Source organism: Hydrotalea lipotrueae, assembly GCF_019249625.1.
Lineage (GTDB): Bacteria > Bacteroidota > Bacteroidia > Chitinophagales > Chitinophagaceae > Hydrotalea > Hydrotalea flava.
Genome location: NZ_JAESDL010000001.1, coordinates 115,344 through 173,014, shown reverse-complemented (window position 1 = coordinate 173,014; position 57,671 = coordinate 115,344). Strand labels below are relative to the sequence as shown.

Genomic DNA, 57,671 nt, shown 5'->3' with positions numbered 1-57,671 from the left:
CCCACTATTAATGGGCCATGTCATGGGATGTAAAGCAATATTCAATTCTTTTTCAATTTCTTCCAACAAATCAAAACGGTTTTTGCCATCTCTGTCCATTTTATTGATGAACACTATAACGGGTGTGTCACGCATTCTGCAAACCTCCATCAACCGGCGGGTTTGCTCTTCTACCCCATTTACACTATCAATAACCAATACCACACTATCCACTGCAGTTAAAGTTCGGTAAGTATCTTCTGCAAAATCTTTATGGCCGGGTGTATCTAATAAATTAATTAAATAACCTTCATATTCAAAGGTCATTACACTGGTAGCTACAGAAATTCCACGCTGGCGCTCAATTTCCATAAAATCGCTGGTGGCATGTTTTTTTATTTTATTACTTTTTACAGCCCCTGCTGTTTGAATAGCACCCCCAAATAATAGTAATTTTTCAGTAAGTGTTGTTTTTCCGGCATCGGGGTGAGATATAATGGCAAAGGTTTTTCTTCGTTCTATTTCCTGTTGATAATTCATTGATTAATGCGCAATTACTTTTAATTTTTTATAAATAGGAGCCGCAAAGGTACAAAATTGAGGTGTTATGAGCTAAATTGCCATTTTCAATAAATCAACGTCTACATAAGTGTGTAACTAACTACAAACAAGTACCCAATTTTTTGTTGATATGCAATTCTTATTGAAATATGATAGAACAATTGAATCAATTAAGAATAAAATAAAGCCTTCGTTGCATAGATCATTTTGCATAAAACCAAAAACAAATACGAACTAATCAATTTAAAAAATCATATTATTTTACACTGCTCCTCCAACCTTTGTTTCACCCCTTCCATCCATTCATTTCTTAAGATACTCAATACCATTGAATCTCTCCTTCTCCCGTTTGCACTCAATGCATTGTTACGCAAAACCCCTTCCGTGGTAAAACCTATTTTTTTCATGGCAGCAATACTTCTTTTATTTAACGTATCTGACCTGGCTTCTACCCTTTCAAACATTATCGTTTCAAAAGCAAATGAAAGCAGTAAATATTTACAGTGCAAATTCAAACCAGTTCCCTGAAATTTTTTTCCATACCAGGTATACCCCAATTGCATAGTTGCATGTGCGCTTTGAATATCATAAAATCGGGTGCATCCTGCGTATTCCTGCCACTTTTTATCGTACACAATAAACGGATAGGAAATACCTGTTTTTCTATCCATCAAAGCCTTATCGATGTATTGTTTAAGCAAATCATCACCGGCAGCAGACTGAATAGAATATTGCCATAACTCGGGCTCATGTTGTGAAAAAAAACGCAGATATACCTCATCATTTTGTTGTAAACTACGCAATTTTACGCGTTCATCTTCCAACACAATTTCATCTAAAAAAGGAAATACAAGTTGCATGCAAATAGAGTATTTATGCATGAACATACAAATTTTTCCATTAAAATTTAGGATATTGCACACTCATCTTAAATTCGATTATTATGTGTGGAATTGTTGGTTATATCGGTAAAAGAGAAGCTTATCCGGTTATTATTAAAGGCTTAAAACGTTTGGAATACAGAGGCTACGACAGTGCAGGTGTTGCATTGGTAGATAATGGCGCTTTAAATGTGTACAAGAAGAAAGGAAAAGTAGCTGAACTGGAAGAAGAAGCACTTGGCAAAAATATACATGCACATATTGGTATTGGGCATACACGTTGGGCTACTCATGGAGAGCCCAGCGATAGAAACGCACATCCGCATGTCAGCAACAATGGTAATCTGGCCATGATTCATAATGGTATTATTGAAAATTACGTTGCTATAAAAAATGATTTACTGAAAAAAAGCTATCACTTTACCAGTGATACAGACACGGAAGTATTACTGAATTTTATAGAAGACATTCAAAAGAACAATAGTTGCAGCTTAGAAGAAGCTGTTCGTATCGCTTTAAAAAGAATTGTAGGCGCCTATTGTATTTTATTGGTAGATAAAAACGATCCTGAAACTATCATAGCTGCCAGAAAGGGCAGCCCGTTGGTAATTGGCATAGGTAAAGGGGAGCATTTTTTAGCCAGTGATGCCTCTCCAATTATTGAATATACCAAAGAAGTGGTGTATGTAAACGATTATGAAATTGCCATTGTTAAACCCGATGAGCTTACTTTAAAAAATTTAGGCAACGAGAAACAAACCCCTTTCATAACGCAATTGGATATGGATTTAGCTGCCATAGAAAAAGGCGGTTATGAACATTTTATGCTGAAAGAAATTCACGAACAGCCTGAAACCATTCACGATTGCTTACGTGGCCGATTGTTACCCGATGTTGGAAAAATTATGATGAGTGGTATCGAAAACCATATTGAAGCACTTACACAGGCACAACGTATCATTATTGTGGCTTGTGGTACCAGTTGGCATGCCGGTTTAATTGCAGAATATATGATTGAAGAATTATGTCGCATCCCGGTAGAAGTTGAATATGCCAGTGAATTCAGATACAGAAACCCTATCATACACCAGGGAGATGTTATTGTTGCCATTTCACAAAGTGGCGAAACAGCCGACACATTGGTGGCATTAGAAAATGCAAAAGAAAAAGGTGCTTTTATTTTTGGAGTTGTGAATGTAGTAGGCAGTAGTATTGCCCGGTTAAGCCATGCAGGTGCCTATACCCATGCAGGACCTGAAATTGGCGTAGCCAGTACCAAAGCATTTACCGGTCAGTTAGCCGTATTGGCAATGATGGCTTTCAAAATAGGTTTGGCCAAAGGCACGTTATCTTATGAACGTTATAAAGCACTCATGCATGAATTAGAAACCATTCCGGAAAAAGTAAAAGAAATTTTAAAAGATACATCTAATATTCAAAGTATTGCAGAAAAATATAAAAATGCGCACGACTTTTTATTTCTTGGCCGGGGATACAATTTCCCCGTTGCATTGGAAGGCGCTTTAAAACTGAAAGAAATTTCTTATATACATGCCGAAGGATATCCGGCGGCAGAAATGAAACATGGTCCTATTGCACTTGTTGACAATACCCTACCCGTTGTATTTGTTGCAACCAAAGACCGCTATTATGAAAAAGTAATTAGCAATGTGCAGGAAATTAAAGCACGTAAAGGCATTATCGTAGCTGTTGTAAGCGAGGGTGATACAGTATTACCCGGAATGGCGGATAATATTATGTATGTACCGGATGCCGATGAAATTGTAGCACCTTTATTAAGTGTTATACCACTTCAATTGCTCAGTTATTATGTAGGGGTTACAAAAGGATACGATGTAGATAAACCACGCAACTTAGCCAAAAGTGTTACCGTTGAATAATGAATGATCTTAAAATTAAAACAAATGCCTGAAAATAATATTCAAAAAATTCCCATGCCACAATTGGGATACAATTTTATTCCTTTGCAGTTTTTGCCAAAAGGTAAAGATGAATATTATTTAAGAGATACCCAGAACAGAAGCGGTATACAATACAGGCGCTTAACGGCATATGAAATTGAAGCTTTGGTTAAAAACAGAAATACCAGTGACGACTGGAATAATATTCTGGTATCCGATGCATTCAATCCTGAATTGGTAAAAAATTGTAAATTTTTTGGGCTGGTTAGAATTGGTAAACTGGAACCGGTTTGCCTTAACTTTAGTGATTTAACCATTCCTGTAGGTTTATACAACTCCATCATCATTAGTTGCGATATTGGTGATAATGTAGTAATTGACAATGTAAATTATCTTTCGCATTTCATTATTGGCAATGAATGTATTTTGGCCAATATTAATGAAATGGTAACTACCAACCATGCTAAGTTTGGAAATGGTATTGTAAAAGAAGGGGAAGACGAGGCCATTAGAATTTGGATGGAAATTTGCAACGAAAATGGCGGCAGAAGCGTAATTCCATTCAATGGCATGTTACCCGGCGATGCTTATTTATGGAGCAAATACAGAGACGATTTTATTTTGCTGCAACAATTTAAAAATTTTACTGAAAAGCAGTTTAACCAAAAAAGAGGATACTACGGAAAAATTGGCAGCAGAACTGTTATTAAAAACTGTGCAATTTTAAAAGATGTTTGGATTGGTGAAGATGCCTATATTAAAGGCGCAAATAAATTAAAAAATTTAACCATTAATTCTGGTAAAGAAGGGCAAACGCAAATTGGTGAGGGTTGTGAACTGGTAAACGGCATTATTGGTTATGGATGCAGAATATTTTATGGTGTTAAGGCGGTAAGATTTATTATGGCTTCGCATTCCCAATTAAAGTATGGTGCAAGATTAATTAACTCATATTTGGGCAATAATGCTACTATTTCCTGCTGTGAGGTTCTGAATTCACTTATTTTTCCCGCACATGAACAACACCATAATAATTCATTTTTATGTGCAGCACTTTTAATGGGACAAAGCAATATTGCAGCGGGTGCTACCATTGGTTCAAACCATAACTCCAGAGGTGCAGATGGCGAAATGGTGATGGGCCGGGGCTTTTGGCCGGGTTTATGCGTTAGCCTGAAGCACAATTCAAAATTTGCCAGTTATACCATTTTAGCCAAAGGCGATTATCCGGCTGAATTAAACATCACTTTACCATTTTCATTGGTAAGTATGGATAATGAAAAGAACCAACTTGTTATTATGCCGGGCTATTGGTTTATGTACAACATGTATGCATTGGCACGTAATAGCTGGAAATATATTGACAGAGATAAAAGGCAGGAAAAAATTCAATACTTAGAATACGATTTTTTGGCCCCCGATACCGTCAATGAAATGTTTCAGGCATTAGAAACATTAGCATACATTACCGGAAAAGCTTATTTAAATAAAGAAGCGAATAACAGCCAAAATGATGCAACAGCCTGTATTGCAAAAGGCAAGTGTTTATTAGAACAAAGAGATTTGGATACCATTGAACAATTAGAAATTGTATTACCCGGCGTAGAGAATACCAAACGCAAAACCGTTGTAATAAAAGTTTATCAGGCGTACGATTTATACAAAAAGATGATAGCCTACTATGGAGCCAATCATCTTTTAGGATGGATAACATCCAACCAAATCGATAGCATTGCAAGCTTAAAAAAATCATTCACAATCACGAAAAGAAATGAGTGGATCAATGTAGGCGGGCAATTGATGGAAAATGCAACTGTTGAACAATTATTAACCCACATTAAAAAAGGCATTATCAAAAACTGGGAAGATGTACATGATTTTTATCAATTGCAAGGCCAAAAATATCCTTTTGAAAAAACCATGCATGCATTGGCCTCCCTTACGGAACTGTATAATATTGACTGGAAGAAAGTGGATGATTCATTTTTATTGCAATTATTCAATGAAACGCTCAAAACAAAAACCTGGATTACTGAACAAATATATCTTTCCCGAAAAAAAGATTATATCAATCCTTATCGAAAAATGGTGTATGGTTCCGATGCTGAAATGGAAGCCGTAATGGGTAAGCTATCGGATAATACTTTCATTAATCAACAAAATAAAGAACTGAAAACCTTTAAAAAGAAGTTGCAACAATTAACAGAGCAACTGCATTTATCAGAAAATGCTAAAAAATAAAGGGGTAAGAAAATTTAAACCACTACCCCGGCAGATAAACTTCATTCTAATTTGTTGGTTATATTCGTAGTTCGCAAAACTATACTATGGATTCCATCTTTTTTTCAAAGAAGGGTTTAATTGCTTTATTATCGTTTACCCTTTTAATTACATTTATTTTTTACTATTTTTTTGCCATTAAAATTGACAAGGAATATAGCAAATTAATTTATAGTGAAGCCCGCTTTAATGGCATTAGTCAAAATATATTGCAATCATCCAATGCAAATTGGTCATTATTCCTGCAAACTTCATTGAGCAATACACCTAAACATACAAATGAAAACTGGCAGCAGGTTATTGCACAAAACAATGCCCGCTTCGATAGTATTTCTAATCAAAACCTGTTACACCAAAACGACGGATTCATTTTAGACAGTTTAAAAATAGCCAGAAAAAAGTACAATACACTTATTGCTTATTATTACAATCACCTGCCACAAAACAAAGATTCTGTTCAATTGATTATTGAAAGTGTTTTAAATCCGGCATTTCAACAATACCAACAATTTTTAAACAATTTTTTGAAAGCACACAACGATGACATGTTGGAAATGAGTAATCAATTTACTTTCAAAAATTTGTTCAAAAGCAAATTGTATTTATTAATTGGCTTAATACCTGTTTTTTTGCTTATTTTTCTTGCAATGATAGTATTCATTTATGTATTAGTAATTAGTTATGAAATTATTAAAATTTAAAAAGCACCTGATGTTATCAATCAATTAGCAACAACTAATGGTAATGTATCCGGTTTTAAACAGTATAACATGAAAATTCAATTCTGGTCGGTAGGTAAACCACATGAAACATTTGTGCAAGCCGGCATTGAAGATTTTACCCAACGCATTCAAAACTATTTTTCTATTGAATGGGTGATCATAAAACCGGTAAAAAATGCGGCCACACTGTCAGTATCTGAATTAAAAAAAGAAGAAGCCACCAAGCTTCTTAATATTTTACAAAAAGATGATTATCTGATTTTGTTGGATGAAAGAGGGCAACAATTTACCTCCGTTGCATTGGCCGAATTTTTTCAACAAAGAGCCAATGCAGGTCATAAAAAAATTATTTTTTTAATAGGCGGTGCATTTGGTGTGGATGATGTAATTTTAAACCGTGCTGATTTTGTGTGGAGCCTGTCAAAATTAGTTTTTCCGCACATGTTGGTACGGCTAATTTTAGCAGAACAGGTATACCGGGCATGTACTATTTTAAAAAACGAAAAATATCATCACCTTTAAATAGCTGCTCAATCATCTGTATGATTTCAATCACCATCATCATCATTGCGGTTACCTGTATTGTTTCATTCATTGCGTTTTCTAATGACACGCTGATGGATGATTTGATATTCTACCCTCCTGCTATCACTCATCAACACCAATGGTATCGATTTATTACCTGCGGTTTTATTCATGCAGACATTATGCACCTGGCTTTTAACATGTATGCATTTTATATGTTTGGTGAAGCAATAGAAAGTTTTTTTGTGACCATTTTTGGAGATAGAGGCAAACCCTTGTTTTTGATATTGTATATCAGTTCATTGGTGGTATGTTTATTACCTACCTATTTTAAAAATACAGATAACAATTCATACAGAAGTTTGGGTGCATCGGGTGCTGTATCGGCAGTAGTGTTTGCTTTTGTATTTTTAGCGCCTACACAACCATTGGGTTTAATCTTTATTCCTATTGAATTTCCTGCTTTTATATTTGGTGTAATTTATCTTGGTATTTCGGCTTATTTATCCAAAAAAGGCAGTAGCAGAATTAATCATTCTGCCCATTTTTGGGGAGCCATTTATGGGATTGTATTTTTGATTATTACCACCAGATTTCTTAGCCCATTTAATCCTGTAAATCATTTTATTAATGAAGTTACCGGCTATTTCAGATAGGTAATTTTAATGCAGTTGTTTGATGTGGTGGTACACAAACGAAAACGGTTATCGGCACGGTATCCAATTACCCAAATAATTTTTTTATTCATTTCTAATACCCAAACAGCCTCCTTTTCAGGCACAGACAACTTTAAATCTATCAAAAACCGACTGATTTTCTTTCTGTGTTGCATGCCAAAAGGATAAAAATAATCGCCTGTTTTCCATTTCCTTAAAATCAGCGGAAACTGAATGGCAGCCTCATCTACAACAATACTTTCCGGCGAAAGTTGGAGGTTTTTGGGTTGCTTTAATTGCTCAAAATGCAATTTCCCATTCGCAAAATCTACATGATTGATAAAAGCAGGTATAACAATTAAATCTGCAGCCAATTCTGTTAATGATTGAATGAGCAACCAGTTTCTATTCCTGATAAAACGATGGGTTGGGGTTTGCAGGATACTTCCATTTTGTGCATCTAATAATTGCGCTACGGCTATCATTTGTTGCGGGGTGCATCCAAAAGGCTTACACAATTCCCACAAAACGGTTTGAAAAGGAATTGCTTTTTTAAATAAGGCAATGGGAATTTGATATCCATCTTTATTGGGTATCAATAATTTTTTTCGATGCAAATCGATAGCCTGCCGATATAAACCGGCAGCTTCTGAGAAACGCCGAATGTTCTCAATAAGCACTGTTTCAATATTGGGAAATTGTTGTAGTAGTATAGGAAGGAGTTGCAGCCTGATAAAATTTCGGGTATAATGATCACTTGCATTGGATGAATCTTCCACCCAACGAATATGATTTTGCTGCGCATAGGCCAAAATATCTTTTTTAAAAGCAAATAAAAGTGGCCGGATAATTTTAGTGTTTTCAGATGGAATACCCTGTAAGCCTTCAATGCCCGTACCTCTGAAAAAATGATGTAGTAATGTTTCAATGTTATCATTAGCATGGTGTGCAGTTACAATAACAGCATTGGGTTTTTCAGAAAAAAATGAATGGCTTAATAATTCATAAAACCATTGGTAACGTAGCTGCCTTGCTGCAAGTTGTATAGAAATTTTTTCAGTTGCTGCAAATTTTACGGTATCTGCCCTGTTCAAAAAAAATTTTGTTTGGTAGTGATGAGTGGCTTCCTGCACTATGCGTTCATCTCTATAACTTTCTTCTCCTCTTAACTGAAAATTTACATGTGCCACTGCTAAAGTAAAACCCATTTTATGCAGTAAATCAAGCAATACCATACTATCAACTCCACCACTCACTGCCAACAATATGGTGCAGTTTTGCGGGTGTAGATAGGAAAATTTTTTTTTCCATTCTTGCTGAAATGCATGCAGTAAATCCATAAATATCAATTAATGCCTCCATACATTGAAAAGCATGCTATGCTTTTTTCATTTCTTTTGCCCAGGTATCTTTAAGACCCACCGTGCGGTTAAATATGAGCTTTTGCGGGTTGGACTCTTTATCGAGACAAAAATATCCTTTACGCATAAACTGATAACGCTCTGCAATGTTTGCATTTTGTAAAGCGGGCTCTGCAAATACCGTATGCATCACTTCTAAAGATTTGGGATTGAAATAATCTTTAAAATCGCCTTCAGTAGCATCCACATTTTCCACGGTAAATAACCGATCATACAACCTTACTTCTATGGGTACAGCATGCGCTACACTTACCCAATGCAAGGTACCTTTTACATGAATACCGCTGGTATCGTTGCCGCTTTTACTTACCGGCAAATAAGTACATTTTAATTCAGTTACATTTCCGGCGGCATCTTTTATTATTTCGTTGCACTGAATTATATAGGCGCTCTTTAACCGTACCATTTGTCCGGGTGCTAACCTGAAATATTTTTTGGGTGGCTGTTCCATAAAATCTTCCCGTTCAATATACAATTCGCGACTAAAGGGCATGGTGCGAAGTCCGGCATTGGGATCTTCAGGATTATTTTCAGTTTCAACCCATTCGGTTTCATCAGCAAAATTGGTAATGGTAATTTTCAAAGGATCAAAAACAACCATTCTGCGAAGCGCTACTTTGTTTAAACGCTCCCGTACATAAAATTCCAACAAACCAATGTCTACCAGGTTCTCCCTTTTGGCAACACCAATACCATCGCAAAAATCGCGAATGCTTTCAGGTAAATATCCTCTGCGGCGCATGGCACTGATGGTTGGCATACGGGGATCATCCCAACCGGCTACTAATTTTTCATTTACCAATTGCAATAATTTTCTTTTACTCATTACCGTGTAAGAAAGATTACGGCGAGCAAATTCGTATTGATGTGATGGGTAAATACCTAATTGCGCAATAAACCAATCATATAACTCCCTATGCGGAACAAACTCTAATGTACAAATGGAATGTGTTATATTTTCAATGCTATCACTTTGTCCGTGTGCAAAATCATACATAGGATAAATACACCATTTATCTCCTGTACGATGGTGGTGTGCATGTTTAATGCGATACATTAAAGGGTCACGCATGAGCATATTGGGATGTGCCATATCTATTTTAGCACGCAAAACCTTTTCGCCATCCTGATATTTTCCATTGCGCATTGCTTCAAAAAGTTGCAGATTTTCTTCTACACTTCTGTTGCGATAAGGGCTATTTACGCCCGGTTGTGTAGGGGTTCCTTTTTGTGCAGCAATTTGCTCACTGGTGCTGTCGTCTACATAAGCCAATCCTCTTTGAATTAACTGAACAGCAAATCCATACAATGTTTCAAAGTAATCGCTGGCATACAATTCATGTTTCCACTCAAAGCCTAGCCACCGAATATCTGCTTTAATGCTTTCTACATATTCCGTATCTTCTGTTATCGGATTGGTATCATCAAATCGTAAGTTGGTGTATCCGCCATATTTTTTTGTAAGTCCAAAATTCAGGCAAATACTGGTTGCATGCCCCATATGCAAATAGCCATTGGGCTCAGGAGGAAATCGGGTAATAATTTGTTTGTATTTACCCGATGCCAAATCTGCTTCAATAATCTCTTCCAGAAAATTTAAACTTTTTTCTTCGCTCATACCTCTGTTGGTTGTAGTGGACAAATGTACGTTATACACGTATATAAAACTTGCTGCAAGCCTTTGTTCAATGATTTATACTCATTGATGCATTATAGAAAATTCGCTTTAAAGCACTTTTAACCTATTATATTAAAATTGTTAAAACCATATCTAAAAGCAGCAGAAAGCCTATTTTGCAATTCTAATAAGAAACTGCGTATTACAAATTGATGAATCAGCACAAATATATTTTTTTGCTTTTTGTTTTGTTTTTCCTGCAGCAAACTACTATTGATGCACAAAGCGGTGTTTGTTCCTTAAAAGGGCAAACCCCTGCCAGCGCTTTCCCGGTTTGTGGAGTTAAAACATTCACACAAGGCTCTGTTGGTATTTGCGGCAATACACCCATACCCGTACCCCCTTGTAATAATGCATTTATAGCCACCAATAAAAACCCTTATTGGTATAAATTTACCTGTTACCAATCAGGCACCCTGGGTTTTATGATTACACCCAATACATTAAGTGATGATTATGACTGGCAAATATTTGATATTACAGGTGTTGACCCCAATACTGTATTTACCAATGCTTCGCTTTTTGTAGCCTGCAACTGGTCGGGAGTTGGTGGTTTAACAGGTACTTCCGATACTGCTTCAGCAGCCAATCAATGTGCTTCCCCACCCACCTATGCACAGGGCGGTGTTTCGCCCTTTAGTAAACCACCCAATATTATTGCAGGGCATATCTATTTGTTATTGGTAAGCCATTATACTGACAGCCAAAGCGGATATAGTTTATCATTTTCTGGTGGTACAGCTAGTATTACAGATCCAAACATTCCTACTTATATAAAAGCTTCAGGTATTTGTGGTGGCAAAGAAGTGTATATTAAATTAAGTAAAACGGTTCAATGTACTTCTATTGCTGCCGATGGCAGTGATTTTACACTTTCTCCGGCTGCCACTGTACAATCTGCCTTAGGTGTTGGTTGTAATAATGGCTTTGATACAGATTCCATTATTGTTCAGTTAAATTCACCGCTTTTTCCTAATAATTACAGTATTCAACAATTGATGGGTTCTGATGGAAATACGCTGTTAGATAACTGCTTCAATGCGGTACCGTTGGGTACTCAATCTTCTTTTACCATTACTTCGCAACAATTGGTAAAAGCCGATTTTTCTTATGCCATTCATTATGGTTGCCAGTCAGATACCGTTCAATATACTTTACAGGCGCAAAATGCTACAGATTGGTTATGGACTTTTGATAATGTAACGACCAGTACCAATGCAAATCCGGCAATTATTTATCCGAGTCTGGGGCAAAAGCAAATTAAATTGGTGGCATCTAACAGCGTTTGTGCAGACAGTATTTTTAAAACCATTGTATTGGATAATTATCCGCCAAAAGCATTTTTTATAGCACCCGATTATATTTGCCCGAATGATGCTGTAAACTTTACAGATTCAAGTGTTGGGTTGATTACAAAATGGTATTGGGATTTTGGCAACGGACAAACCAGCGGCTTACAAACGCCTGCTGTACAAAATTATCCCAACAATAACCGAACTACCAATTATCCGGTTCAATTAATAGTTACCGATACTGCAGGTTGTACCAACACCTACACCAAACTGCTCAAAGCAGTTCCCAATTGCTATATTGCTGTACCATCAGCATTTACACCAAATGGAGATGGATTAAACGATTATTTATATCCGTTAAACGCATACAAAGCCATTAACCTGCATTTTTCAGTGTATAATCGATATGGGCAAATTATTTTTCAAACAACAGATTGGACCCAGAAGTGGGATGGTACCGTAAATGGTTTGGCACAGCCGAGTGGTACCTATATTTGGACGTTGAATTATACCGATAGCCAAACCGGAGAAAAGTTTGCTTTAAAGGGCACCACTGTTTTAATCCGGTAAATGATAAGTTTTTATGAATTGAATGGCAGCCATCATATCGTCATGCAGCACCCGGTCTTTTTCATTAAAAGTTACCACTTTTCTAAAATCAGTTATCACTTTTTCAATAATTGGCGCACTGGTTTCGGGACGTCGAAATGTTAATGCCTGAACCGCAGTTAACAATTCTATGGCCAACACTTTTTCTACATTTTCAATAACACGATAACATTTTGTAGCGGCATTGGCCCCCATACTCACATGGTCTTCCTGATTGTTTGAAGATGAAATACTATCTACACTGGCAGGTGTACACAATTGTTTATTCTCGCTTACTATTCCGGCTGCTGTGTATTGCGGAATCATAAAGCCGCTATTCAAACCAGGGTCTTTTACCAAAAACAAAGGCAACCCACGTTGGCCACTAATGAGCTGATACGTTCTTCGCTCGCTAATATTGGCTAATTCACTCATGGCAATTGCCAAGAAATCTAATCCTAACGCCAATGGCTGTCCGTGAAAATTTCCGCCGCTTAAAATAGTATCCTCATCAGGAAAAATATTTGGATTATCCGTTACCGAATTAATTTCACGTGTAAAAGTTTCCTGTACAAAATGCAATGTATCGGCAGTCGCACCGTGCACCTGGGGTATGCACCTAAACGAATAAGGATCCTGTACCTGATGTTTTTTTTGAAGTGCTATTGGACTATCCTGTAAATATTTTCGCAATGTTTCAGCGCATGCAACCTGTCCACTATGCGCTCTGATTTGATGAATCAGTGACTGCAAAGGTTCATTTGTACAATGAAACGCATCGAACGAAATGGATGCAATAAAATTAGCCCATTGCAACAAATGATATGATTGATGAATACAATATACCCCATAAGCACTCATAAACTGAGTACCATTAATTAAAGCCAAACCCTCTTTACTTTGCAAAGCAAGCGGCTGCCACTGCAATAATTCAAAAGCTTTAGTTGTTGGCATTTTATTGCCTTTATACTTTACTTCACCCAATCCAATTAAAGGCAAACTTAAATGGCTAAGGGGAGCTAAATCTCCGGATGCTCCCAAAGAACCCTGGGTATACACAACAGGCAAAACAGCTGCATTATACATATCAGCCAGGCGTTTAACGGTAGCCCATTGTACACCGCTATGGCCATACACCAACGATTTTATTTTCAACAACAAGATTAATTTCACAATGGCTTCCGGCACTTCTTCACCCATTCCGCAGGCATGAGACATTAACAAATTATATTGTAATTGTTCTATTTTTGCTTTATCTATTTGCACATTTTGCAAATAACCAAAACCGGTATTAATACCATAATATGCAGCCTGCGCATTTTGCATTTTCTCATCTAAATAATTACGACATCTGATTACTTTTTCCTGAGCATCTTTGTCAATATGCAGTTCAAACTGCTCATGAATGGTAGTAGCAATTGCTGAAAGTAAAATCCACTCGGTGTTTACAGTAAAAACAGGCAACTTCATATAGCAGCATTTATTGCGTAAATGTAAGGCAAACTAATATTGAAAATGTATTTGAGTGTAATCAACACAATAAATGTTCTGTCAATTAAAAAAGAAAAAACAGCTTCAACAAAAACATTAATCGTTCATGGTTTTATTGTAATGTATATTTGTTACCTCTCGTTCATCTTTTATTTCTGAACAAAAGCTGTTACATGATGCTACCTAATTCCATGCGGGCATTGCAGTATAGAAATTTCAGACTATACTTTGGCGGTCAGGCAATATCACTGATTGGCACTTGGATGCAAAGGATAGTTGTAAGCTGGTTAATTTATACTTTAACACATTCTGCCTTTATGCTGGGTATTGTAGCCTTTGCAGGACAAATACCAACTTTACTGCTATCACCCTACGCCGGCAGTTATGTTGACAGGCATAGCCGTTATAAAACTTTACTATTTACGCAAATCGCCTCTATGATTCAAGCAGGCATTTTAGCAGCATTGGTAATAACAGGTACCCATACAGTCAATAGCATTATAGTATTAAGTGTATTGTTGGGCATCATCAATGCTTTCGATACACCAGCCCGACAATCTTTTATGATTGTATTGGTTGAAAAAAAAGACGACTTGCCCAATGCTATTGCTTTAAATTCAAGCATGGTTACATTGGCACGTTTAGCCGGGCCGGCAGTTGCAGGCATATTACTCAGTAGTTTTGGAGAAGGTGTTTGTTTTTTCATTAATTTTTTAAGTTTTATTGCAGTAATTGTATCGCTACTATTCATGAAAATAAAAGTACCACCTGCCAAAACAATTAAGGAGCCCATCTGGGAAAATTTGAAAGAAGGTTATCAGTATTTACAACATAGCAAAGGCATCCGATCGGCTATTTTATTAATAGCCTTAATCAGTTTTTTTGTAATGCCCTACAATACATTATTTCCGGTATATGCACAACAGGTATTTAAAGGCAACGTAACCACATTTAGCTGGCTAAATAGTATTGCCGGTTTAGGAGCATTAATGGGCGCTGTTTATGTAGCCACTCTAAAACCCGGTAAAGATTTTTTAAAAATTATTACATGGTCTAATGTATTAACATCTGTTTGCATTATATTTTTTTCATACATGCAAAATTTATGGATTGGATTAGCCATTATTATGTTGGGCGAAAGTGGACTGCTGGCATTAATTGCATCTACCAATACCTATATACAAACCCATGTTGAAGAGCGGATGCGAGGCAGAGTAATCAGCTATTATGTAATGGCATTCCTGGGTATTCAGCCCATTGGCAGTTTAGTAATTGGATATTTAGCGCATAAAACCAGTGCACCATTTACTTTGTTGCTGGAAGGTATTGCAGGAATTATTTCGGTTACTGCTTTTATTCCTGCATTTAAAAAAGCCGGCATGGGTAAGGTGATGAACCCTACCATTGAAAAATATATTCCAAAAAATCCCTTTAAATAAAAAAACTTAATTATAAAAGTACAATGCTGAATTCATTTCAATTTCGGTCAAAAAAACCTCATCGGTTTGGATGAGGCCTTTAAATTTGATGTAGTGATTCGGATTGGATTCGAACCAATGACCTACTGCTTAGAAGGCAGTTGCTCTATCCAGCTGAGCTACCGAACCAAATGTTTAGGGCGCAAAACTAAATTTTAATTAGTTTGCATCCAAACACATTTCAAAAAATGGACGTAAAAATTGAAAACAGTTGGAAAGAACAGTTACAAAAAGAGTTCACTAAACCCTATTTTTTGCAAATTGTAGCCCATTTAAAAACAGAAAAAGCTACCGGAGTTACCATTTACCCACCCGGTAGTTTAATTTTTAATGCGTTTAATACTACCCCATTTCAGGAAGTAAAGGTTGTCATCATCGGGCAGGACCCCTATCATGGGCCACAACAGGCTATGGGCTTAAGTTTTAGTGTTCCCAATGGTATTACCCCACCACCCTCCTTACAAAATATATTTAAAGAATTACAAGACGATTTAGGTATGCCCATCCCCTTAACCGGCAACCTCACTCCTTGGGCAAAACAGGGCGTTTTATTGTTAAATGCCGTATTAACAGTGCGTGCCAATGAAGCGGCCAGCCACGCTAAAATTGGCTGGATGAATTTTACCGATGCTGCCATAAAAAAAATTTCTGAACAAAAAAAAGGAATCGTTTTTTTGCTTTGGGGAAAATTTGCGCAGGAAAAACAACAATATATTGATGCGAATAAACATTTTATTTTAAAAGCGGCTCATCCTTCTCCACTTAGTGCCCATAACGGTTTTTTTGGATGCAGGCATTTTAGTAAAACCAACGAAATATTAATGAAACAGGGCAAAACGCCCATTGACTGGAAACTTTAAATGATAAACTAACATTAAAATGCAATATTTAAAGAACTTTTCTGCCCGTATCTGGGCTTTTTGGGGAATTGTATCCTTCATTGTTACATTTTTAATTTTTTACATACCCTCTATGCTATGCTATGCCATTCCCGGCAAAAGAGGACAAAAAATTTTTATTGATCTTTCCCGCTATTGGATGAATATCTGGTTGCCGTTAATTGGCTGCCCATTAAAAGTATATGGTTGTGAAAATTTTGAAAAAAACAAAGCCTATATCGTTACCTGCAACCACAATGCATTGTTAGATGTGCCACTTTCGGCACCCTATACCCCATCGCCCAATAAAACCATTGCAAAAAATTCATTTGCAAAAATTCCCATATTTGGATGGTACTATAAAAAAGGTTCAGTGCTGGTTGAAAGAAAAAGTGAGCGTAGCCGTATACACAGTTTTGAAGAAATGAAGAAAGTTTTAAAAGATGGGATGAACATGTGCATCTTCCCCGAAGGAACCCGAAACAGAACCAACGAACCGCTTAAAAAGTTTTATGACGGTGCTTTTAAACTGGCTGAAATAACCAAAGCGCCGATTATTCCTGCTATTATTTTCAATACCAAAAAAGCCATGCCTATCCATAAAAAATTTTATTTATGGCCGCATAAATTAGCCCTTCATTTTTTACCTTCGGTTGAGGCAGATGAATTATCTGCTCAGGAATTAAAGGAAAAAGTATTTTCAATAATGAAGGATTATTATACAGCCAATGAAGCACATCCCTTCAAAAAATAAATTGATTATTAGTTGTAATTTGAAAAAGTTCGGGAACGGTTAATGCGCAAATCGCGTAAAATACCCGATTTAGGATTGAGTGTAATACTGAACGAACGCCATAATCCGATGGGCGTTACATTAATAGACATTTGCCAACAGTGCATTTCACGGGTTAAAAACATACTTAATTGTTGCAGTTTACCGGCATTAAAATCAAAATAACCCGTACCGCCTACTTTCCATTTGGTAGTTAAACTAAAATCGCCTTGAAAGTTTACGTTCGAGGAAATTAGTGTGTTAAATTGATACCTGCTTAAAGAATCAACCTGCAATTGCTTCGAAAAATTGAGTGAATACGACAAGGAGAGTGTCCACGGGATATTAAAATCGGTATACTCGGCCGGATTACTACGCACATATTGCAATTGCATTTGCTGCTCTTCCGGAGTCATAAAGGGATCAACAGGTATCTGACTTTTCGAATCTTTACCATCCTTCGATTTGCTTTTAAACTGCGTTGAAATGGCAATATTGCCACCCGTTAACCTGCCTAACGTGGGATGATTCCCACTCCACGTAAACACATTTTTCCTAAAACCAAATTGATCCACCTGATAGGGGTCTAAAATTGCACTGGCCGTAATGTTTATTTTATCGAATAAAGTACTTCGGGCATAAATATTAAATGGTGCCAATGCAAAACTATCGGCTAATAAATTGTAAGATGAGTTAAATCCAAACCCATCTAATATTTTTACTTTTTTAATGCCGTTATTGCTGGTATCAGTTTTGCTTTTCACTTTCATCTCCAATAAATTATCTACTCCAAAACTAATTCCACCAAACGCACCTTCAGGAAATGCACCGGGCAGCACTCCATCAAACTGCGAAAAACGAAGTACATGGCCAAACGTATCTACCTTCATGGAGTAATAAAATTTGCCATTCATGTTTGGTGAATAGTTTAAGGCAATAGTTGGCCTTATTTCATGCCGAATGGCCTGAATACCGCTGGAATGTTTAAACTGATACGTTCCAAAAATACGGGTGCTGGCGCTGATGCCATACGTCATTTGCCGGGCAGCAAAAAAACCTTTTCGCATACTGGTATCTAACCGGTTGTTGATACTATCCCAATTACGAAATATTTTTTGTCCATACCATCTTTCCTGATAAGATACAGATGGACTTAATGTAACGGGCCCCAATTGTGGTAAAGTTAAACTGATAGGAATATTGTGTGTAAAGCCATACTGTGCCGTATCTAACAAACGCTTAAAACTAAAAGTTGAATCATAAAAAGAAAGCTGGTTGGTAAAGTTGCCGGTATAACCAATACCAATACTCTCCCACCATTTTGGGGCGCCAACTTTCTCCTTTTTTTGAAAAGGATAAAATGTATTCACATTGTAACTGACAGTAGGCAAATTCAAATTAACTAAGCCTGTATTACTATTTTGATTGTGATTCAAGTTTACGGATAAATTAGACTTACCTCCAAAATCTTTACTATAACTAATTGATGAATTTAACTGATTATTAAAATTAACAAATGGATTGTTCAATACATATTGATTAAACTTGGTACTACCAAAGTTTACATTAGCACTAAAAGTGGTTCCAGGACGTGCTTTATTATCACGTGTATGAGTCCAGTTTAGCATAAATGATTTAGAAATATTATACTCCTGTGGTGTTAAATAATTTTGATTTAGGGCCTTAATACTTTGGAAGCTAAAATTTAACGCTCCCTGGTAATGGTAACGAACATAATATTTGGGGTTAATTGTAAATGAATAACCCCCATAGGAGTATATGTTAGCACGAGTAGTAACATCAAAATTGTCATTCAACACTTTGTAATAGCCTAAATTTTCTAACCCCAATCCAAAATCCTGACTAACAATAAACTGAGGCGGTAATATACCCGAGTGCCTTCCGGTTGATAATGGATAAATTCCAAAAGGTATACCAATTGGAATGGGAACCCCCTCGAATTCGGGGGATGCAGGGCCGCTAACTGCTATTTTGTTACTAATCATTTTTAATTTGCGTGTTCTAAAAGCAAAGTGGGGCGTATCTAAATTACAGGTGGTAAACCGGCCTCTGTAACCATAAAAAATATCTTTCCCTTCTTTTTTTAATACATCGGCATGCACAAACAATTCGCCTTCATTAAAAAAGCTGTTGGTGGTGCGGCCCTTCATGGTTTTTAGGTCAAATAAAATAGAATCACTGATCGATTTTGAATCGCCCTGTGTTAATTTGGGCTTGGTATCTAAATTCGTGGAAGTATCATTCAATCCATAAGCCCTTACCAATTGTGATTGCTGGTTATAATTAATGATGGCCGCCTGCAATTCTATATCTTTATATTTTGCATCTGCCTTGCCATATAAAATGAATTGTTTGGATGGAATGAGCAATACACCCGAATCAGCAGCGGCATAATGTACCGGTGCATCTAAAGAATCTTTGGAAAGTTGCAGGGTGTCAGTTTTTGCAATACCACTGGAATCTTTGGAATTACGTGAACTGTTGTTTTTGCCACGTACAACCACCGTATCCCCCAATTGTTGAGTTGTATCAATTGTTGGAATGGTATCAGAAAATGCTGTTAATGAATTGAAAAAAAATTTTGGGGGCGTGTTAAAAGCATTCAAATTCATTGAAATCAGGAGTATTATGCCAAAAGCTATACACCCCGCAAGGGTTTTTACGTTAATTTTACCGCGTAATCTCATAATAACTGGAGCAAAAATAGGTGCTTCACATTAAATAGTTCTATTACTATAATTCCTTTAACGTTTGAACGAATGATAAAAAAAATTGCAGTACCTGGATTGATAAGTTTTTGGTGTATTTTAATTTTCGCATCTTTTGCCTACCCCATTCAAAAAAATGCCCAACAACCGGGTCCAAAACCGGTTTTAAAAAGAATTGTAATTGATCCCGGGCATGGTGGCAGTGATTTTGGTGCCTCAGGTAAATATTCTCACGAAAAAGATATTGCATTAGCTGTTGCATTGAAATTAGAAAAAGAAATTCATAAACAAATGCCGGATATAGATGTATATATGACAAGAACTACTGATGTTTATGATAACGTAAAAGTAAAAGCTATTAAAGCCAATCAGGCAAAAGGCGATTTATTTATTTCTATACACTGCAACTATGGGGATCCTATCAGGCATAGTGAATTTATTGGTTATAAAACACAAACCTACCACAGAAAGGGGAAAAAATATACCAGAAAAGTAAAAGCTTACAAAACTTATACAACGCCAAACCCTGCTAAAGGCACTGAAACTTACATCTGGGGTGTAGATAAAAACGATGATAAAGAGAAAGCATTGAGAGAAAATGAATCTTTATACATGGATAGTACACTGGCCAATGAAATGAAAGATTTTGATCCAAATGATCCTGCAAAAATTGTATTGTATTCCTTAAAAACACAACAATATGCAGAACGCAGCCAGAGTTTGGCTTTAACGGTAGAAGATGAGTTTACAAAAATGGGCAGAGTAAGTCGCGAAGCCAAACAGCGAGGAAAAGGTATTTGGGTTTTACAAGCGGTAGCCATGCCGGCTATTTTGGTAGAAACAGGCTTTCTTTCCAATCCGGAAGAAGAAGATTATTTAAACAGTCAAACCGGACAACAGGAAATTGCAGAAGCCATTGCCAGAGCCGTAAAACGCTACAAATTTTCTTTAGAAAATAAAATGCAGGTAAATGGCACTGCACAAAACCCAAAATAATACTACTTTCCATAATATTAAGCTTCCATAATAACCCTTAGATTTGCGTTTATGAAGATTTCGAACGAAACAAAAGTAGGTGCACTAACTGCTATTGCCATTACTTTGCTGATATTGGGCTTTAATTTTTTAAAGGGGCATAGTGTATTTAAAACGGGCAATTTTTTATATGCCAAATATCCCAATGCAAAAGGCATCATGGTATCTAACCCTGTTTATATCAATGGCTATCAAATTGGTAGTGTTTTTGATATTGAAAATGCTGACCGCGATTTAAAAAGTATCATCATTGCCATTAAGCTAAAAAGTAGTTATAATATTCCTAACAACTCGGTTGCCTCTATTAAAGAAGGTTTTTTAGGTGCCCCCAGTATTGATATTCAGTTGGGTAACAGCAATACTTATTTACAATCCGGTGATACATTACTAACCAGCTCTAACCCTGGATTACTGGGCCAGATAGGCGATAAAATCAATCCCATTAGTGCACAATTAACTACTACTTTACATTCATTAGATAGCGTGTTCAATAATATCAACACCATTTTCGATCCACACACCAAACACAATCTACAAGAAGTAATTGCCAATATCAATAAAACTACCGCAAGTTTAGCTATATCGTCAGTTGCTATTCAAAAAATGCTGGACAAGCAAAGTGGAGCTATTGTGCAAACTATGAATAACGTAAATAGCTTTACTAAAAATTTAAGCGATAACAATGAAAAAATTACACAATCGCTTTCACATGTAGAAGCTGCCACCCAACAATTAGCCGATGCTGATATGAAAGGCACTATTAATGAACTTAAAACCACTATTGCCAATTTAAATAATGCATTGAATAAAATTAATTCGGGTGATGGTTCATTGGGTTTGTTGCTGAATGATAAACAATTGTACAATAATTTGAATAATACGGTTCGTAGTGCCAATATTTTAATGGACGATCTGAGAGCACATCCTAAACGATATGTAAACATTTCTGTTTTTGGCCGAAAAGACAAGTCGGGACCGCTAATAGCACCATTGAATGATACTTCAGTTCAACAACAGCATAAATAAACACATGCCTTTTCTAAAATTAAGTATAATTACATGCCTGTTATTGTTTTTCATGGGCATAGTACAGGCACAAACCAATACTGCAGATACCACCGGTAAAAAAACAATTACCATTATTTATGCGGATACATACAACTTTCAAAATAAAGACACACTGGGGCAATTTATAGCTCTGGTGGGTCATGCTGAAGTACAGCAGGGTAAAACTTTATTTTATGCAGATAGCATTGTATTAGACCAAAAGCAAAATATTTTGGAAGCTTTTGGCAAGGTACATATAAATGATGCCGACAGTGTTCAAACCTATTCGCAATACCTGAAATATCTGGGAAAAGAAAAAAAAGCTTTTTTAAAAAATAAAGTAAAATTGACCGATGGTAAAGGGGTATTAACCACCAATGAATTAGAATATGATACACAAATTAAAATAGGCAATTATACCAATGGCGGAAAAGTTGTGAATGGTAAAACAGTTTTAACCAGTAAAGAAGGAACTTATTATGGTGATACTCGGGATGTAATATTTAAAAAGAATGTGGTATTGATTGACCCGGAATATAAAATTTATACCGATACACTTTTGTACAACATTAATACCAACATTACTACTTTTGTTTCACCCTCCAAAGTTATTAACGGCAACAGAACCATTAAAGTAAGTGATGGTTATTACGATTTAAAGCATAAAATTGCTAATTTCGGTAAACGGCCATTTATTGACGACAGCACTTATACCTTTACTTCAGATTACATGGCATTTAATGATAGTACCGGTTTGGGCGAATTTCAAGGCAATGCTGTTTATAGAAGTAAAGACTCAATAGGGGGGTACGATATTATTGCCAATAATATAAAAACCAATAAAAAAGAAGATGCGTTTTTAGCTACAGAGCAGCCCATATTACTCATTAAGCAAGAAAAGGACAGCATTTATGTTGGGGCAGATACATTAAAATCGGGAAGGCTTTCAACATTAACCAAAACCAGAGCAGTACCGATTATCAGAGATTCATTGGGAGCTGCTAATCGATTACTGATAGATAGTGCTGAAGCATTGAAAGATAGCAGTACCAATCGTTACATTGAAGCCTACCACCATGTAAAAATATTTTCTGATTCATTGCAGGCAGTGGGCGATAGTTTATTTTATTCCCTGCATGATTCTGCTTTTCGTTTGTTTACCCAACCCATTGTATGGTCAAATGAAAATCAAATTACAGGCGATACTATTTATTTGTTTCTGGCCAATAAAAAACCAAAAGAGTTAACTGTATTTGAAAATGCTTTAACCATCAGTAAAGTAGGAACCGGCTATTATAACCAGGTACGTGGCAACATCATGCATGCATTTTTTTCAGATGGCAGAATTAATTATTTAACCACTCGTGGCACACCGGCAGATAATGTTTACTATGTGGAAGATGATAACCATAAATTTATTGGAGTAAACAAATCAACCTGCAGCGTTATTGATGCTTATTTTGATAATGGTGAAATTCAAAAAGTTGTATTTATCAACGATTTAAAAGGTGATATGAACCCTATGAATCAGGTAGATCATGCATCGCTCAGGGTTCGAGGTTTTAAATGGCAGGATCAGCTAAGGCCCAAAAGTAAGTTTTCCATATTTTCAAATACAGAATAGAAAATACAATCCATTAAAAAAACCGACCGGTTAAAAGGAGGTTTTAATAGTGATTTTTATAGTTATAAATACTATTTTAAATAACCCAGTATTTTTAACATGCTTTGTGCAGATTGTTCTTTTGCATACAGCCAGTCAATCAGTTTACCGCTTTTATCATATTCAACAATTACATGCTTTGGTGAAGGAATTAAACAATGTTTAATGCCTCCATAACCACTAATTTGATCCTGATAGGCACCTGTATGAAAGAAACCTACATACAGGGGTTCTTTATTGTTTTGCTCATTTTCTTTTTCAGGCGAAGAAATTTTAGGTAAGAATACTTCGTTAATGTGTTCTTCACTGTCGTAATAATCATGACTATCGCAGGTTATTCCACCTAAAACTACCCTATGGTATTCATTTTCCCATTTATTAATGGGCAGCATTAAAAATTTTTCACCTATTCCCCATGTATCAGGTAATGTAGTGATGAAAGATGAATCAATCATATACCAACACTCCCGGTCGTTCTGAATTTTCTGGCCTGTAACACTGTAAATATGTGCCATACTCTCCCCCACTGTAAAACTGCCAAATTCAGTATAGATATTGGGCATGGGCACTTTGGCTTTTTTGCAGGCTTTTTTAATATTGCCAACAATTTCATTAATTATGAACTGATAATCATATTCAAAGCCCAATGAATGTTTAATGGGGAAACCACCGCCAATATTGATAGAATCTAACTCCGGACAAATCTTCTTCAACTGGCAATACAGGTTAATAATTTTGTTCAATTCACTCCAGTAATAAATATCATCTTTAATGCCTTTATTCAAAAAAATATGCAGCATTTTTAGTTGAAACTTATCTTCAAAACCTTCTATTTCATCTACATAAAACTCTAAAATATCTTTAGCTCGCATACCTAAACGCGAAGTATAAAAAGGAAAAGATGGTTCTTCTTCTGCTGCCACCCGAATACCTAATTTAAAAGGTTGTTTTACACTTTTTTTATAAGCCTGTAATTCTTCTTTATTATCTAAAATTGGAATAACATTCTTAAACCCTGTATTAATCAGTTTGGCAATACGACTGGTATAGGCTTTTTGCTTGTATCCGTTACAAATGATAAATATATCTTTATTTATTTTTCTGCGTTCGTATAACCGGTTAATAATCTCAATATCATAAGCATAAGAGGTTTCCAGATTAATATTGTGTTTCAATGCTTCTTCAACAATAAAAGAAAAATGAGAACTTTTGGTACAATAACAATAAAAATACTCTCCTTCATACTTATGCTTTTTAAAAGCAGACTGAAACATGGCTTTTGCTTTGTTAATCTGCATGCCTATTTTGGGTAAATAGGTAAGTTTCATGGGAGTGCCATACTTATCTATTAATGCCTTAAGATCTAAGCCATTAAAAGTGAGATAGCCATCATCGTTTACGTTAAATCCTTCCTGCGGAAAATGAAAAGTTTGTTGAACCAGCGAGGTGTAGGTATTGTTCATTGAAGAACGATGGTTTTTAAAAAATGAAGAAATTGCTTACAAATAAGTTGCAAAAATAATGGAAGTTCGAACCCAAATAATAAAAATTTTGCGATAAGTACTTTTATTAATTTGACTAAGCCGCACTTATGCAAATATTTAAAGTTACAAGCAGCCGTTTCTTTGCAAACAGTTATTTGAAATTTCACAAAAAAACCGACAGATAAATTTTAGCTGCCGGTTTATATAAATAATATTTAAAATATTATCCGCCCAAAATTACAATCAAAGCATAAATAATACCGGGCAGGAAGAACAATAAAGTCAAAATTAAATCAATCCAGAACTTAGTGTTAATAGCATCTTCATGCAAATACACGGCTAATGGTGGTAATAAAATGGCTAAAATTACCAATAAAAGAGTGTTGGTATCAGTTGAAGTCCCTGCCTTTTTTTCTGCTTTGTATTGCTTTAATAAAGCTTTTGATTCTTTGATTCTGAATTTTTTTTCTTTATGCGATAAGCTTTTAAACTCGGCTAATGCATTATGTAAAACAGCACTATTTAGCGTAGCCCCGCCTTTTCCGGCAGAATCGGTACCACCATTACCTGGCTTAAAAGGCAGGCTGGATGCCATTGAAGGTGTAAATGCTATCATGCATAGCATCCAAAATGGAACGATGAAAATTATTTTGCGTAACATAAACAGTTAGTTTTATTGTTAAAAAGAAGTTAGTATTTGCCTGTAAATTACACTGTTTTGTTGAAATGGTACATTATTTTATCATTATAAAATATATTATTTCTTTTTATTTGAGAAAAGGAATCAAATCCGATTAAAAACAAAAGAGTTTAGCGTTCTATTAACCAATTTTAGCACAATAGATGTGCTGAACTAAACGTTCCATCAGTAATTTTCAACAATTGGAATTAGCTGATAAAATAAGATAACTTTGTATGAACAATTCCACCATAGTGTATCAAAATTTTGAAATAGAAAAAAACTGGAAAGCAGCTGCATATACCTTACTAATTTGTATCGGTATCTTTTTGCTGTTCTTTTTTCTAAAATGGACTTTGCCTCAAATTCCACCACCGGTTACAGAAGATGGAATAGAAGTAAACTTAGGAAACAGCGAAACAGGTTTGGGCAATATTGCGCCACAGATGCAGGATAACCCTTCCTTAAATCAGGATGAACAGTTAAAAACACCACCCCCATCCAAACAAATACAATCCACTCCTGAGGTATTGGCCAATGAAGTAACCAATGAAAATGATGAAGCCGTTGGCACGTTAGAAAAAAAAGTGAATCCCAAAAAACCATTGAACCACAATCCTACGGTTTTACACAGAAAAATTTCTGAAAACACAGTTATAAAACCTACTCCGGCACTACCCAAACCTAAAGCTTTGTTTAAAGGTGGTACATCTACTACTTCCAGCGGTAATGGTGCCGATTCTTATAACGGAGTATATAACCAAGGCATTGCCGGCGGCAAAGGTGATCAGGGCAAGCCCAATGGCAACCCCAATAGCGACAGTTATATCGGAAACGGAGGCGGTGGTACCAGCGGTGTAAGCATTAGAAATGGGTTGGAAGGCAGACATTTTACCAAACTACCCAGTTTTGAAGATGATTTCAATGAACCTGCAAAAGTTGCTGTTGATATTACAGTGAACAAAAGCGGACAAGTGATTCAGGCCAGTATTAACCCCAGAGGTACTACTACTACCAACCAAAATATTCGAAGCATTGCCTTGAAGAAAGCAAAATTATTAAAATTGAATGCAGGCGATACTGATAACCAAACAGGCACCATTGTATTTAGCTTTAAATTGAATGGTTAATTATTACCAAGTATATGAATTACAGGGAAACAATCGCCTACTTATATGAGCAATTGCCTATGTTCAGTAAACAAGGCGAATCTGCTTACAAAAAAGATTTAACCAACACCCTATTGCTATGTGAAAAATTAAGGAATCCACAACAGCATTTTAAAACCATTCATATTGCCGGCACCAATGGTAAAGGAAGTACCAGCCATATGTTGGCTGCTATTTTGCAAACTGCAGGTTATAAAACAGGCTTATACACTTCGCCACATTTAAAAGATTTTAGAGAACGCATTAAAGTAAATGGCAACCTGTGTTCAGAAGAATTTATTGTATCTTTTACCGAGCAAATGATTCCGGCTATTCAATCCATTCAACCTTCTTTTTTTGAAATTACCGTTGCCATGGCTTTTGATTATTTTTCGAAACAACAGGTTGATATTGCAGTGATTGAAACGGGTTTGGGCGGAAGATTGGACAGTACAAATATAATTTTACCGGAACTCTCTGTTATTACCAATATTGGCTGGGACCATATGAATTTACTCGGCAATACTTTAGAAGCCATTGCATCAGAAAAAGCAGGTATCATCAAGAAAAATATTCCGGTAGTAATTGGAGAAGTAATTCCCGAAACAAAATCTGTTTTTGAAAACAGCGCCAAACAAAATAATGCCCCGATCATTTTTGCTCAGGAACAGTTTTCGCTTTTCAAATATCAACAAACCTTAGAAACACTTACGGTAACCATTAAAAATAATAATAGTGGCCTGCATGAAACATATACTTTAGATTTACCCGGGCTATACCAAACCAATAATCTGATTACAGTTTTAACATCCATACAACAACTGAATAAAAATGGATGGAATTTGCAGGAATCGGTTGTGCAAAAAGCACTTGCACATACAAAAAAAATTACCGGCTTACATGGCCGATGGGAATTATTACAGCAACAGCCCAACGTTATTGCAGATGTGGCACATAATGAAGCGGGTATACAACAACTATTGCAACAAATTGCCATCAGCCAATACCGGCATTTACACTTGGTTTTTGGTATGGTAAAAGATAAAGATGCCGATACAGTTTTAAAGTTGTTACCAAAACAAGCCAGTTATTATTTTACACAGGCACATATTCCCAGAGCTTTGGCAGCAGATATTTTATTGGAAAAAGCAAGCATATTTGGTTTAAAGGGCAAAACTTATTCGCAGGTAAATGAAGCTGTTCGTGCTGCTATTCAACAGGCCGGGAAAAATGATTTAATTGTGGTTTGTGGCAGTGTATTTTTAATTGCAGAAATAGATAAAGAAAAATTTATATCACTTTAAAAATACAGTTCTCCTAATTGTTCTAATGCAAGCATGATACAGGTTATATGCATACTTTGTATAATTTTGTTTGCCCGAATCATTTGTTTTATTTCAGCAATATTAGCCAGAAATACCTCTAAATCTTCACCGGAATCAAAATTTTGAGCAGCTACTTTTTCACCACCTGTTGCTAAAAATAGATGCATGATGTTATTGTTGGTAGATGGATTGGCGGAAGTAACACCTAATTTTTGAAAATGAGTAAACTGATATCCCGTTTCTTCTAACAATTCTCTTTGTATGGCCGCTTCCGGTGATGCATCGGTGGCATCAATACATCCACCTGGCGTTTCAATATCAGTTCGGCCTAAAGCATGGCGGTATTGTTTTTCCAAAATTACTTTACCATCCTTCGTCAGTGCAAAAGCCGTTACCCAATCCGGAAATTCATACACATAATAAGGGTTTATGATTTTACCATTCGGCAACATGCAGGCATCTTTTCGAATAGTGGCCCAGGTGTCTTTTAATAAGTATGTAGAAGAAAGCGTTTTCCAGGTTAAATCTCTTTCCATTACCAGTTCATTCTTTCTTTGAGTGATATAATATGCGCTGTATGATGTTTTCCATGCCAGGCATATAAACCTAATAACAACCACAAACTCATTTCTCTTCCTTGTTCGGGATGAATAACAGTTCGTTCAAAATCCTGTTGTGATAAATCTTTTATTGCTGCATACCATCTTCTATGCAAAACATGCAATAGTGTTAGTGAAACATTAACAGGTACCGTTTCATTATCTGCCAGTAATGCCCAGGCTTTTTCTTCATAAGGTTTAATAACAGGTTTTAATTCTGTTAAACCCAATTTAAATCTGATGTAGGCATTCATGTGGCTGTCTGCTACATGGTGTATCAATTGCTTCACCGTCCATCCACCATCGCGATATGCTGTGTTTAATTGAACTGCATCGAATGTTTGTACAGCTCTTTCCAGTTCTTCGGGCAATAACTGAATATCTCTTAACCATTCAATTTTTTGCGCCTCAGAAAATGGCTTCGGTTCATATTTCCCAATTGGGTAACGCTCATCTTTTTGCATAGTGGTATTATTCTTCTCTTAATGATTTGCCGGTAAGATGTATAAAAACATCTTCCAGCGTTGCTTTTTTCACTTCTTTTGTTCGTTCAAAACCGGTTGCTACCAAATTATCAATTAATTCATTTGGGGTAGCGATTGATTTTATTTTTCCACTATCAATAATGGCCACCCTGTCGCAAAGTTCCTCTGCCTCATCCATATAATGTGTTGTAATAATTACGGTAGTTCCGGTTGATCGAATGAGTTTGATTAAATCCCATAAATTACGACGAGCCTGCGGATCTAAACCGGTGGTAGGTTCATCCAAAAAAATAATCTTGGGATGATTAATCAGTGTGGTAGCCAATGAAAACCGCTGCTGTTGCCCTCCACTCAACTCCTTATATTTTGTTTTGGCTTTATCGGCTAATTTTACTTCTTCTAATATTTTCTTTTTATCGATGGTTTTATTGTATAAACCTGCAAACAAGTCGAGCAATTCGTTCAATGTTAAACCGGGATAATACCCACTCGATTGTAATTGTACCCCTATAATTTGTTTAATTTCATTTGGATTTTTATCTAAATCAAACCCATCTACACAAATTTTGCCGCTTGTTTTTTCTTTTAGCGTTTCTATAATCTCAAGAGTGGTTGATTTGCCAGCACCATTGGGACCCAGTAAACCGAAAATTTCGCCTTCCAATACCTGAAAACTAATGCCTTTTACTGCGGCTACATCAGCATAATTTTTTGTAAGTTCCTTTACTTCAATAATTGTTTTTTGCATAACTAAAAATTTATGGCCAATCCTATTTTATTTGCCGAAAATCCAATACCTGCTTGTATTTTAGGTAGTTTTTGATGCTGCTTTTCATTAAAAAACTGAACTGCCATGAGCAGGTTTTTCTGCCCCGAAGCTATTAAATATCCGCCAACAATGGTTGAAGTAAATCCGGCACCTATTAAAATCCAGCCGGTTGATTGGTGGTTATTGGAAGCCAGCCCAACGCCTGCACCCATCATACCTGCACCCAGCACACCCAAAATATTACCGAAAATTTTGTTCGACTGATGTTTTTGATACAAATGTATTAACAGGGGGTCACCCATTCGGTAAAAAAGGGCTTTAAACTCTCTGGCACCGCGGTACATCGTGTCCTCATATAAAAGGGTATTGATTTTCGGATTAATGAAATAATTCAGTTTTCCGGGATCTAATACCTGCTGTGCTTTTACATTGTTTTGTAACCCACCCACCAATAATAGAATACACAAAATTTTAAAAACCGGCTTCATTTGTTTCCTTTAAATAGTTTTCTAATTCATCCATCATCTGCCTGCTGCCAATAAACAATGGCGAACGTTGATGTAATTGATGGGGTTGTACATCTAATACCCGTTGTTGCCCATTGGTTGCCTTTCCGCCGGCCATTTCAACAATAAAAGCCAATGGATTACACTCATACAATAATCTTAACTTTCCATTGGGGCGATCAGTTGTTCCGGGATACATAAAAATACCCCCCTTTAACAAATTGCGGTGTACATCGGCTACCATACTGCCAATATAACGCTGGGTATATGGTCCTCCCTCCGACTTTGGTTTTTGCTGACAGGCTGTGATATATTTTTGTACGCCTTTGTCGTATTTAAAAAAATAACCGTGATTCACTGAATAAAAATTACCGGTTGCCGGGCATTGAATATTGGGATGGCTCAAACAAAATTCACCAATGGAGGGATCTAACGTAAACCCATTTACGCCACGTTTAGTTGCATACACCAACATAGTAGATGAACCGTAAATAATGTAACCAGCTGCTACTTGCTTGTTACCGGGTTGTAAAAAGTCCTCTTTAGTACAAGGTGTGCCTTTAGGGCTAACCCTTCTAAACACACTAAAAATGGTTCCAATAGAAATATTTACATCAATATTTCCGCTGCCATCTAAGGGATCAAACAAAACAACATACTTACTGTTGTTGCTCACTTCATCATCAAAAATTACAAAATCATCTAATTCTTCACTGCCAATACCTGCACAGCTAATGCCATGTTGTAATGCCCCCATAAATTGGTTATTGGCAAAAATGTCTAATTTTTTTACATCCTCACCTTGTACATTAATGGAACCTGCATCGCCCAAAATATCAACTAAACCTGCTTTATTTACTTCTACATTTACACGTTTGGCAGCGAGGCCCATATCGCGCAGTAAGCTACTTAATTCACCTGTAGCAGTAGGAAACTGTCTTAACTGCTGAATAGTAAATTCATCTAAGGTTAAAATTTTTCTGTTAACCACCATGGCATTTTATGTTTTCGATAAAGATAAAGGGCAGATAGAATACATACAATATTTTTTTATGCAATCGTGTTCGCCCTACACATTAAATGCCACCCTGTTAATTTGGTTTATATATAAAAATTTGGGTAAAATATAAATTCCCATCATTACTTTGTGCAATACCAATGGCTGTTAAATTATAACTTCCTTCAATATTTTTTTTATGCCCCGGACTATGCAGCCAGCCATTTACAACAGCCTGGGCATCTAAATGGCCTAATGCAACATTTTCTGCACCGCCACGCAAATACCCCAATTTACTTTTAATGGCATTAAATCGATTATCGAAACCATCATGCCCAAAAACAACCCGGTGTTTGGCCATATCGTTACTATGCTCCACTGCTTCAGTGTAAATCGTCTTATCCCATTGTAAAGGAGCTAAGCCCATACCCGTTCGATGTTGATTAATGTAATACAACACATCTTTCTCCATTTTTGCAAAATTGGTAACAGCGGGGCTATGTAAGGTATCAGTACCAATACAACCATTGCCAACAAAAGCCAAAGTAATCAGCGATAATTTTACAGTTTTAAATAGAAATGAAAATAGCATTGTATTATTTTTTGCATGTAAATTCAATAATTATACCAACAAATTTTTGGTAAACTTTTAGATGGCATAATTACTGTAGCTTTGCAAATCTTCCACCTAATCATTTGTTAAATAGCATGATTGTTTATAAGTTCGGCGGGGCAAGCATTAGCAATATTGATCGCATTCAACAGGTTATTGAAATTGTAAAAAACATTCCGGAAAACGAAACGGCCATATTGGTTGTTTCAGCAATGGGTAAAACAACCAATGCATTGGAAAAAGTGGTAGAAGCATTTTACAACCAGAACCCAACAGAAGCCATAGCACTTTTTAATGTAATTAAAAACCAACATTTAACAATTGCAAAATATTTATTAACTCAACAATACAATGAATGCTATTCAAAACTGGTTGATGTTTTTACAGAAGTAGAATGGTTGTTACACGATAAGCCTGTAAAAGTATTTGATTATTATTATGACCAGATTGTTTGTGCGGGAGAATTACTCAGCTCTGCTATTCTGCATTTTTATTGTAAGGAAAATCATATTGCCAGTAAATGGGTGGATGTTCGGGATGTATTGTTAACAGATAATAATTTCAGGGATGCAGCCATTGAATGGCCAATAACCGAAAACAAGGCAAAGCAAGTTTTTTTAAAAAATGATGCAGCAATTTATGTTACCCAGGGATTTATTGGTGCTACATCTGATAATGAAAGCACCACTTTGGGCAGAGAAGGGAGCGATTTTACCGCAGCTATTTTAGGCAATCTGTTACATGCTGATAGTGTAACCATCTGGAAAGATGTGGAAGGTGTGATGAGTGCTGACCCGAAACATTTTCCCGAAGCTGTTTATATTCCTGAATTAAATTACAGTGAGGTTATTGAAATGGCGTATTATGGTGCCCAGGTCATTCATCCCAAAACCATCAAGCCATTACAAAACAAAAACATTCCATTGCTGGTAAAATGTTTTCAAGACCCTGCACTGCCCGGTACCATCATTCATAAAACACAACAACTGCAATTACCTCCTATACAGATTTTAAAAGAAAAACAGGTGCTGGTTACCTTGCAAAGTCTTGATTTTTCTTTTGTAGGCGGTGTATCCATGAATAGCATTTATGCAATTTTGCAGGAATTGAAACTCATTCCAAACCTAATTCAGTTCGGTGCCATTTCTGTTCAAATTTGTTTAGATGATAAACCGGAAAAAATTGCACAATTGGCTTTAGCTGCAGCAGCAAATTTTGATGTTCAGGTAGAAAAAGGCTTACAGCTATTCACCGTTCGGCATTACAATACAGCTATTGCCGAAAAATTAAATCAGAAAAATGCAGCGGTGTTGCGCCAACAAACACCTGTTACCATTCAAATTCTAAAAAAAACCACATAAAATTTAATACATTACATATTTTCCCTTCTCATTAATGGTAATAACGGGCAGGGTTTTATGTTTCTCAAAGTAATTGTATACTTTTTCCAGGCTCTCAGTAAAGTTTGCATATTCTTTATCATCCTTGGTAATCTTATCCAAATAAGCCAAACTTTTTGGATTATTAAAGCGTACAGGAAAAATATGCACCGGTATAAAATCTTCGCCATTGTTTTTTGCATAAGATGCCAGTAAATACAATTCATCAATCTGATTATCCATAATAGGAATACAACCCACTGTTACGCAAGTCCCATGAATAAAAATATCGCTGCCGGGCTTAAGCGAATCAGACAATAACTGGTCTGAAACATTAGGATAATTAAGACCTAATGATAAATAATAAGTACTTTTAGGATTAAACAGATTAATATAATAAAAGCCCTCAGGTACCTGATAATCCCCTTCAATTCTTTTTGGCCCTAATCCTCCGCTTAATGCACAAATTTTGTATGTTTTAAATAATTTAAAGGGTTCATTGCTATTATTCCGCGCCCATACTTCTAACTGGCTATCGTATTTAAAGCTACGGATGTATAATTGTTTGGGTGGCCAGCTTAGCCTCTCTTTTTTAAACTGTCTTGCAAGGGTATCTTCTTTTAATTTAAATGCATTTGCTACACGTACATTTGATTTTTGATAATCTACAAACGACGTTTGTGCATTTAAATGGCCAAACGAAACAAACAGTAAACAGCACAAAACAATGACTCGCATCCGATTTTCAATTTTTTATGGGTACATATCATCCAAAAATCTCCATGTTGTTATAACGACATGGAATAAATATTCGTATTAAAAACCGAAAATAAACAATCCTGATAAATCAAAAATGTGAAATTATGCAGATACTGTGTTTATAAATTACCCCGAAGTGCCTGTTCGCATTCAATAGCTTCAAAAAGTGCTTTAAAATTGCCCTTCCCAAAACTTTTTGCCCCCCGGCGCTGAATAATTTCAAAGAATAAAGTGGGTCTGTCTTCAACAGGTTTGGTAAAAATTTGTAATAAATAACCTTCTTCATCCCTGTCAATTAATATCCCTAATTTACTCAGTGCCTGTACATCTTCCTGAATGTTGCCCACCCTTTCTGAAATGGTTTCATAATAAGAAGCGGGTACTTTTAAAAATTCAACACCACGATTTTGTAGAGCCATTACTGTTTCAATAATATTATGGGTTGCCAAAGCTACATGCTGTACCCCTTCCCCATCATAAAACTCAAGGTACTCTTCTACCTGCGATTTCTTTTTACCTTCTGCCGGTTCATTAATAGGAAACTTCACAAAACCATTTCCGTTACTCATTACTTTGCTCATCAAAGCTGAATATTCGGTTGATATATCCGTATCATCGAATGTTAAAATGTTTCTGAATCCCATTACATTTTCATAAAATGACACCCATTTATTCATTTGATTCCATCCTACATTGCCTACACAATGGTCAACATACAATAAACCGGTTTCAGTTGGCTGATAGTTTGTATTCCATATTTGATAGCCGGGCATGAACGGGCCATTATAATTTTTTCGTTCAATAAACAAATGCACGGTATCGCCATAGGTATGAATTCCGCTTATTACCACTACCCCATCTTTATCGGTTAATGTTTTGGGCTCCATAAAACTTTTGGCACCGCGATGCGTGGTTTGCTGCCAGGAGTTGGTTGCATCGGGTACACGTAGTGCCAATACTTTAATACCATCGCCATGTTTAAAAATATGTTGTGCTATTGGGTGCGATGATTTAAGGGGTGTAGTGAATACAAAGGTTAATTTGTTTTGCCGCAATACATAACTTGCTGTGTCATGATTGCCGTTTTCGGGCCCGGAGTAGGCAACACTTTGAAAACCAAATGCGGTTTTATAGTAATGGGCAGACTGTTTGGCATTTCCCACATAAAATTCTACATAATCTGTTCCTTCCAATGGAAGGAAATCCTGAACTGCCAGATTGGAAATACCAGTATTTCCTTTTACCTGAAAAAACATAAATACAAATTTTAATGACTGAAAAAATGAGATACAAAAGTTAGTAGTTCTGCAACTGTTAGCCGGCCGAGTCCATAGCCAAGGCAAACATCAGCAAACAATAATTTGCCCTTCTGTCATTAAATAATTTGTATGGGTAATCAGGTAACATGAATCAAAAGTAAAACATTTAAGCAAAATGCATCATAACATTGTGCTACCGTTTTATCTTCGCAATGGAATTGCAAACAGTATTGTTACCAATACCATTCAATAACCGTATTTTTAAAAAATACGATTTGCATTTTTGCATCATCATTTTTAAAGTATCATACCCATGAAAGTAGGCATTTTAGGCGGCGGTCAATTAGGAAGAATGTTATTACAGGCTGCAGCCAACTATACTGTAGAAACCTTTGTGTTGGAGCGTGATAAGCATTGCCCTGCAGCTCATTTATGCCACCACTTTGTGCAGGGTGATATTACCGATTATAATACAGTGTATGCTTTTGGAAAACAGGTAGATGCATTAACCATTGAAATTGAAGCGGTAAATGTAGCAGCGCTGGAACAATTAGAAGCAGAAGGCATTAAAGTATATCCTTCACCCGGTGCCATTAAAATTATTAAAAATAAAATTTTACAAAAAAAATTTTATCAGCAACATCAAATTCCTACGGCCCCTTTTGTTATTACTGCTGCATTAAATGACTTATTTCAGCATACTAATTTTTTACCTGCTGTTCATAAAATTGGTGAGGGCGGGTATGATGGCAGAGGTGTTCAAATTATCAGGAGTGAAAAAGAAATTGAAAATGGGTTTAATGATCCTGCTGTTTTGGAAAAAATGATAGCTATTGAAAAAGAAATTGCCATTATTGTATCGAGAAACCACAAGGGCGAAACAGCTGTTTATCCTCCCGTTGAAATGATTTTTGATCCAGTTTTAAATATCTTAGAATACCAGATTGCCCCTGCCAGAATTAGCCAGCAATTGCTATGGAAAGCAGAAGCCATTGCCATAAAAGTGGTTCAGGAACTGAATAGTGCCGGCTTATTTGCTATTGAATTTTTAATTGATAAACAACAAGAAATTTGGGTGAATGAAACTGCACCAAGGGTGCACAATAGCGGCCATCATACCATTGAAGCCAGTTATTGCAGCCAATACGATATGCTGTGGCGCATTATTTTAGGTTATCCATTAGGTAATACAAAACTCATTTGCCCCTCAGCAATGATCAATGTTTTAGGTGAACCCGGTTATAGCGGTACACCGATTTATCATGGATTAACCGATACCCTTAAAACAGAACAGACCTTTGTTCATTTATATGGTAAACTAACCACTAAACCCGGACGCAAAATGGGGCACGTTACCCTGCTGGCTAAAGATGAAGGTGAACTGATTTACCAGGCTCACAAAATAAAACAAATGCTAAAGGTGATTGCCTGAGGTATTTAAATTAATTCTTGGATCAATAATGGTTGGAATAGACGGCGGTGCATTGTTAACGGGAACGGGTTTATGCAATTTTTTTAACGGCATGGTAAATCCTAAGCCTATAATACTTTTTACCTGCAATGCCGGCGAATCGCCATTCGGACCAAATATTTTTACATTATCATCATAAATCATATCTAAACTATAAGAGGCGGTGAGGTATTTATTGATTTTAAAATTGAACTGATTGGTCATGAAAAAATTGATGTTTTGGGGTTGCTTCAGATAATTGGAAAATAAATCAACCCTACCTCTGTAATCTACATTCTTAATAATAGTTGTATTGTAATTAATGGTTGCAAAAGCACCAAACTCGTTCAAAACATGGCTTCCTGAATCTACCCCATAAGCTTTTTGGTTAGATAAATACTGATTGGCTACTATTACCCAACGGGAAGTGATGGGTGAAAGGAACAATGAAAATTTATCAGTGGGCTTATAATCGAAACCGGCAGCCAGAATCACAAATGCAGGCGATAAAAAACTGGAAGCAAATACCGGCGCTCCATTGGGGTATGTATACCCATCAAAAAACTGAGAACGAAAATTAAATAATCCGGACAAATACCATTTACCCAGCGTATCAACTTTATAACCATACTTACTCACAAAATCAATTCGGTCATCATTTTTTCTCCCACCTAAACTTGTAGTTTGAATATATCCCAGATTAACATCCAGGTTATTATCCCAACTATGCCGTTCCTTTTTATAATAAACAAAATAATTAAAATAGGAACTAACTGCTAACGAAAAATTATCACCTCCTGCAGCCCAGTTACTCAACGAACCCTGTGATAAACTAAAATTAAATAACCCCCCTCTTTTCCAACGCCAGTTAATGGAATCTTTATCCTTATCCTTCTTAATCGGTCTGTAAATCTCATTTTTTAATGTGTTCACTAAAATATCCTGTGCCTGCACCTGACTGGCCCCCAGCATTAACAAAAAAATAAATCCTATTTGCTTCATGAAAGTTTGGCGATTAAATGAACAATGACCTCATGCAAAACAGTTCTTGCTTTCTTCAAACAGACCATTGCTTAAAAATATAAATACCTGCTCAATTCGTACAAAAATAAAGGCATTTCTTTAAAATTATTCAATCAATCTCTGACAAAGTGTCACCACAACGTACAAAACTGTATTTTTGCAGTCCCAAAATAATTTTAACCAATGAACATATTAGATTTACCTACTAAAATTCATGATGAAAGCAGGCAGGGAGAAGCCTATGCTCCTGTTGCACAGGAAACAGCACTATTTTCAAAAAAATTTTATATTGAAAGCTATGGCTGTCAAATGAATTTCAGTGATAGCGAAATTGTTGCCGCCATTCTGCATCAGGAGGGATTTGGTGCAACCAAACAGTTTGAAGAAGCTTCGCTCATTTTATTAAATACCTGCTCCATTCGTGAAAAAGCAGAACAAACCATTCGTAAAAGATTAACCGAATTTAGAAAAACAAAAGAAAAAAAACCGGAACTATTAATTGGAATTTTAGGCTGTATGGCCGAACGCTTAAAAGCCAAGTTGTTAGAAGAAGAAAAATTAGTGGATATTGTAGTTGGGCCGGATGCGTATCGTAGTTTACCCGCATTGATTGCCGAAGCCGAAACAGGTCAGAAAGCAGTGAATGTATTATTGAGTCGGGAAGAAACCTATGCCGATATTGCACCCATTCGGTTAGACAGTAATGGCGTTACAGCTTTTGTTTCTATTATGCGTGGCTGTAATAACATGTGCAGTTTCTGTGTGGTTCCTTTTACACGTGGGCGTGAAAGAAGTAGAAATGCTGATTCAATAGTTGCCGAAGTGGAAGATTTATTTCGCCGCGGTTACAGAGAAGTTACCTTATTGGGTCAAAATGTAGACAGCTATCATTGGTTGAATGAAGCAGACAATACTTCGGTAAACTTTGCGCAGCTTTTAGAGAAAGTTGCACTTGTAAATCCATTACTGCGTGTTCGTTTTAGCACATCACATCCAAAAGATATAACAGATGATGTGCTTTACATCATGGCAAAATATAAAAACATTTGCCAATACATTCACTTGCCCATTCAAAGCGGCAATTCACGAATTTTACAATTAATGAACCGAACTTACAACAGGGAGTGGTATTTGGCTAAGGTAGACCGTATTAAAGAAATAATGCCCGATTGCTCTATTAGTACCGACATCATTACCGGATTTTGTACCGAAACAGAAGCAGAACACCAAGATACTTTAAGTGCCATGGAATATGCACAATACGATTATGCCTATATGTTTTTTTACAGTGAAAGGCCGGGCACACTTGCAGCAAAAAGATTTACCGACGATGTACCGGAAGCAGTAAAAAAAAGAAGGCTTCAGGAAATCATTAACCTGCAAAATGAACTTTCTAAAAAAAGCTATATGAATGATATGGGTAAAAGCTTTGAAGTATTAATTGAAGGCGAAAGCAAGAAAGACAATTTATACTGGAAAGGCAGAAATCCGCAAAATAAAATGCTGGTATTCCCCAAAAAACAATTCAATTACAAACCTGGAGATTATGTAAACGTACTGGTACACGATGCTACACAGGCAACTTTATTGGGAGAAATTATACCTGCATAAAGTATTCAAAATCATATAAAAGCATCCTATTTAAACTTTAATAGCATTGGGTATGGATTTACAAAGTATAAAAAACAGATTTGGTATCATAGGCAACTCTCCTGCACTCAATTTTGCTTTAGATACTGCAGTTCAAGTAGCGGCAACTGATTTAACCGTATTAATTGTAGGAGAAAGCGGAGTGGGTAAAGAAGTATTTTCACAAATTATACATGCACTTTCTGCACGTAAACATAACCCATTTATTGCCGTAAACTGTGGGGCTATTCCGGAAGGAACGATTGATTCTGAATTATTTGGACACGAAAAAGGTGCATTTACCGGTGCAGTAGACAGTCGCAAAGGTTATTTTGAAACAGTAAACGGAGGTACTATTTTTTTGGATGAAATTGGCGAAATGCCCATGGGTACACAAGCCAGACTGTTGCGTGTTTTAGAAACAGGAGAATTTATCCGGGTTGGTTCTTCAAAAGTGCAAAAAACCGATGTTCGGGTAATAGCCGCTACCAACCGCGAATTAATTGAGTTTGCAGAAAAAGGCCGGTTTAGACAGGATTTATATTATCGTTTAAGCACTGTACCCATTCGGGTACCTGCTTTAAGAGACAGACAAGAAGATATACCCCTGCTGTTCAGAAAATTTGTAGTTGATTTTGCGGAACGCTATAAAACCAATCCTGTACAATTGAATGAGGATGCCAAAAATATACTGATGCACTATCCATTCCCCGGCAATGTAAGAGAACTAAAAAATCTGGCAGAACAAATTTCGGTTTTAAGCAACGAACCCATTTTATCAGCACAGGAATTAAGGCGTTTTTTACCTGAACGGCATCAAAATAATTTGCCGGTTTTAGCGCATGCAGCCGATGCTCCGCATCAGGAATTTGCCAATGAACGGGAACTACTATACAAACTTTTTTTCGATATGAAAAAAGATGTAACAGAGTTAAAAAAAATGTTCCTTGAAATTCTTAAAAACCCTTCTCTGGCCGGCAGTGCTGCACAATTTACCAAAGAATCTTTGATACATGATGTAACTACCCACCACGAAGACGGGTTGCACCCGCTCTTTCCGGCAAATATTACCAATCAGAATACACTGGCACCTGCTGCTTTATCAGCCAATGCCGGACAACCGGTAATTCTTAACCATGATGATGTACATCATCATGAAGTGGTTGAAGAATCGCTCAACATTATGGATAAAGAGAAAGAATTAATTATTAAAGCACTGAAAAAACATAAAGGCAAGCGAAAAGATGCAGCATCCGACCTGGGTATCAGCGAACGTACATTGTACAGAAAACTCAAAGAATATGATATTGAAGAATAAGCAAATACTATTTTTAAAGCCAATGAAGGCTTTCAAAGCAAACCCGGCATTCTTGCATCACATACATGGCTGGATGTTGTTATTCGGTGTGCTGTTTCTATCGGGCTGCAAAATTTATTCCTTCAAAGATGTTTCAATCGATTATTCCAAAATAAAAACCATAAAAATAGGGTTTATAGAAAACAGGGCCAGCTATGTAAATCCACAATTAAGCCCGCAGTTAACCGACAAATTACAACTTAAAATTGCCAGCCAAACCAAATTAATTCGTACCAATAACGATGATGCCAATCTGGTAGTGAGTGGATATATTTCTGACTACTCTGTTTCAACAGCAGCCATCTCTGCACAACAAGCCAGTGCCAACCGTTTAACCGTTTCAGCACACATAACTGTTAAAAATAATGTTGAAAATAAAACAGATGAATTTGATGTGAGCCGCAATTATGATTTTTCTTCCAATTTGTCGTTACAACAAGCCGAGGGGCAATTAATTACAACCATTGTAAGTAATATTTCAGATGATATTTTTAACCATATCTTTTCTAACTGGTAAGCTTATTGTATTTTCACAACATGAATGCTGTAATCAATCAAACTGCTTATGCTATTTTGCAACAACCTTTAGAAAAGGTTGCTGTAGAACACTTACAGCAAATTTGCAAAAGTTATCCATTTTTTACGCCTGCTCAGGTATTATTGGCCGCTAAATTACAGCAAAATGCACCGAATTTACTGGTACAGGCCCAAATCCATATCATTGCTGCACCTTGCAATATAACCTGGGTAAACTACCTACTAAACGAAACACCGGCCAATCCAACAACCGCGGGGAGGGAATCTGTGGTATTATCAAATGAAAGCAAAACCAATGCAGCAATTGCCCCTTCTGAAATGAGAGCTGAAGAACAATCTGAGCGGACAGATATGACCGATCTTGCGGCAATCAGCAACATTCCGGAAACAGAAGCAGTAACACATTCATTTTTAGAAGAAGTTAAAAATGCAGATCACTTCATCGAAATAAATCCCGAGCCTTTAGAAAACAGTGATGATTTGCAAGCAGTTGATTCTACGAATACTATTCAGGAAGAACTGCCACATGCTTTAGCAGAACATATCACTGAAAACAAAAATAATGCTGTGCCGGAAACAGCATTGCCGCAAAACAATATGGCCATTGCAGAACAAGAATTAGTGGAACATTTGGAAATGCAGGCAAATGATGCCAACGAAACAGACCAGCTGCCCGAAACTTCATCTGAAAACAAAGAACCAGCGGTTGAAAACGAAAAATTATCTGATATTATTGCAGCACAGTGGGCTTCATTTCAGGAGCCGGTTGAAACAGATGAAGAACTAACTTACGAACCGCCGCATTTACATACCATAGATTATTTTGGATCGTTAGGCATTACCGCTGATTTAACCCAAGAGCCACAAGACAAATTAAGTAAGCAACTTTTAAAATTTACTGACTGGCTTAAAATTGTTAAAAACCAGCATACCCCAGATACACATGCGGTACAACAGGCAGAAGTAGACAGTATTATACCTGGTATTGCTCAAACCTCAAACGAAACCAGAGAAATTATTACTGAAACCATGGCAGAAGTGCTGATAAAACAAGGCAAAATAGATAAAGCGGTTCAGGTTTATATTAAATTAAGTTTTTTAGATCCTGATAAATCTGCTTATTTTGCAAAAAAAATTGAACAACTAAAAGAAATGTAGCATGACTGTAATTTTTATTATTTTAATTGTAATTGCCTGTATAGCCTTAGGTTTTATTGTATTAATTCAAAATCCAAAAGGTGGTGGTTTAGCAGGAAATGTAGGTGGATTTGGCAACCAGATTATGGGTGTTAAGCAAACAACTGATGTTTTGGAAAAAGGCACCTGGTTATTTGCTGCAATTATTACCATACTCTCTCTGTTTTCTACCATAATTTTCAGAGGATCCACCAAAGGGCCCGATACTTCAATTATACAAAAAGTGAACACCAATCAAAACACAGCACCCACCAACAGTATTCCTTTAAATACTCCGCCTCCGGCTACTAAATAACTTTTTATTTATAAAATATTTACCCTGTCTGTTTGCTGCAGACAGGGTTTTTATTTATCTTGAACTACCATGCGCAAAATTATAGGCACAGTCGTTGTACTAATTGTAATCATAACCATTGGTTTTTTATGGTTTTTAGAAAGCCCTGCTACTGCTTTCAATGATAAAAAAACTTATTTCACACTTTCTGATAACAGTTTAAGCAGTCAACAAATTACCCAATCATTAAAGCAACAGCAAATTATAAAATATGGCTGGCCCTTTCAATTTGTATTAAAAGAATTGCATATAGCCAAACACATTAAACCAGGTAAATATGAGGTTAATAAAGATGCATCGCTGTTAAGCATTATTCGAATGTTGAAAAACAATCGCCAGGCCTCCATTAATTTAGTGATTACCAAATTGAGAGTAAAGGAAGATTTGGCCAAATTAATTGCAAAAAACTTTTCAACCGATTCGGTACAGGTTATGCAATTTTTAAATAGCAATGATTCGTTAAAAGAATATCATGTAGATACTGCTACTATTTTCACCATCATTTTGCCCGATACCTATACTTTTTATTGGAATACATCAATTAGAAAAATTTTTAATAAATTATATATTGCTGACAGCTTATTCTGGACCAAAAACAACAGGTTACAAAAAACTAAAGAGATAGGTCTTACCCCAACTGAAGTGTATATATTAGCCTCTATTGTTGAAGAGGAATCGAATATTGATGATGAAAGAGGAAAAATTGCCAGTGTATACCTAAACAGATTACACCAGAATATGGCATTACAGGCTTGTCCTACCATTAAATATGCCATGAAAGATTTTGCGTTGACACGTATTTATGAAAAATACTTATTAACTCCTTCTCCTTATAATACCTATCGCAACAAAGGTTTACCACCGGGCCCTATTTGCACTCCTTCAACTAAATGCATCGATATTGTTTTAAACGCTCCTAAAACCAATTATTTATATTTTGTAGCAAAAAGCGACTTTAGTGGTTACAGCCATTTTAGCAGTAATTTTGCAGAACACAATGCGTATGCAAAACAATACCAGCAGGCATTAGATGCTGCTATGGCTAAAAAACAAAAAATGAAGGGCGAGTGACAAAATTTGAAAAGACATTAGTTTCCTTCCCTCCCATTGCATTTGCAATTCGCAAAAGCAAGCAAATTGTTATTCCGGGTTTTAAAGGAATACCCCTGTTTTATGTAATTCGGTTTTTTTTTCAACAAATTAATAAAATTGGCATTATAGACAGGGCTTCAGCAATTTCATTTAATTTAATCATGGCTTTACCGGCCGCTTTTTTATTTATTTTTTCTATCATACCTTATTTACCGGACTCTTTTGATTTTAAAGGGCAAATGCTGAATTTATTTAAAGATTTAACCCCCAACTCAAACACATATAAATTAATTACTACCATAATTAATGATTTATTGAAAAAACATGTGGGTGTTTTTTCTTTTGGTTTTATTTTGGTTTTGTTTTATGCATCTAATGCAACAATGGGTATTGTAAGAACTTTCGATAAATCAATATCTGAGAAAAAAGCTTATTTTTTGCATCGAAGATGGCGCGCTATCCGATTAACTACCTTATTAATTTTATTGGTACTGGCCTCGTTGCTGGTGTTAATAGGACAAGGCGAGCTAGCCGGTTTATTGCGTGAATTTTTTCATTTCAGAAAAAAAACTTTTTTTCCCTGGTGGAATACCGTTCGTTGGGGTATTATTGTTTTATTTATATTTTTTGGTATTGCCTTTATTTATCGTTTTGCACCGGCCATTCAGAAAAAATGGCCACTCATATCACCAGGTTCTATTCTTGCAACTTTATTAATGTTACTAACCACTATTGGGTTTTCATTTTGGGTAAATCATTTTAGCAGTTATAATAAAGTGTATGGCTCAATTGGAACGGTATTAATTATTATGTTACTGATATACCTGAACTCTTTAATACTTTTAATAGGATTTGAATTGAATGTAAGTATTACTATTTTGCAACAACAAGCTGAACAGGGTAAAGCAGAAATGCTGGCACAAACAAAAAATGCAAAACAATTACAACATTAATGCCCGCCATTCAACATTTCCTGAACAGCTAAAGGAATTTGCGGTGCGGTTAATTGACGGTTATAAAATTGCCGGTATTTTGTAATCGGATTCATCATTAAAGTAGCAGGTATATTTCCATTCCATGTTCGGTCTATTTTAGGGCAAAAATCTGCTGCATTGGTTTCATTCAGCCACCAAATGGTAGCACTGTAACCATGTTGTTTTACAAATTTGGCAATGGTTTTGGGATAATCATCGGCATAATCTACACTAATTAAAATAATTTTTACTCGGTTTCCTGCAACCGCTTTTATTTCATTTTCAAAGTAATTTAACTCATGTATACAAGGTGTACACCAGGTAGCCCAAAAGTTAATGATAACCGGTTGTGTGGTGGTATCAATATAATGCACCACATCATTTATTTTTACTTTTTCAATATTTTGGGCATGCAGCTGCCGAATCACTAAAAACAAGTAAAAAACAAAAAATATTTTTTTCATATCAATTGATTGATAACACTAATCATTTTCAGCATTGGGTACGCCCCACTCTGATAACAACCGGTTAATACTTTGAGCAGCTAAACCCGGGCTGTTATAATGCCCTGCCTGTTGTTTCTGACGAAATGCTTCATAAATACTCACTGCGCATGCAACAGAAATATTCAGGCTTTGAATAATACCTACCTGTGGTATAATAAAATTGCCATCGGCTAACCGGCGTGCATCTTCACTAACTCCTTCATGTTCATTACCAAAAACCAAAGCAATGCTGTTTTGTACAAAATCAAGTGCATACAATGGTTCGGCATTGGCACACAAATGAGTGGTATAAATTCTTTGATATTGCGTACGAAGTGCGTTGTAGCACGCTTCAACATTATCATAAGCATGAACGGTAAGCCATTTGGCAGCACTACTACTGCTTTTGGCACCAAACTTTTTGTGGCGTGCTATTTTAGTGGTGATGATATAAATATCCTGAATACCTACTGCATCACAACTACGCATCACTGCGGATATATTGTGTGGATCCTGCACATTCTCCATCACTACTGTTAAATTGGGCTGTCGTTTATATAAAACATTCAACAATTTTGTTTTACGTTCGGGTGTCATAGCATTTATAATTTCATTTACCTATCTAAAAAAATTTAAAAGATTATTGTTTCAATTGAATACCCAGTCCAGATTTTCCCAATATATCCACCTTCCCAAATTCAAAATTTAGTCCGGTTGCAATATCTTCTTTTAAAAGCAATGGCCCGTCCATATCCACATAATCTAATAAAGGTAAAAATTGTGCAATAGCAGCAGAGCCTAAGGTAGATTCATTCATGCTTCCCATCATTACCTGTAAACCGAGTTTTCTTGCCTGAGCAATCATACGTTTGGCTGGTGTTAATCCACTGCATTTGGTTAATTTAATGTTTATGCCATGAAAATGATGTAAACATTTTTCAACATCGGTTTCAAGCACACAACTTTCATCTGCAATTAAAGGCAAAGATGATGTTTGATACAAAACCTTCATTCCTCCCCAATCTTCTTTTGCTAATGGTTGTTCAATGAATTGCACACCTAATTGTTGTAATTGAGGAATTTTGATGAGCGCTTCTTCTAAAGTCCAGCCGGCATTGGCATCTATTCTAAATACTGCATTAGTGTGTTTTCGTAATAGAGCTACCAGCTCAATATCGTTGGGAACACCCAGTTTAATTTTATAGATGGGCCAGGGTTTAGCCAGCATTTTGTTTACCATATTTTCAGGCGTATCAATGCCAATGGTATAATCGGTAAGTGGTGTATTATCCCATGTTACATTCCATAAACGGTAAACCAATTGTTGTTCCATTTTACCAAACAAATCCCATGCAGCCATATCCAATGCAGCTACCAGAAAAGGATTGCTTGGAAATAAATGATGCAAATAATGCCAATAACGCTCAGGTTCGGTTAAAGCAAATTTTTCAACAAAAGCTCTTTTTTGCTCCAATGCTTCTATCATTGAATCCACCGTAACATCATAATATTGAATGGCAGGTGCTTCGCCATAACCTATTAGTGAACCTAATTGCAGCGCTACCAATAATGATGGCTGATGGGTTTTTGTTCGCCCTCCTGAAATTGTAAATGGATACTCAAAAGGAAGTTCTATTTTTTTATAATATAATTTCATTTGCAATGCATAAAATAACCGCAAAGAAACGCCAAACGAATGGCTTCTAAAAAAATAAACCGGCAACAATACCGATTTATACAATATTAAAAAAGAAATTGACAGACTATCTGCCGCTTTCCTGCACCATTTTTTGCAGCGCTTCATTAAACAAATTAGCATCAATGAGCTGCTCTAATGTAAGATGCATTCTATAACGCCAATAATGTTTTGGATTGGATGGAATATTAATACGTTCATCATTCGGATTGTTTCTTCTGATGGATTCATCCATTCCTAACAAATCCTGCAACTGAAATATGCTCCACATAGCCGGCGAATACAAATGTTGCAATACAATGGCTGTGTTAATCCAGGCTTCACAATAATAAGGGGCATTATCCCATTGCCCTAATTCATTGTTGTAAAATTGTTGAATTTTATGCTTATCTTCTTCCCACCAGCCCCTAATGGTGCTCATATCATGAGTAGAGGGGGTAACCACACTTAAATAAGGCGCATCATTGGGATGAAAAAATGTTTGCTGTGGGTTTTTAGGCATTCGTTGAATTTCGAGGCTTAATAAACCTAACTGACGCATTACTTCCGGAACACAGGCTGGCACCAACCCTAAATCTTCACCACAAATCAACATATTGGTAACGCGTTTTAATGCAGGTAATTTCTGCAAAGCTTCTTTCATCCAAAAATCATCCTGCCTGCGGAAGTAATAATCTACATACAATTCTTTTAATTGTTGTTGAGAATGCGCATCTAAATGGCGAAATGAAATGGTAGCATCCATAGCAAATCTAAAATGGAATTGCTGTGCGTTACTGCCTTCTTCTTCAAAAAAGATAACATTACTGATTAAATCGAACAGCCCCTGTTTCATTTTCTGAGTAAATGCATCGTCATTCCAATGGGCCAAATATTGTTCAACTTTACGTTGGGTATTGCATTCTTCTTTTAGTGTATAATTTCCAAAACCATTGTATTGCAAAAAAGTATTGCGTACAAAATCGGCATCATTGCCAAAAACTTCGGCTAATACTTCTTCATTAATATAGGGCTTTGTAAACCGATAGTAATCGAACCAAATATTTCTGCTATACAATTCATTGATGTGTATGGGTAAAGCAGGTACAAAGCGCCCCATAATACCCTCTACTGCATCTATAGGTATACTCCATATTCTAAAAAAACCTAAAATATGATCAATCCTGAATGCATCAAAATAATAACGCATTTGTTCAAATCGTTTCTTCCACCACGCAAAACCATCCTGCATCATTTGTTGCCAGTTATAAGTGGGGAAACCCCAATTTTGGCCTTTTATGGCAAAATCGTCGGGTGGTGCACCAGCCTGCATATTCAAATGAAATAAATGCGGTGCCTGCCAGGCATCTGCGCCATTTCTACACACACCAATTGCAATATCACCTTTCAAAATAATTCCATTTTGGTGGGCATAGCCAGTTGCCTCCTGCAACTGACTGTGCAGGTAAAACTGAACAAAATAATGATAAGCAATAGCATGGTATTGTTCAGAATCAGGTGAAGCCATGGCTTCAATGGCCGATTCATTATAAATACCATTCTCTGGCCATTCACTGAAATTGGGCGTGCCATACAAATCTCTCAAATAACAAAATACAGCATATGGAATTAACCAATGACTATTATTGTGAAAGAATGTTTTAAATTCATCTGATTGAAACAAGACTTTCTGTTGTAAAGGATATAATTGCTGTAAATATTGTTGTTTTAGATGCATTACAGCTTCATAATCAACTGTATCTAATGCATTTAATTGAAGGCGTTGCGCTTCTATGCTATCCAACAAGTGCAAATTTTCAGTTGAAGTAGCTTTTTTTAGGTTTAGGTATAACGGATGCAATGCAAAAGCAGAAATGGCAGCATAAGGATAAGAATCTGCCCAGGTATGCGTTGCTGTAGTATCATTCACCGGTAATATTTGCACTAATTTTAATCCTGTTTTTTTGGCCCAGTCTACCAACAGTTTTAGATCAGTAAACTCTCCTACGCCAAAACTCTGCTCGCTTCTTAAACTAAAAACAGGAATTGCTACCCCTGCTCCTCTCCACGTATTATTGGGTAATACAGCAAATCCGGCATTCATTATGGCTAAAGTATCAGTTGCATTTGTTGCATTTATGGTTCTGTTTTTGCCATTTTCAAACCGAACAAATTGTTTTGTATTTGTATTATAAACACCAAATTTAAATTGCAGTGCCTGTTTGGCTGTTGATAAGTTGAGCTGTATAGAATAAAAAGATTCATCTTTATACCGCTTTAACAGCAATGGTTTTTCAGTATTCCAATTGTTTAAAATGGTACTTTCACCGCATAAACAAAGCACTTCATCAGCTGACAGTAAGGGTGCTTTTACTTTTAACAAATGAGTTGTACCGGCATTAATTTTAGTGGTATCTGCAACCTGCCTGGGTTTGGGCAATAAAATTTGCTGAAACGGTTCTGTATAAAATGCGTTTTCATAATAACCTGCAAAATTCCAAGCATCTTCAATTAACAGAGTTGATTTTTTAACATAAGCAGGTGATATTTTTTTATCATTACCCCAATCATAATCAATCGTTCCATCTTCATTTTTTAGTATATAATGATAGGTAATTCCTTCTTTCGGTATTTCATTTAGTTGAAAAGTTATTGTAATTTGCCAATACTCCTGATTCAGGTACTGCATGGGAATTGCCTGATTAATATCTTGATTTCCCAGCTTGGGATGATTGCCGGTTATAAAAATATTTTGCCCGAAATGGGTACTAAATTTTAAAAGAAAAGTTACCTGCAATTCAGTAATTGATTTTGATTTAGTAGCAACAGATACTTTACTTTTTTGTGTTGCCGTTGTTGCATCTTTTTTTGATGAGGTTTTGGGCTTTTTAGTTGATGTAGCCTCTTTGGCTGCTATCTTCTCTCCTTTCGGTGCCGCTTCCTTTTTGGCTGATTTTTTTTTCAAAACTTTTTTTTGCTGCTCTGCTTTTGTTGCATCAGGAGTTGCAGAAGCGGAAGATAAAGTTGAGGGTTCTTCTATTTTTTTTACACCACTTTTTGTTTTGGATAATCCGGTATTTTCAATTTCACCAGATTGCGTAATCGTTAGTTTTTTAGCCAATTTTCCTGATTTTAGATGTACTAAGTTAATCAATTAATGTGTAAATTAAACACATTAATTGATTTTCACAAAAACAAAATGCAACAAAGCACGGGATTTTGTAATAACCCCAATAAAAAACAGATTGCTCTACGTATAGCAATCTGTTTTTTAAGAAAGAATCGGAATATTATTGCAGCTCTGGTTTTGATTTTCCCCTGTGGCAGGTACCGCAGGTTACCACCTGAAGTTGAACACTATCAGTATGGGGAATTTGGCGCACATATTTTTCATTAATTTCCATCGTCATGCGCATCATATCACGAGCTATATCTTTTTTAGGATTTTCATCACTGGCCGGATCCATTCTTCCAGGCTGGGTTTTAGAAGGCGCATGGCAAAAAGAACATTTAACTCCCAACGCCGCCTTAAATCCATCCATCACATGCTCCAAACTATCATGACTAATATTTTGAGGCAACACTTTTAAATTACGCGGCTTGGGTTGTGTAGGAATGGTAAAAGAAATAATGCCAATGGCCAATACAGATAGAATGGCTGAAAAAACAAAAAATTTTCTTTTGTGAAAATGCATAATCATTTATTTGAATGATACTAAAAGTAAGGAATGCGATTTGAATTTGAAATTATTTTACATAAAATGTTCATTAAAATAAAAGAGGCTGTCTCAAAAGTCCGAGGCAGCCTCTTTTTATTCGGTAAAGGGTAAGGCGGTGGAGAAAGTTTTGATTTAAGCCATTCTCAAACGCTTCATTTTACTTTTGAAACTTTCTCTTAACACTGTAATAAAAAAACTTAAAAATGTAGCTATGATTTATAGGCCCCAACGATTGGTAAGCTTTTGTCTTAAAGCACGCTTTTTCTGATTTTGAATATGCCAGACTGTTGCAGCACTAATATGTGCTGATTTAGCAGGTACATGATTGCTTAAATTGGTAGCTACTGTTTCTTTTACTTCTGATACCAATTGGTTCAGATGTTCTTTTTCTAATTGCACTAATGAACTGTTTTGTTTGTTTTCCATAACATTATTATTAATTTTTTAAAATAAAGGTCATCAGCATGTGTATGCTTGCGGATGAAAACTAATAATCGTTAGAAGAAAAATAGAATGGCAAGTTGCTTAATCCGTAAGTAGATGTTATGCTATTATACTCAATTGCGGGTGCAAATTTACAACTATTTTTTATAACTACAATAATTTTAATTGATAAAAGCATTGTTAATATCACTTTTAGGTAATTCTTCGTGTTTATTTAGCTCTTTCATATTGTTTAGGCCATTGAATAGGTTCTTTAAAAGTTTTTGCTGCGAAGAGTGGGAAGTATGGATTCCGCAATATTTCACGGGCCATAAAAACAAAATCTGCTTTTTGTTCCTGTAAAATATTTTCAGCCTGTTCCGCATTGGTTATTAAACCAACCGCTCCGGTTAACATGTGGGAGCCGGCTTTAATAGCTGCAGCAAAAGGCACCTGATATCCAGGCGCCACCGGAATTTTTGCATGTGCCACATTTCCACCGGAAGAACAATCTATAACATCCACACCCCTTTCTTTCAGTATGGAAGCCAATACAATGGAATCATTTAATTGCCAGCCATTTTCAATCCAATCGGTAGCTGAAATGCGAACAAAAAGTGGCAAATCATTAGGCCATTCCTGCCGAACTGCATCAACAATTGCTAAGAGTAATTGAATTCTGTTTTCAAAACTTCCTCCATAAGCATCGGTACGTTGATTACTGTAGGGTGATAAAAACTGATGAATTAAATAGCCATGTGCTGCATGTATTTCAATTACTTTAAACCCTGCTTTTAAAGCACGCCACGCTGCTGATTGAAATTGGGACACAACTTCCTGAATTTGTGGAACGGACAAAGCAATAACAGGAACCTGTTCTTCTTTAAATGGAATAGCACTGGGTGCTAATACTGGCCATCCGCCCTCTGTTTCATTTAGTTGCCTGCCTCCCAACCAAGGGGCAACGCAACTGGCTTTACGGCCTGCATGTGCTAATTGAATACCGGGCACAGCACCCTGTTGGGTAATAAATGTGGTAATGCGTTGCAGCATGGCAATATGTTCATCTTTCCAAATGCCTAAATCACCCGGACTTATTCTTCCCTCCGGGCTCACTGCAGCTGCTTCTGTAAACACTAATCCTGCACCACCTACTGCTCTGCTGCCTAAGTGTACCAGGTGCCAATCGTTTGCAAATCCATCTTCTGCAGAATATTGACACATGGGCGATACCACAATTCTATTCTTAAAATTGATAGATTGAATGCGAATAGGTTGAAATAAAATCGACATATAAATATTTTATGGGTATAACACAAAAGCCCCTACGTTGTTGCAGGGGCTTTAACTATTTTTTTGAAATAATAATTCAAACTATTTTACTTCTTCAAACTGAGCATCTTCTACTGTATCGCCTCCAGCCTGTTTGCCTGAAACATTTTCAGTAGAATTTGCTTCAGCACCGCTGCTCGGTTGTGCACCTGCAGCCTGAGCTTTATAAATTTCTTCGCTGGCGGCAGTCCAGGCAGTATTTAAAGCAGCCATAGCTGTATCAAGATTGTTGATGTCTTGATTTTTATGTGCTTCTTTCAGCTTATTCAATGCTTCTTCAATTGGTGCTTTTTTATCAGCGGGCACTTTATCACCAAACTCTTTTAATTGTTTTTCAGTTTGGAAGATTAAGCTGTCGGCCTGATTTAATTTTTCGATTTTTTCTTTAGCAGCTTTATCTTCTGCTTCATGCGCTTTGGCCTCTGATTTCATTTTTTCTACTTCTTCCTTACTCAAACCACTTCCGGCCTCAATTCTGATTTTTTGTTCTTTTCCGGTGCCTTTGTCTTTTGCACTTACATGCAACATACCATTGGCATCTATATCAAAAGTTACTTCAATTTGCGGAACACCTCTTGGAGCCGGTGGTATGCCATCTAAATTAAACATACCTAAACTCTTATTGTCTTTTGCCAACGGACGCTCACCTTGTAATACATGAATTTGTACACCGGGTTGATTATCACTGGCGGTAGAGAATACTTCTGATTTTCTGGTAGGAATAGTAGTATTAGCAGGAATCATTGGTGTTAATACACCGCCCATGGTTTCAATACCTAAGGTTAATGGGGTTACATCCAATAACAACACATCCTTCACTTCACCGGTTAATACCGCACCTTGTATAGCAGCACCTACGGCTACTACTTCATCCGGATTTACGCCCTTATTAGGTTTTCTTCCAAAGAATTTTTCAACTATCTCCTGAACTTTAGGAATACGGGTAGAGCCACCCACCAATATTACTTCATTGATTTGTGATGCAGTATATCCGGCATCTTTCAATGCAGCTTCACAGGGTTTTAAGCAACGTTCAAACAAACTATCAGATAATGCTTCAAATTTTGCACGTGTTAATTTCTTAACCAAATGTTTGGGAACGCCATCTACTGCAGTAATGTAAGGCAAATTAATTTCAGTTTCTGAAGAGGAACTTAATTCAATTTTTGCCTTTTCGGCTGCTTCTTTTAAACGCTGTAAAGCCATGGGATCTTTTCTTAAATCAATGGCCTCATCTTTTTTAAACTCATCTGCCAACCAATCCATGATTACTTTATCAAAATCATCACCACCTAAGTGGGTATCTCCATTGGTTGATTTTACTTCAAAAACGCCATCGCCTAGATCTAAGATAGAGATATCGAAAGTACCACCACCTAAGTCAAACACAGCAATTTTCATGTCGTGTTTTTTATCTAAACCGTATGCCAAAGCGGCAGCAGTAGGTTCATTTACAATACGGCGTACATTTAGTCCGGCAATTTCACCGGCTTCTTTGGTAGCCTGGCGTTGTGCATCGTTAAAATAAGCAGGTACGGTAATTACCGCTTCGGTAACTTCCTGCCCTAAATAATCTTCTGCAGTTTTCTTCATTTTTTGAAGAATCATGGCAGATATTTCCTGAGGTGTATATAAACGTCCATCAATATCAATACGAACGGTATTATTATCGCCTTTTACCACTTTGTAACTCCAGTGGCTGATTTCTTCTGTTACTTCATCAAACCTTCTACCCATGAAACGTTTTACACTGGCAATGGTATTGTGAGGGTTAGTAATGGCCTGGCGTTTTGCAGGATCACCAACTTTACGCTCTCCATTCTTTAAAAAAGCCACAACAGAGGGTGTAGTTCTACGGCCTTCATCGTTCGCTATCACTACGGGCTCGTTACCTTCCATAACGGCTACACAACTGTTGGTGGTACCTAAATCTATTCCTATAATTTTTCCCATAATAAATAAATTTTATTGCTGATTATTTATTCAATTTTGAATTCGTTATACATTGGCAACGATTATGCCACTGACAGAAAAAATGCAAAATTGTCAGCTAAAAAATATGCTCATTGAATGAAATAAACTAATCAACCGATGAAACTGCCTTGAATGTATAATGTTTTTGAGAGAGGTAACTGAATGCCACTACAAATACCGTGGTAGCAACCTTGGCAGGTGTGGGATACCAGTGCAAAACCTCAATAAACAATTTGAGAAAGATATAATTCAAAAACAAGCAACCCATCACCACCATAAAATATTTACGTAATTGTACCGTTTTTTTGGCTTCGGTTTGTTGAAAAACTACATAACGACTTAAATAAAACCCAACCGGAAAAGTAACCGTAAAACTGAAAAGAAATGATGCAATAGGGGCTGAAATTGAAATAATTGGCGTTTGAACAGGCTTTTTTAAAAAAATATAGTTGTAGGCAATAAAAAATAAAGTGATATCGGTTAATGTATTAAACCCGCCACAGGCAGCATATCGAAAAGTTTGCAATGGCATAATTTTTTTAAACCAGGGATAAAACCAATCAATCAACTGTAACACCGAACCTCTTATATAATTGTGCATACGCCTCATAAACGGCGGCGAAGGTAGTATATAAATCCTTTAGATTTGCAGACCGAAAATGTTAATAATGCATATTGTAGAAACGATTAAAGTACATACTTCAGCAGCACTGCAACAAATATTTCAATACACTACCAACCCCGATCAGGTATTGGTCAATGACACCAAACCTGAATTTACCGGCGATTACACCATTGTATTATTTGCCTTTACCAAAACATTACAAGTTTCGCCCAACCAAATTGGCGAGCAAATTGGCAACTACCTGCTGCAAAACCATGCCGAACTTTTTGCTGGTTACAACATCATTAAAGGCTTTTTAAACTTAACCATTCAACCGGCATATTGGCAGCAATTTTTGAACCATAACTGGCAAAATGTACAATTTGGGCTATCTACCCCTAAACATGAAAAGATTTTGGTGGAGTACTCCTCACCCAATACCAATAAGCCTTTACACCTGGGGCATTTACGTAATAATTTTTTAGGATGGGGCATTGCAGCCATTTTAGAAGCCAATGGATATGATGTAATTAAAACCTGCATTGTAAACGATAGGGGTATTCATATTTGTAAGAGTATGGTTGCCTGGTTAAAATTAGCTAATGGTGCTACTCCAGAAACTACCCATACCAAAGGCGACCATTTTGTGGGTAAATACTATGTTTTATTTAACGATTTATATAAAGCCGAAGTTGAAAGTTTAATAGCCGCCGGACATAGCCGTGAATGGGCCGAAAAAAACGCACCCATTTTGCTGGAAGCACAGCAAATGCTGGTAGAATGGGAAGCCGGCAATAAGGAAGTAATTGCCTTATGGAAAAAAATGAATGAATGGGTTTACCAGGGATTTGATGAAACCTATCAAAAAATTGGCAGCGATTTTCAAAAAATTTACTATGAAAGCAAAACCTATATTCTGGGTAAAAAACTGGTAGAAGAAGGTTTGGCAAAAAAAATATTTTATACCAAAAAAGATGGCAGCGTATGGATTGATTTAACTGCAGATGGTTTAGATGAAAAAATTGTACAACGAAAAGATGGCACTTCTGTTTATATAACGCAAGATATTGGTTTGGCTGAACAACGAGAAGCAGAGTTTCACCCGTCTAAAACCATTTATGTGGTAGGTGATGAACAAAACTACCATTTTAAAGTGCTCAAATTAATTTGCGAAAAATTAGGATTACCCTCTGCCCAACAAATTTATCATTTAAGCTATGGAATGGTTGAATTGCCGCATGGTAAAATGAAAAGCAGGGAAGGTACAGTAGTAGATGCCGATGATATTGTAGCAGAAATGATACAAATTGCCCAACAAAAAACAGAAGAACTGGGCAAGGTAAATGATTTTACCGCAGAAGAATTACAACAATTATATCACACCATTGGTCTGGGTGCTTTAAAATTCTTCCTGCTTAGGGTTGACCCTAAAAAGAAAATGATTTTTAATCCGGAAGAAAGTATTGATTTTCATGGTTTTACCGGCCCGTTCATACAGTATACCTATGCCAGAATTAAAAGCATTTTAAGAAAAATTAACCAACAGGAAGCGCTACAAAATACAAGTGCTACCAGCTTGCAATTAAGTGCACTTGAAATTGAATTAGCTAAATTATTAGAACAGTTTCCCGGGTTTATTGCCGATGCCGCCAATACACTCAACCCATCTGTTGTAGCCATTTATGTGTTCAATTTATCCAAAATATTCAATTCATTTTATGTAGATCATCCCATTGCACAGGAAACCAACCCCATGCAAAAACAGTATAGAATTCAATTGGCTACCTTAACTGCACATGTTATCAAAACATCCTTACGATTGCTGGGTATTCAGGTACCGGAAAGAATGTAGAAATAAAATAATAATAGCCAAAAACTAAATTGCAGGCAAACATTCAAATACTTATTTTTGCGCTCCTGAATACAATAGCTGCGGAGGTGGCGAAATTGGTAGACGCACTACTTTGAGGTGGTAGCGCCTTCACCGGCGTGGGAGTTCGAATCTCCTCTTCCGCACATTTTCTTCAAAACATACCAACCATTGTTGTAACCAACAGTGGTTTTTTTGTGTCTTTATTTTAATAGAAAGCAACCCACCACTTCCCGGCTCCTCTTGAATTATGTTTACATTTGTCCAGGAATAAAAAATAAGCATATATGTCATCTTTTATCATTACTTGCCCCAAATGCAATCATCAGTTCGAGCCCGGCGAATCAATCAGAGAAGAAATTCAAAACGAATTGCGTAAACAAATGGTGGAATGGC

Annotated in this window: 51 protein-coding genes and 2 tRNA genes (2 of these 53 cut by a window edge); 26 read left to right on the top strand and 27 right to left on the bottom strand. The window is 36.3% G+C overall.

From position 1 onward, the window contains the following. Both JK139_RS00815 and JK139_RS00810 read right to left on the bottom strand, forming a co-directional pair. Window positions 1–519 carry the start of a peptide chain release factor 3 gene (locus JK139_RS00815; RefSeq protein WP_218330356.1) on the bottom strand. The gene continues 1,068 nt to the left of window position 1, outside the view, so only the first 519 of its 1,587 coding nucleotides appear in the window; the start codon lies at window positions 517–519; the stop codon falls past the left edge of the window. A 272-nt stretch (window positions 520–791) separates the two neighbouring features. Next, complete coding sequence (locus JK139_RS00810; protein ID WP_218330355.1) at window positions 792–1,400, bottom strand: GNAT family N-acetyltransferase; 609 nt, start codon at window positions 1,398–1,400, stop codon at window positions 792–794. Window positions 1,401–1,483: 83 nt separating this feature from the next. Here JK139_RS00810 and glmS point away from each other — a divergent pair, with 83 nt between their 5' ends. The 5 genes from glmS (at window position 1,484) to JK139_RS00785 (ending at window position 7,526) form a co-directional block, all read left to right on the top strand. Continuing rightward, a complete protein-coding gene (gene glmS / locus JK139_RS00805; RefSeq protein WP_218330354.1) occupies window positions 1,484–3,322 on the top strand; it encodes a glutamine--fructose-6-phosphate transaminase (isomerizing) in 1,839 nt (612 codons plus the stop codon). A gap of 24 nt (window positions 3,323–3,346) precedes the next feature. Then, window positions 3,347–5,584 (top strand): DUF4954 family protein, encoded by a 2,238-nt coding sequence (locus JK139_RS00800; RefSeq protein ID WP_218330353.1) that lies wholly within the window; start codon window positions 3,347–3,349, stop codon window positions 5,582–5,584. An 86-nt stretch (window positions 5,585–5,670) separates the two neighbouring features. After that, a complete protein-coding gene (locus JK139_RS00795) occupies window positions 5,671–6,324 on the top strand; it encodes a hypothetical protein (RefSeq protein WP_074418148.1) in 654 nt (217 codons plus the stop codon). 69 nt (window positions 6,325–6,393) lie between these two features. Next, entirely contained in the window at window positions 6,394–6,867 is a 474-nt protein-coding gene (locus tag JK139_RS00790; protein ID WP_218330352.1) for a 23S rRNA (pseudouridine(1915)-N(3))-methyltransferase RlmH, read from the top strand. Between the two features lie 20 nt (window positions 6,868–6,887). Beyond that, the gene (locus JK139_RS00785) at window positions 6,888–7,526 is read left to right on the top strand and encodes a rhomboid family intramembrane serine protease (RefSeq protein ID WP_228733069.1); all 639 of its coding nucleotides are present in this window, start codon (window positions 6,888–6,890) and stop codon (window positions 7,524–7,526) included. On the opposite strand, the gene tilS is transcribed toward JK139_RS00785, so the two are convergent. Further along, window positions 7,514–8,866, bottom strand: a complete 1,353-nt coding sequence (gene tilS / locus JK139_RS00780; protein ID WP_218330351.1) for a tRNA lysidine(34) synthetase TilS — start codon at window positions 8,864–8,866, stop codon at window positions 7,514–7,516. The genes JK139_RS00785 and tilS overlap by 13 nt on opposite strands. Window positions 8,867–8,903: 37 nt before the next feature. Continuing rightward, on the bottom strand, window positions 8,904–10,565 hold the full coding sequence (locus JK139_RS00775; protein WP_218330350.1) for a glutamine--tRNA ligase/YqeY domain fusion protein: 1,662 nt from the start codon (window positions 10,563–10,565) through the stop codon (window positions 8,904–8,906). Between the two features lie 212 nt (window positions 10,566–10,777). Here JK139_RS00775 and JK139_RS00770 point away from each other — a divergent pair, with 212 nt between their 5' ends. Beyond that, window positions 10,778–12,487, top strand: a complete 1,710-nt coding sequence (locus JK139_RS00770; RefSeq protein ID WP_218330349.1) for a T9SS type B sorting domain-containing protein — start codon at window positions 10,778–10,780, stop codon at window positions 12,485–12,487. Here the strand turns inward: JK139_RS00770 and hutH are convergent. Further along, window positions 12,476–13,975 (bottom strand): histidine ammonia-lyase, encoded by a 1,500-nt coding sequence (gene hutH, locus JK139_RS00765; protein WP_074418152.1) that lies wholly within the window; start codon window positions 13,973–13,975, stop codon window positions 12,476–12,478. The genes JK139_RS00770 and hutH overlap by 12 nt on opposite strands. 194 nt (window positions 13,976–14,169) lie before the next feature. Between hutH and JK139_RS00760 the strand changes: the two genes are divergently transcribed. Beyond that, on the top strand, window positions 14,170–15,435 hold the full coding sequence (locus tag JK139_RS00760) for an MFS transporter (RefSeq protein ID WP_218330348.1): 1,266 nt from the start codon (window positions 14,170–14,172) through the stop codon (window positions 15,433–15,435). 94 nt (window positions 15,436–15,529) lie between these two features. Here the strand turns inward: JK139_RS00760 and JK139_RS00755 are convergent. Beyond that, a tRNA-Arg gene (locus JK139_RS00755) sits at window positions 15,530–15,603 on the bottom strand. Window positions 15,604–15,662: 59 nt separating this feature from the next. Here JK139_RS00755 and ung point away from each other — a divergent pair. Together ung and JK139_RS00745 are read left to right on the top strand one after the other, a co-directional pair. Then, complete coding sequence (gene ung, locus JK139_RS00750) at window positions 15,663–16,334, top strand: uracil-DNA glycosylase (RefSeq protein ID WP_074418154.1); 672 nt, start codon at window positions 15,663–15,665, stop codon at window positions 16,332–16,334. Between the two features lie 19 nt (window positions 16,335–16,353). Next, the gene (locus JK139_RS00745; protein WP_218330347.1) at window positions 16,354–17,106 is read left to right on the top strand and encodes a lysophospholipid acyltransferase family protein; all 753 of its coding nucleotides are present in this window, start codon (window positions 16,354–16,356) and stop codon (window positions 17,104–17,106) included. 8 nt (window positions 17,107–17,114) lie between these two features. Here JK139_RS00745 and JK139_RS00740 read toward each other — a convergent pair whose 3' ends face one another. After that, complete coding sequence (locus JK139_RS00740) at window positions 17,115–19,757, bottom strand: putative LPS assembly protein LptD (RefSeq protein WP_228733068.1); 2,643 nt, start codon at window positions 19,755–19,757, stop codon at window positions 17,115–17,117. A gap of 147 nt (window positions 19,758–19,904) precedes the next feature. On the opposite strand from JK139_RS00740, the gene JK139_RS00735 reads away from it, so the two are divergent. From JK139_RS00735 to JK139_RS00725, 3 genes are read left to right on the top strand one after another with little or no spacing between them, the layout of a single operon-like run. After that, a complete protein-coding gene (locus tag JK139_RS00735) occupies window positions 19,905–20,849 on the top strand; it encodes an N-acetylmuramoyl-L-alanine amidase family protein (protein ID WP_074420452.1) in 945 nt (314 codons plus the stop codon). 51 nt (window positions 20,850–20,900) lie between these two features. Beyond that, window positions 20,901–21,914 carry an MlaD family protein gene (locus tag JK139_RS00730; RefSeq protein ID WP_218330345.1) on the top strand — a complete coding sequence of 338 codons (1,014 nt, stop codon included), beginning with the start codon at window positions 20,901–20,903 and terminating at the stop codon, window positions 21,912–21,914. Between the two features lie 52 nt (window positions 21,915–21,966). Beyond that, window positions 21,967–23,559, top strand: a complete 1,593-nt coding sequence (locus tag JK139_RS00725; protein ID WP_074420451.1) for an OstA-like protein — start codon at window positions 21,967–21,969, stop codon at window positions 23,557–23,559. A gap of 71 nt (window positions 23,560–23,630) precedes the next feature. Here JK139_RS00725 and JK139_RS00720 read toward each other — a convergent pair whose 3' ends face one another. Both JK139_RS00720 and JK139_RS00715 read right to left on the bottom strand, forming a co-directional pair. Then, the gene (locus JK139_RS00720) at window positions 23,631–25,061 is read right to left on the bottom strand and encodes a type III PLP-dependent enzyme domain-containing protein (protein ID WP_218330344.1); all 1,431 of its coding nucleotides are present in this window, start codon (window positions 25,059–25,061) and stop codon (window positions 23,631–23,633) included. Window positions 25,062–25,305: 244 nt separating this feature from the next. Next, a complete protein-coding gene (locus tag JK139_RS00715; RefSeq protein WP_218330343.1) occupies window positions 25,306–25,743 on the bottom strand; it encodes a YqaE/Pmp3 family membrane protein in 438 nt (145 codons plus the stop codon). A 254-nt stretch (window positions 25,744–25,997) separates the two neighbouring features. On the opposite strand from JK139_RS00715, the gene JK139_RS00710 reads away from it, so the two are divergent. Next, on the top strand, window positions 25,998–26,891 hold the full coding sequence (locus JK139_RS00710; RefSeq protein ID WP_218330342.1) for a hypothetical protein: 894 nt from the start codon (window positions 25,998–26,000) through the stop codon (window positions 26,889–26,891). Between the two features lie 14 nt (window positions 26,892–26,905). Continuing rightward, window positions 26,906–28,213, top strand: coding sequence for a bifunctional folylpolyglutamate synthase/dihydrofolate synthase (locus JK139_RS00705; RefSeq protein WP_218330341.1), 1,308 nt, complete (start codon window positions 26,906–26,908; stop codon window positions 28,211–28,213). On the opposite strand, the gene JK139_RS00700 is transcribed toward JK139_RS00705, so the two are convergent. From JK139_RS00700 to JK139_RS00675, 6 genes are all read right to left on the bottom strand, one after another. Further along, entirely contained in the window at window positions 28,210–28,770 is a 561-nt protein-coding gene (locus JK139_RS00700; protein ID WP_074419650.1) for an NUDIX hydrolase, read from the bottom strand. The two genes, JK139_RS00705 and JK139_RS00700, sit on opposite strands and share 4 nt — an antisense overlap. Then, window positions 28,770–29,297, bottom strand: coding sequence for a YfiT family bacillithiol transferase (locus tag JK139_RS00695; RefSeq protein ID WP_218330340.1), 528 nt, complete (start codon window positions 29,295–29,297; stop codon window positions 28,770–28,772). Before JK139_RS00695 ends, JK139_RS00700 begins: the two co-directional genes overlap by 1 nt. Window positions 29,298–29,304: 7 nt before the next feature. Further along, complete coding sequence (locus tag JK139_RS00690) at window positions 29,305–30,066, bottom strand: ABC transporter ATP-binding protein (protein WP_218330339.1); 762 nt, start codon at window positions 30,064–30,066, stop codon at window positions 29,305–29,307. Window positions 30,067–30,068: 2 nt separating this feature from the next. Beyond that, entirely contained in the window at window positions 30,069–30,575 is a 507-nt protein-coding gene (locus JK139_RS00685) for a hypothetical protein (protein ID WP_074419710.1), read from the bottom strand. Beyond that, the gene (fbp, locus tag JK139_RS00680; RefSeq protein WP_074419711.1) at window positions 30,559–31,587 is read right to left on the bottom strand and encodes a class 1 fructose-bisphosphatase; all 1,029 of its coding nucleotides are present in this window, start codon (window positions 31,585–31,587) and stop codon (window positions 30,559–30,561) included. The genes JK139_RS00685 and fbp overlap by 17 nt, the downstream gene beginning before the upstream one ends. Window positions 31,588–31,684: 97 nt before the next feature. Then, window positions 31,685–32,182 (bottom strand): CAP domain-containing protein, encoded by a 498-nt coding sequence (locus JK139_RS00675; protein ID WP_218330338.1) that lies wholly within the window; start codon window positions 32,180–32,182, stop codon window positions 31,685–31,687. Window positions 32,183–32,298: 116 nt separating this feature from the next. On the opposite strand from JK139_RS00675, the gene JK139_RS00670 reads away from it, so the two are divergent. After that, complete coding sequence (locus tag JK139_RS00670; RefSeq protein ID WP_218330337.1) at window positions 32,299–33,564, top strand: aspartate kinase; 1,266 nt, start codon at window positions 32,299–32,301, stop codon at window positions 33,562–33,564. 3 nt (window positions 33,565–33,567) lie between these two features. On the opposite strand, the gene JK139_RS00665 is transcribed toward JK139_RS00670, so the two are convergent. Further along, window positions 33,568–34,320 carry a L,D-transpeptidase family protein gene (locus JK139_RS00665; RefSeq protein WP_074417974.1) on the bottom strand — a complete coding sequence of 251 codons (753 nt, stop codon included), beginning with the start codon at window positions 34,318–34,320 and terminating at the stop codon, window positions 33,568–33,570. Window positions 34,321–34,460: 140 nt separating this feature from the next. Next, window positions 34,461–35,597 carry a 4-hydroxyphenylpyruvate dioxygenase gene (hppD, locus tag JK139_RS00660; protein WP_218330336.1) on the bottom strand — a complete coding sequence of 379 codons (1,137 nt, stop codon included), beginning with the start codon at window positions 35,595–35,597 and terminating at the stop codon, window positions 34,461–34,463. A gap of 316 nt (window positions 35,598–35,913) precedes the next feature. Here hppD and JK139_RS00655 point away from each other — a divergent pair, with 316 nt between their 5' ends. Further along, complete coding sequence (locus JK139_RS00655; protein WP_074417975.1) at window positions 35,914–37,032, top strand: 5-(carboxyamino)imidazole ribonucleotide synthase; 1,119 nt, start codon at window positions 35,914–35,916, stop codon at window positions 37,030–37,032. Here JK139_RS00655 and JK139_RS00650 read toward each other — a convergent pair. Beyond that, window positions 37,015–38,052: a DUF3078 domain-containing protein gene (locus JK139_RS00650; RefSeq protein WP_068241342.1), complete on the bottom strand. Its 1,038-nt coding sequence runs from the start codon at window positions 38,050–38,052 to the stop codon at window positions 37,015–37,017. The genes JK139_RS00655 and JK139_RS00650 overlap by 18 nt on opposite strands. Before the next feature lie 204 nt (window positions 38,053–38,256). Between JK139_RS00650 and miaB the strand changes: the two genes are divergently transcribed. The 7 genes from miaB (at window position 38,257) to JK139_RS00615 (ending at window position 45,172) form a co-directional block, all read left to right on the top strand. Beyond that, window positions 38,257–39,684: a tRNA (N6-isopentenyl adenosine(37)-C2)-methylthiotransferase MiaB gene (miaB, locus tag JK139_RS00645; RefSeq protein WP_218330335.1), complete on the top strand. Its 1,428-nt coding sequence runs from the start codon at window positions 38,257–38,259 to the stop codon at window positions 39,682–39,684. 52 nt (window positions 39,685–39,736) lie between these two features. After that, complete coding sequence (locus JK139_RS00640) at window positions 39,737–41,020, top strand: sigma-54 interaction domain-containing protein (RefSeq protein WP_068241344.1); 1,284 nt, start codon at window positions 39,737–39,739, stop codon at window positions 41,018–41,020. Window positions 41,021–41,042: 22 nt separating this feature from the next. After that, window positions 41,043–41,576 carry an LPS assembly lipoprotein LptE gene (gene lptE / locus JK139_RS00635; protein ID WP_228733067.1) on the top strand — a complete coding sequence of 178 codons (534 nt, stop codon included), beginning with the start codon at window positions 41,043–41,045 and terminating at the stop codon, window positions 41,574–41,576. 20 nt (window positions 41,577–41,596) lie between these two features. Continuing rightward, complete coding sequence (locus JK139_RS00630) at window positions 41,597–42,754, top strand: hypothetical protein (protein WP_074419350.1); 1,158 nt, start codon at window positions 41,597–41,599, stop codon at window positions 42,752–42,754. Between the two features lies 1 nt (window position 42,755). Beyond that, window positions 42,756–43,088, top strand: a complete 333-nt coding sequence (gene secG / locus JK139_RS00625; protein ID WP_074419351.1) for a preprotein translocase subunit SecG — start codon at window positions 42,756–42,758, stop codon at window positions 43,086–43,088. Between the two features lie 69 nt (window positions 43,089–43,157). Next, complete coding sequence (gene mltG / locus JK139_RS00620) at window positions 43,158–44,198, top strand: endolytic transglycosylase MltG (protein ID WP_074419352.1); 1,041 nt, start codon at window positions 43,158–43,160, stop codon at window positions 44,196–44,198. Further along, window positions 44,195–45,172: a YihY/virulence factor BrkB family protein gene (locus JK139_RS00615; RefSeq protein WP_074417979.1), complete on the top strand. Its 978-nt coding sequence runs from the start codon at window positions 44,195–44,197 to the stop codon at window positions 45,170–45,172. Before mltG ends, JK139_RS00615 begins: the two co-directional genes overlap by 4 nt. Here the strand turns inward: JK139_RS00615 and JK139_RS00610 are convergent. The 9 genes from JK139_RS00610 to JK139_RS00570 all read right to left on the bottom strand — a co-directional run bounded on the left by JK139_RS00610 (window position 45,169) and on the right by JK139_RS00570 (window position 55,402). Next, window positions 45,169–45,657, bottom strand: a complete 489-nt coding sequence (locus tag JK139_RS00610) for a TlpA disulfide reductase family protein (RefSeq protein WP_074419353.1) — start codon at window positions 45,655–45,657, stop codon at window positions 45,169–45,171. The two genes, JK139_RS00615 and JK139_RS00610, sit on opposite strands and share 4 nt — an antisense overlap. 18 nt (window positions 45,658–45,675) lie before the next feature. Continuing rightward, window positions 45,676–46,275, bottom strand: coding sequence for a TrmH family RNA methyltransferase (locus JK139_RS00605; RefSeq protein ID WP_074417981.1), 600 nt, complete (start codon window positions 46,273–46,275; stop codon window positions 45,676–45,678). Window positions 46,276–46,318: 43 nt separating this feature from the next. Continuing rightward, on the bottom strand, window positions 46,319–47,482 hold the full coding sequence (locus tag JK139_RS00600) for a dipeptide epimerase (RefSeq protein WP_228733066.1): 1,164 nt from the start codon (window positions 47,480–47,482) through the stop codon (window positions 46,319–46,321). Beyond that, the gene (locus JK139_RS00595; RefSeq protein ID WP_228733065.1) at window positions 47,442–50,474 is read right to left on the bottom strand and encodes a 4-alpha-glucanotransferase; all 3,033 of its coding nucleotides are present in this window, start codon (window positions 50,472–50,474) and stop codon (window positions 47,442–47,444) included. The genes JK139_RS00600 and JK139_RS00595 overlap by 41 nt, the downstream gene beginning before the upstream one ends. Before the next feature lie 169 nt (window positions 50,475–50,643). After that, window positions 50,644–51,048 (bottom strand): c-type cytochrome, encoded by a 405-nt coding sequence (locus tag JK139_RS00590; RefSeq protein WP_074419362.1) that lies wholly within the window; start codon window positions 51,046–51,048, stop codon window positions 50,644–50,646. A 240-nt stretch (window positions 51,049–51,288) separates the two neighbouring features. Then, window positions 51,289–51,498 carry a hypothetical protein gene (locus JK139_RS00585; RefSeq protein WP_068241358.1) on the bottom strand — a complete coding sequence of 70 codons (210 nt, stop codon included), beginning with the start codon at window positions 51,496–51,498 and terminating at the stop codon, window positions 51,289–51,291. 228 nt (window positions 51,499–51,726) lie between these two features. Further along, entirely contained in the window at window positions 51,727–52,788 is a 1,062-nt protein-coding gene (gene namA, locus JK139_RS00580) for an NADPH dehydrogenase NamA (protein WP_074419354.1), read from the bottom strand. Between the two features lie 81 nt (window positions 52,789–52,869). Next, the gene (gene dnaK, locus JK139_RS00575) at window positions 52,870–54,780 is read right to left on the bottom strand and encodes a molecular chaperone DnaK (protein WP_074419355.1); all 1,911 of its coding nucleotides are present in this window, start codon (window positions 54,778–54,780) and stop codon (window positions 52,870–52,872) included. A 127-nt stretch (window positions 54,781–54,907) separates the two neighbouring features. Further along, window positions 54,908–55,402, bottom strand: a complete 495-nt coding sequence (locus tag JK139_RS00570) for a GtrA family protein (protein ID WP_228733064.1) — start codon at window positions 55,400–55,402, stop codon at window positions 54,908–54,910. A 67-nt stretch (window positions 55,403–55,469) separates the two neighbouring features. Between JK139_RS00570 and argS the strand changes: the two genes are divergently transcribed. The 3 genes from argS to JK139_RS00555 all read left to right on the top strand — a co-directional run. After that, window positions 55,470–57,257, top strand: a complete 1,788-nt coding sequence (gene argS / locus JK139_RS00565; protein WP_074419356.1) for an arginine--tRNA ligase — start codon at window positions 55,470–55,472, stop codon at window positions 57,255–57,257. A gap of 80 nt (window positions 57,258–57,337) precedes the next feature. Beyond that, window positions 57,338–57,421: transfer RNA gene (locus JK139_RS00560), tRNA-Leu, on the top strand. Window positions 57,422–57,562: 141 nt separating this feature from the next. Then, on the top strand, window positions 57,563–57,671 hold the 5' portion of the coding sequence (locus tag JK139_RS00555) for a DUF2130 domain-containing protein (RefSeq protein WP_074419357.1). Its footprint extends 1,148 nt past the window's final position; 109 of the gene's 1,257 nt are visible here — the first part of the coding sequence; its start codon is at window positions 57,563–57,565; its stop codon lies off the right edge, out of view.

Coding starts and splice junctions, on each gene's coding strand:
- JK139_RS00810 (WP_218330355.1), bottom strand. CDS start 1,400: ATGCAACTTGTATTTCCTTTTTTAGATGAAATTGTGTTGGAAGATGAA.
- glmS (WP_218330354.1), top strand. CDS start 1,484: ATGTGTGGAATTGTTGGTTATATCGGTAAAAGAGAAGCTTATCCGGTT.
- JK139_RS00800 (WP_218330353.1), top strand. CDS start 3,347: ATGCCTGAAAATAATATTCAAAAAATTCCCATGCCACAATTGGGATAC.
- JK139_RS00795 (WP_074418148.1), top strand. CDS start 5,671: ATGGATTCCATCTTTTTTTCAAAGAAGGGTTTAATTGCTTTATTATCG.
- JK139_RS00790 (WP_218330352.1), top strand. CDS start 6,394: ATGAAAATTCAATTCTGGTCGGTAGGTAAACCACATGAAACATTTGTG.
- JK139_RS00785 (WP_228733069.1), top strand. CDS start 6,888: ATGATTTCAATCACCATCATCATCATTGCGGTTACCTGTATTGTTTCA.
- tilS (WP_218330351.1), bottom strand. CDS start 8,866: ATGGATTTACTGCATGCATTTCAGCAAGAATGGAAAAAAAAATTTTCC.
- JK139_RS00775 (WP_218330350.1), bottom strand. CDS start 10,565: ATGAGCGAAGAAAAAAGTTTAAATTTTCTGGAAGAGATTATTGAAGCA.
- JK139_RS00770 (WP_218330349.1), top strand. CDS start 10,778: ATGAATCAGCACAAATATATTTTTTTGCTTTTTGTTTTGTTTTTCCTG.
- hutH (WP_074418152.1), bottom strand. CDS start 13,975: ATGAAGTTGCCTGTTTTTACTGTAAACACCGAGTGGATTTTACTTTCA.
- JK139_RS00760 (WP_218330348.1), top strand. CDS start 14,170: ATGATGCTACCTAATTCCATGCGGGCATTGCAGTATAGAAATTTCAGA.
- ung (WP_074418154.1), top strand. CDS start 15,663: ATGGACGTAAAAATTGAAAACAGTTGGAAAGAACAGTTACAAAAAGAG.
- JK139_RS00745 (WP_218330347.1), top strand. CDS start 16,354: ATGCAATATTTAAAGAACTTTTCTGCCCGTATCTGGGCTTTTTGGGGA.
- JK139_RS00740 (WP_228733068.1), bottom strand. CDS start 19,757: ATGAATTTGAATGCTTTTAACACGCCCCCAAAATTTTTTTTCAATTCA.
- JK139_RS00735 (WP_074420452.1), top strand. CDS start 19,905: ATGATAAAAAAAATTGCAGTACCTGGATTGATAAGTTTTTGGTGTATT.
- JK139_RS00730 (WP_218330345.1), top strand. CDS start 20,901: ATGAAGATTTCGAACGAAACAAAAGTAGGTGCACTAACTGCTATTGCC.
- JK139_RS00725 (WP_074420451.1), top strand. CDS start 21,967: ATGGGCATAGTACAGGCACAAACCAATACTGCAGATACCACCGGTAAA.
- JK139_RS00720 (WP_218330344.1), bottom strand. CDS start 25,061: ATGAACAATACCTACACCTCGCTGGTTCAACAAACTTTTCATTTTCCG.
- JK139_RS00715 (WP_218330343.1), bottom strand. CDS start 25,743: ATGTTACGCAAAATAATTTTCATCGTTCCATTTTGGATGCTATGCATG.
- JK139_RS00710 (WP_218330342.1), top strand. CDS start 25,998: ATGAACAATTCCACCATAGTGTATCAAAATTTTGAAATAGAAAAAAAC.
- JK139_RS00705 (WP_218330341.1), top strand. CDS start 26,906: ATGAATTACAGGGAAACAATCGCCTACTTATATGAGCAATTGCCTATG.
- JK139_RS00700 (WP_074419650.1), bottom strand. CDS start 28,770: ATGGAAAGAGATTTAACCTGGAAAACGCTTTCTTCTACATACTTATTA.
- JK139_RS00695 (WP_218330340.1), bottom strand. CDS start 29,297: ATGCAAAAAGATGAGCGTTACCCAATTGGGAAATATGAACCGAAGCCA.
- JK139_RS00690 (WP_218330339.1), bottom strand. CDS start 30,066: ATGCAAAAAACAATTATTGAAGTAAAGGAACTTACAAAAAATTATGCT.
- JK139_RS00685 (WP_074419710.1), bottom strand. CDS start 30,575: ATGAAGCCGGTTTTTAAAATTTTGTGTATTCTATTATTGGTGGGTGGG.
- fbp (WP_074419711.1), bottom strand. CDS start 31,587: ATGGTGGTTAACAGAAAAATTTTAACCTTAGATGAATTTACTATTCAG.
- JK139_RS00675 (WP_218330338.1), bottom strand. CDS start 32,182: ATGCTATTTTCATTTCTATTTAAAACTGTAAAATTATCGCTGATTACT.
- JK139_RS00670 (WP_218330337.1), top strand. CDS start 32,299: ATGATTGTTTATAAGTTCGGCGGGGCAAGCATTAGCAATATTGATCGC.
- JK139_RS00665 (WP_074417974.1), bottom strand. CDS start 34,320: ATGCGAGTCATTGTTTTGTGCTGTTTACTGTTTGTTTCGTTTGGCCAT.
- hppD (WP_218330336.1), bottom strand. CDS start 35,597: ATGTTTTTTCAGGTAAAAGGAAATACTGGTATTTCCAATCTGGCAGTT.
- JK139_RS00655 (WP_074417975.1), top strand. CDS start 35,914: ATGAAAGTAGGCATTTTAGGCGGCGGTCAATTAGGAAGAATGTTATTA.
- JK139_RS00650 (WP_068241342.1), bottom strand. CDS start 38,052: ATGAAGCAAATAGGATTTATTTTTTTGTTAATGCTGGGGGCCAGTCAG.
- miaB (WP_218330335.1), top strand. CDS start 38,257: ATGAACATATTAGATTTACCTACTAAAATTCATGATGAAAGCAGGCAG.
- JK139_RS00640 (WP_068241344.1), top strand. CDS start 39,737: ATGGATTTACAAAGTATAAAAAACAGATTTGGTATCATAGGCAACTCT.
- lptE (WP_228733067.1), top strand. CDS start 41,043: ATGAAGGCTTTCAAAGCAAACCCGGCATTCTTGCATCACATACATGGC.
- JK139_RS00630 (WP_074419350.1), top strand. CDS start 41,597: ATGAATGCTGTAATCAATCAAACTGCTTATGCTATTTTGCAACAACCT.
- secG (WP_074419351.1), top strand. CDS start 42,756: ATGACTGTAATTTTTATTATTTTAATTGTAATTGCCTGTATAGCCTTA.
- mltG (WP_074419352.1), top strand. CDS start 43,158: ATGCGCAAAATTATAGGCACAGTCGTTGTACTAATTGTAATCATAACC.
- JK139_RS00610 (WP_074419353.1), bottom strand. CDS start 45,657: ATGAAAAAAATATTTTTTGTTTTTTACTTGTTTTTAGTGATTCGGCAG.
- JK139_RS00605 (WP_074417981.1), bottom strand. CDS start 46,275: ATGACACCCGAACGTAAAACAAAATTGTTGAATGTTTTATATAAACGA.
- JK139_RS00600 (WP_228733066.1), bottom strand. CDS start 47,482: ATGAAGCGCTGCAAAAAATGGTGCAGGAAAGCGGCAGATAGTCTGTCA.
- JK139_RS00590 (WP_074419362.1), bottom strand. CDS start 51,048: ATGCATTTTCACAAAAGAAAATTTTTTGTTTTTTCAGCCATTCTATCT.
- JK139_RS00585 (WP_068241358.1), bottom strand. CDS start 51,498: ATGGAAAACAAACAAAACAGTTCATTAGTGCAATTAGAAAAAGAACAT.
- namA (WP_074419354.1), bottom strand. CDS start 52,788: ATGTCGATTTTATTTCAACCTATTCGCATTCAATCTATCAATTTTAAG.
- dnaK (WP_074419355.1), bottom strand. CDS start 54,780: ATGGGAAAAATTATAGGAATAGATTTAGGTACCACCAACAGTTGTGTA.
- JK139_RS00570 (WP_228733064.1), bottom strand. CDS start 55,402: ATGCACAATTATATAAGAGGTTCGGTGTTACAGTTGATTGATTGGTTT.
- argS (WP_074419356.1), top strand. CDS start 55,470: ATGCATATTGTAGAAACGATTAAAGTACATACTTCAGCAGCACTGCAA.